This window comes from Arthrobacter sp. UM1 (assembly GCF_020483305.1).
GTDB lineage: Bacteria > Actinomycetota > Actinomycetes > Actinomycetales > Micrococcaceae > Falsarthrobacter.
Genome location: NZ_JACWAB010000001.1, coordinates 624655 through 681469 on the forward strand (window position 1 = coordinate 624655; position 56815 = coordinate 681469).

Genomic DNA, 56815 nt, shown 5'->3' on the forward strand with positions numbered 1-56815 from the left:
ATAGGACGCGGAGAGCACCACCGAGCGGCCGCCGTCGAACGCCACGAGGCACGAGCGCCCCGTGAGGTCCGGGCGCTCGAGAAGCTCCACCGAGAGGAAGAACGCGTCCATGTCCACGTGGAGGATCTGTCTCACGGCCCGGCCTCCTCGCTAGAGTGGAAGGTGATCTCGACCAGAGCGCTGGTCCCGTCGAAGGATGTCCATGACCGATTCTCACACGCAGCCGGATCCCGGGCTGTCCCCCGCGTTCCGAGACCGCCTCAACCGCCGTCTGGCGGAGGTCTGCCGGGATCGCGCTGACGAGGCTCGCGCCATCTCTCCCGAGGCGGCGGAGATGGTCAGCCGGATCGGGCAGCTCGCCGAGGGCGGCAAGCGCGTGCGCGCCATGCTCGCCTTCCACGCGTTCACGGCCTGCGGGGGCAGCCCCGAGAGCGGGGAGATCCTCGAGCTCGGAGCCACGATCGAGCTCTTCCAGGCGGCCGCGCTCATCCACGACGACATCATCGACCGCTCCGACACCCGCCGGGGCCGTCCGAGCGTCCACCGCTCTCTCGAGGCCCTCCACGGAGACCGGGGCTGGGGCCTCGACGCGGCGCGGTTCGGCGAGTCGGCGGCGATCCTCACGGGAGACCTCGCGCTCGCGATGTCCGACGAGCGCTTCGCAGCCCTCGGGGCGGCTCCCGGCTCTGCACTGCGGACCCGGTTCGACCGGATGAAGTGGGAGGTCATGGCCGGGCAGTACCTCGACATCGTGGAAGAGGTGGCGGCTGCCGCGGTGGGCCGTGAGGAGGCCGCTGACCGGGCGATGTCCGTCCTGCGCTTCAAGAGCGCGAAGTACACGTTCGAGCACCCCACAGCCCTCGGAGCCCTCCTCGCAGGGGCCGACGACGCGACGGCCGGCCGTTTCGCGGACTTCGCCCTCCCCATCGGCGAGGCGTTCCAGATCTCCGACGACGACCTCGGGGTCTTCGGGGACCCCTCTCAGACGGGCAAGCCCGCCGGCGACGACCTTCTCGAGGGGAAGCGGACCGTCCTTGTGGCCTTTGCGATGGAGGCCGCCGACGCCACACAGCGCCTCGCCCTCGAGAACGTCCTCGGCAACCGCGCCGCGTCCGAGGAGCAGATCGGCGTGGCGAGGGACATCCTGGAGAGGACCGGCGCCCGGCGTCGGGCTCTGGACCTGGCCCACCGCCTGGCCGAGTCCGGCCAGGCCCGGCTGAGCGCCCTCGCCGAGAGCGCCGAGATCGCCGGGAGCCCGCAGCGCCGTCAGGCCGTCCGGGAGCTCGAGGCTCTGGCCCAGCAGGTCGTCGAGCGCACGCACTGACGCCGCGCCCACCGTCGAGGCGCTCGCAGCCCCGAAGGCTCGCCGAGGCCCCGGCGGGAGGGCCGCTGCAGGCCGAACGCCATGGAGCCGTCCGCCGCTCGTCCGGCCGTCACCGGTTCAGCCGCCACCGGGCCGCCCGTCACCAGGCCAGCGTCTGGGCGCGCCGGCGCACTTCCGTCTTGCGGCCTTCGAGGAGCGCGTCCACGGGAGACCCCGGGAGGGACTCGTCCTCGGTGAAGAGCCAGTGGAGGGCGTCTTCATCCTCATAGCCCGCGTCGCGGAGCACCGAGACCGTGCCCTTGAGACTCTCGAGCACCTTGCCGCCGCGGACGAAGGCCGCAGGGACCTGGCGCACGCCGTTCTCCCCCACGCGGGCCGCGAGGAGGGCCCCCTCGGAGACCAGGCGGTGAACCGCCGTCACGGGGACGTCGAGGCTCTCGGCCACGTCCGGAAGGGGCATCCACTCGCCGATGAGGGCGTGGAGTTCGTCTGCACTGTGTTCACTCACAGTCCCCATTCTATTGAGCCTCGTGAACCTTAACCTTCCACTTCTGCTTGAGCCCTCCAAGCTCACATTCAGGTAACGTCGTGAATCGGCATCGGGGTGTCGCCTTGCGCCCGCCCTGCGCCTGTTGTACCTGGACCTTCCCCTCAGCTTCGGCCGGGGAGCGATGGTCCCCCTCTGTCCAAGGATGCTCATGACTGTTACTTCCCCTGCACGAAACCGGAGCACTGCAGCCGCACAGAAGACCGGGGCCGCGCGCATCATCGCACCCGCCGCCGCTGTCCCCGCGCTCGTCGCCGTCACGTCGGTGACCTTCCTGCAGCCCGCTGCCGCTGACTCGTACACGGTCAAGAAGGGCGACTCGCTCTCCCAGATCGCGCACACCCACGGGATCTCGCTCGACAACCTGCGCTCGATCAACCGGATCACCAACCCCAACCTCATCGTCGAGGGCCAGACGCTCCAGCTGCCCTCCCGCAAGGGCGGCTCGCAGGCCGCGGCCGCCAAGCCGGCCGCCACCGTCACCGCCCGCACCAAGGAGTGGGTGGACTCGAAGGCCGGCTTCGGCACGTGGAAGGTCTGGGACGCCCAGAAGCGCGTCCACTACATCCAGGGCACGGGCAAGCAGGCCAACACCTACATCTCCGTCTTCCTGGCCACGGGCAGCAAGGAGCAGGCCCGCGCCGCCGCGAAGCTCGGCACCGCCCCGGCCGCCGCCAAGGCAGCGCCGGCTCGCGCCTCGGTCCCGAACAAGGCGTACGTCAACGCAAGGGCTCCCTTCCAGACCTGGAAGGTCTGGAACGCCGCTGGCCAGTCCCAAACCTTCCAGGGAACCGGCGCCCAGGCCAACGCCTACATCAACACCTTCCTCGCCACCGGCAGCAAGGACCAGGCCCGCGCCGCCGCGGCCCGCCTCGGCTCCCTCTCCGCCCCGGCGCCCGCACAGGCTCCGGCCCGTGTCTCGGTGCCGAACAAGGCGTACGTCAACGCGAACGCCCCGTTCCAGACCTGGAAGGTCTGGAACCGCGCCGGCCAGTCCCACACCTTCCAGGGAACCGGCGCCCAGGCCAACGCCTACATCAACACCTTCCTCGCCACCGGCAGCAAGGACCAGGCCCGCGCCGCCGCGGCCCGCCTCGGCTCCCTCTCCGCCCCGGCGCAGGCGCCGGCGGGCGCCGTCCGGGCGCCGTCCGCCCCTGCGGCGAACTACTCCACGGGCAGCATCCAGAGCCTCGTGGCCCAGATCGCCCGCCAGTACGGCGTGGACCCGGCCCTCGCCCTCGCCTTCGCGGAGCAGGAGTCGAGCTTCCAGCCCAACGCGGTCTCGAGCGTCGGCGCCCTCGGCGTCATGCAGGTCATGCCCGCCAACCAGGGGTGGGTCTCCGGCCTCGCCGGCCGGCCGCTCAACCTCTCCAACACGGTGGACAACATCACCGCCGGAGTGGTCATGATCAAGCACCTGCTCAACACGTCCTCCTCGCGGGACAACGCGATCGCCTCCTACTACCAGGGAGCCGGAGCCGTCCAGATGTACGGTTGGTACCAGGACACCCACCGTTACGTCGCCGGCATCAACGCCCGCTACGCGCGTTACGCGGGCTGACCCAGCGTCAGCCGGAGAAGGCCCGGGACGTCCGCGGACGTCCCGGGCCTTCTCCGCGTTCGCGCCCGCACTCGAGCGCTGCCCGTCGGCTGACCCCGCAGGAAGACCGCCTGAACCATGAACCCACGACTCGCAGACGAACGGCAGCTCGCCGGATCGCTCATCGACGGCCGCTACCGGGTCCAGGGCGTGCTCGGCGTCGGCGGCATGTCCACGGTCTACTCGGCGCATGACGAGCGCCTCGGCCGAGACGTGGCCGTCAAGGTCATCTCCCCCGCCCTCGGCGCGGACGAGTCCTTCCTGCGCCGCTTCGACTCAGAGGCCCGTGCCTCCGCCCGGCTGGCGCACCCGAACGTCGTCGCCGTCCTCGACCGGAGCTCGGAGCAGTCGCTTCCGTACATCGTCTTCGAGCGAGTCTCGGGCGAGACGCTCCGCTCCGCCATCACCGCCGAGGCCCCCATGCCGCAGGGCGCGGCACTGCGCCTGTGGCGCCAGCTCGTCGAGGCGCTGGGCCATGCCCACGAGGCGGGCCTCATCCACCGCGACGTCAAGCCGGAGAACGTGCTGGTCACCCGGGACGGGACGGCCAAGCTCACGGACTTCGGCCTCGCCCGCGCCGTGGCGGAGGCCAAGACGACGGCGACCATCATGGGCACCGCGCGCTACGTGGCCCCGGAGACCATCGCCGACTCCCGCAGCGACGAGCGGAGCGACCTGTACTCCGCAGGCATCCTCCTCTTCGAGATGCTCACGGGGTCGGCGCCGTTCGAGGGCGCGAACCCGATCAACGTGGCCTACGCGCACGTGCACCGGGACGTTCCGGCGCCGTCCACCCGCGAGCCCGGAATCCATCCCGAGGTGGACTCCCTCGTCACCTGGTGCTGCGCCAAGGATCCGGACGAGCGTCCGCAGTCCGCCGCCGACCTCCTCCGGGAGGCGGAGCACATCGCGGGCATCCTCCCGCCGGACCGCCCTGTGCCGCCGAGGCCCGCGGTCAGCCCTTCGGCCGGCTCGCACGCCGCGTCCGAGCAGGACGGCCTCCCCACCACGTCGCTGGCCACCCGCCCCCTCACCCGCCTCGGCGGGCACCGCCTCCCGGGGCAGGCCAGCCCGACGACGGTGCTCGGCGCGCATCCTCGCGGTCCAGCGACGCCTCCTGCTCCGCGCGCCGAGGCGACATCACCGGAGGAGGGGCCCCGTCAGGACTTCGGCCGGCTCAGCCTCGACGAGGACACGCAGGCCTTTCCCGTTCCCGAGGCGGACAGCGCGGAGCGGTCAGAGCCGGATCACGGGGACCGCCCGTCCTGGGACGAGGGCGACTGGGGCCCGGATGAGCCCGTTCACGCCGAGGCCGGCTGGCCCGCCCAGGCATCTCCGCAGCCCAGCCGCCGACAGGCCCGGCGGGACGCCCGGAGACAGCTCGCACAGGACCGGCGTCCGCTGCGCTCCGTTCGGCCGTCTGGGGGCAGCGGCCTCACGGCCGCCCTGGTCATCATCCTGGCCATGGCCGTTCTGGCGCTCGGAATCGCGGTCTTCGTCTCCGGCCCGGCGGTCTTCCCGCTCCAGTCCGGCGCTGTGCAGCTCGGAACCGCGTGGACGGCCGTCATCAGCCTGAGCGTGTTGCCCTGACCGAACGCCGGCTGCGGCCGGGGCAGGCAGGCTCTCGATGCCGCCCGCCGGCCGCCCCGGCGTGACGCGCCCCTAGGACTCCGCGGCCGCCGAACGTCCCCGCTCGGGGGCGATCTGCTCTGCCACGAGGAACGCGAGCTCAAGCGACTGCTTGTGGTTCAGGCGCGGATCGCACAGCGACTCGTAGCGGTCCTCGAACGCGGCCTCGTCGATGGGGTCCGCGCCGCCGAGGCACTCGGCGACGTCGTCACCCGTCATCTCCACGTGCAGGCCGCCGGGCACCGTGCCCAGCTCCTTGTGCACCTCGAAGAAGCCGTTGACCTCGTCCATCACGTCGTTGAACCGGCGGGTCTTGTAGCCGTTGGCGCTCGTGACGGTGTTGCCGTGCATCGGGTCCGTGATCCAGAGCGGCTGGGCACCGGCCTCCTGCGCGGCCCGGATGAGCGGAGGGAGGACCTCGCGCACCTTCCCCGCGCCCATGCGGGAGATGAACGTGAGGCGGCCCGGCTGGCGCTCGGGGTCCAGCTTCTCGATGAGGGCCGTGACCTGCTCGGGCGTCGTCGTCGGCCCCAGCTTCACGCCGATGGGGTTCTGCACCTTGGAGAAGAAGTCCACGTGGGCGCCGTCGATCTCCCGGGTGCGCTCGCCGATCCAGATGAAGTGGCCGCTCGTGGCGTACGGGAGGGACGTGCGGGAGTCGAGGCGGGTGAGGGCGCGCTCGTAGTCGAGCAGGAGCGCCTCGTGGCTCGCGAAGAACTCGACGCGCTTGAGCGCCTCGAAGTCCGTGCCGCACGCCTCCATGAAGGTCACGGCCCGCTCGATCTGCGCGGCCATGGACTCGTACTTGGCGTGCGCTGGGTTGGACATGAATCCGCGGTTCCACTGGTACACCGCGCGGAGGTCCGCGAAGCCGCCGGTGGTGAAGGCGCGGATGAGGTTCAGGGTGGAGGCGGACGTGTGGTACGCCTTCAGCATCCGGGAGGGGTCCGGCTCGCGGTCCCCCGGCGTGAAGGGGAAGCCGTTGACGATCTCGCCGCGGAAGGCCGGCAGGGTCACGTCCCCGCGCGTCTCCTCGGAGGAGGAGCGGGGCTTGGCGAACTGGCCCGCCATGCGCCCCACCTTGATCACCGGGACCGAGGCCGCGTACGTGAGGACCACGGCCATCTGGAGGATGGTGCGGACCTTCGCCGAGATCTGGTCCGCCGTGGACCCGGCGAACGTCTCCGCGCAGTCCCCGCCCATGAGGAGGAAGGCCTCCCCGCGGGCGGCGGAGGCGAGGCGCTCCCGGAGGATGTCCACCTCGCCAGCGAACACGAGCGGGGGCAGGGCCGAGAGCTCCTCGATGGTCTGCTCGTAGGCCGCGTGGCCCGTCCACTCGGGCTGCTGCTTGATCGGCAGGCTCCGCCAGTCGTCCAGGCCCGGATACACGGCCGCGCCCGGCTGGGACTGGCCGGCGTGGACGTACTGGTGGCTCTGGGACCTCGGGGGATTCTGCTGATCGCTCACCCTCTCAGGCTAGTCCCCCGTGCGCCCGGCCTCTGCACCGGCCGTCCCCTCCTCGGACGCCTCGTCCGCATGATGAGACAGGTTGAGCCGGCGGGCGATGGCCTCGAGCTTCTGCTGCGCGATGCGCGCCTTCACCTCCGCCGCGTAGACGTCCACGTACTCCTGTCCCGAGAGGCGCATGAGCGAGGCCATGATCTCGTCCGTCATGGCGCGGAGGGTGGCATGGTCCTCCTCCCTGCCGGCCAGGTGCGAGAAGTCCATCGGCTTGCCGACGATGATGCCCACGCGGCGGATGCTCGGGACCTTCTTGCCGATCGGCTGCACTTTGTCCGTGCCGATCATGGCGACGGGGATGACCGGCACCCCCGCCTCGAGCGCGAGCTTGGCGACGCCGATCTTGCCCTTGTACAGCTTCCCGTCCGGGCTGCGCGTGCCCTCGGGGTAGATGCCGAGCAGCTTCCCCTCTTTGAGCGTGCGGACGCCCTCGGCGAGCGAGCTGAGGGACGCCGCGCCGCCCGACCGGTCCATCGGGATCTGGTTGGCCGCCTGGAAGAACATGCGGGTCAGGGTCCCCTTGAGGCCGCGCCCGGTGAAGTACTCCTTCTTGGCGAGGAAGGCCACGGGGCGCGGCACGTTGAGCGGGAGGAAGATCGAGTCGGAGAAGCTGAGGTGGTTGCTCACGAGGAGCGCTCCGCCCGAGGCGGGGATGTTGCCCACCCCCTTGATCCAGGGCCGGAAAACGGTGTTCACCACCGGTCCGATCACCACGGACTTCATGAGCCAATAGAACACGACGCCATCCTTCCGACACGGCCACGCTGACGATCCGCCTCTCTCATCCTAGAGAACCGCACGTGGAAAGCTGTTCCCATGACGCAGCTCCACGGTCCGCTCTCCCTCGCCCTCGACGAAACATCCCCGGCCGCTCGCGCGGCCTTCTCCCACGACGCGGAGCCCGACGGCGACGGCGGCACCGGGATCGTCCTCGTCCACGGCTTCACCGGGTCGCCCGCTGCGCTCGCCCGGTGGGCCCGGGTGTGCGCGGACGCGGGCCTGAGCGTGAGGCTCCCCCTCCTGCCCGGCCACGGGACGCGCCCGGAGGAGCTCGCGCGCACGCCGCGCTCCCATTGGACCGAGGCCGTCCGCAGCGCCGTCGAGGAGCTGCGGGGCACCTGCTCGCGCGTCGTCGTCGCGGGCCTGTCCATGGGCGGGGCGCTCGCGCTCATCGAGGCGGCGCGGGGCCGCGTGGACGGCGTGATCGTGGTGAACCCCGGCCTGCGGGTGGACCATCCCGCCTCGGCGCTCGCTCCCGTGCTGCACTACGTGCGCCCGTTCCTCACCTCGATCGGCAACGACATCGCGCGCCCGGGCCGGGACGAGGGCGCGTACTCGCGGACGCCCGTGGCCGCCGTGGCCCAGGTGCGCGGCCTCTTCGCCGAGGCGAGGCGGGCGCTGCCGGAGATCGAGGTGCCCGTCCTCGGCTTCTTCTCCTCGACGGACCACGTCGTGGGGCCGGCGTCGCGGAAGGCGCTGGAGCGCGGGCTGCGGCCCGGGCTGCTCAGGACCGTTCCGCTCGAGCGCTCGTTCCACGTGGCCACGATGGACCACGACGCGGACACGGTCTTCGAGGAGAGCCTCGGCTTCATCCGGGGGCTCGCGGAGCGCTGAGACCCCGTCACGCGCGCTGTGCGGCCTCCCGGCGCGCGCTCTCGGCCGCGCCGACGAGTCCCGCGTCGGCTCCGAGGCTCGCCGCGACGACGTCCGCGACCGGGCGGTAGCCGCGGCCGGTCAGGTTCTTCGCGAGCGCATCGCGAGCGGGCCCGAGGAGCAGCTCCCCCGCCGCAGACAGCCCGCCTCCGATGACGAACCGTCCCGGGTCCAGCGCGGCGGCGAGATTGGCGAGCCCGATGCCCAGCCACTCGCCGACCTCCACGAGGAGCTCCCGGGAGAGCGGGTCTCCCGCGAGCGCCTCCTGGGTGACGAGCGCGCCGTCGACAGGGCGCCCGGCGCGGGCGGCCGCCTCGGCGAGCGGCACTGCAAAAGGCGCCTCGGCCTCGGTCATCTCCCGGCCGAGCCGGCCGAGCGCGTTCCCGGAGGCGTACTGCTCCCAGCACCCTCGGTTGCCGCACTCGCAGAGCTGTCCCCGGGGAACGAAGATCTGGTGTCCGAACTCTCCGGCCACGCCCCAGCGCCCGCGCTCCACGCGGCCGTCCGTGACGATGGCCCCGCCGATGCCGGTGCCGAGAGTGATGACGACGAGCCGCGGCTCCCCCTGCCCGGCTCCGAAGCCGGATTCCGCGACGGCGGCGGCGTCCGCGTCGTTGAGCACGATGACGGGCCTGCCGAGGCGCCGCTCGAGGTTCTCGCGCAGCGGCTCGTTGCGCCAGGCGAGGTGCGGCGAGAAGAGGACGGTGGAGTTGGAGAGGTCCATCCAGCCGGCGGCGCCGACGCCCACGCTCGAGACGCACGTGCCGTCCGCGAGCTGCTCCACGGCGGCGGCGATGGACGTCTCGACGTCCGCGCGGGACCGCCCCGGAGTGGGCAGGACCACCTTGCGCTTGATGACGCCGTCCGGCGAGACCAGGCCCGCCGCGATCTTGGTGCCGCCGATGTCGACGCCGATCGCGTCGCACGCCTCTGTTCCAGCCCGCTCAGACCTCTGATTCTCCATCGCGACAAGTCTACGGACGCCGGGGCCGTGACGCGCGAGGCGGGCCTCTGTGTTGCGGGCTGCGGCCTCCCCGCCCTGTGATGCGCGCAACGCTAGGATGGAGGCTACGCTGCGTGCGGCCGAGCCTGGCGCCGCAGTCCGGCTCAGACTGTTCAGGAGCACCGATGAAGCACGCGACGACTCCCCTCGACTCGGACGTCCCGAGCCGGTGGAACTGCACTGACCTGCTCGAGTCCCACCTGGAGAAGGACCCCCAGCCGGCGCTCTTCTCCGTGAGGGACGAGGCCGAGCAGAGCGGCTGGAGGGACATCACCGCCCGCGAGTTCCGCACTCAGGCGGCGGCCCTCGCCAAGGGGCTCATCGCCCAGGGGGTCCAGGCGGGAGACCGGATCGCCATCATGGCGAGCACGCGCTACGAGTGGACGCTCGTGGACTTCGCCGTCTGGTACGCCGGGGCCGTCTCGGTGCCGGTCTACGAGTCCTCCTCCCCCAGCCAGATCGCGTGGATCCTCTCGGACTCGGGCGCCGTCGGCATCGCCGTCGAGCACCCGGCCCACGAGAACGCGGTGCGGCATGCGGCCACCTCCGAGTCCCTCGGATCCCTCAAGCACGTGTGGCAGATGGAGGACGACGGCCTGCAGGAGCTGGTCGAGGCCGGCGCCTCCGTGACGGACGAGGAGCTGGAGGAGCGCCGCACCTCGGCGCGGCTCGAGGACCTCGCCACGATCATCTACACCTCCGGCACCACGGGGCGCCCCAAGGGCTGCCAGCTGACCCACGCCAACTTCGTGCTGCTCAGCGAGGCCGCCGCCTCCGCGATCTCGGACGTGGCGCACGAGGGCAACCGCACCATCATGTTCCTCCCCCTGGCGCACGTGTTCGCCCGCTACATCTCCGTGCTCTGCGTCGCGGTGGGCGCCACCGTGGCGCACACGCCGGACATCAAGAACCTCCTGCCGGACCTGCAGTCCTACCGGCCGGACTTCATCCTCGCGGTCCCCCGCGTCTTCGAGAAGGTCTACAACAGCGCCCGGGCGAACGCCGAGAGCAGCGGCAGGGGGCGGGTCTTCGACCTCGCGGCCTCCACGGCCATCGCCTACTCCACGGCCTCCATGGCCGGGCGCGTTCCCCTCGCCCTGCGGGCCCGGCACGCCCTCTTCGACGCCCTCGTCTACCGGAAGCTCCGCGCCGCGATGGGCGGACGCGTGAGGCACGCGGTCTCCGGCGGCGGCCCGCTCGGCGAACGGCTCGGGCACTTCTTCTCCGGGGCGGGGCTCCTCATCCTCGAGGGCTACGGGCTCACGGAGACGACGGCGCCGGCCACCGTGAACACGACCGAGCGCATCAAGATCGGCACCGTGGGACCGCCGCTGCCGGGCAACGAGGTCCGGATCGCCGAGGACGGCGAGATCCTCGTCAAGGGCGTGTGCGTGTTCGAGGGCTACTGGGGGCGCGAGGACCTCACCGCCGAGGCCTTCACGGACGGCTGGTTCCACACGGGAGACCTCGGCTCGCTGGACGAGGACGGCTTCCTCTCCATCACGGGCCGCAAGAAGGAGATCATCGTGACCGCCGGGGGCAAGAACGTGGTCCCGGGCCTCCTCGAGGACGCTGTGCGCGCGCAGAGCCTCGTCTCCCAGTGCCTCGTCATCGGGGACAACCGCCCCTTCGTCGCCGCGCTCGTCACCCTGGACGCCGAGGTCCTCCCCGGCTGGCTCGAGCGCAACGGCCTGCCGGAGATGACGCCGGCCGAGGCCGCGCAGAACGAGCGCGTGCGCGCCGAGGTGCAGTCCTACATCGACGAGGCGAACACCACCGTCTCCCGGGCCGAGTCCATCCGAGAGTTCCGGATCGTGGAGCACGACTTCACCGAGGAGTCCGGCCACCTCACCCCCTCGCTCAAGATCAAGCGGGCCAAGGTGGCCCAGGACTACTCGGACGTCGTCGAGGAGATCTACACGCCGCGCTCCCGCTGACGCGGCGCCTGGTCCGTGCGGGGACGTCCCCGCACGGAACCGCCCGGACACGAGAGAGGCGGCCTCCCCGCTGTGGGGAGGCCGCCTCTCTCTGTCACCGCTTCCGGGCGATGTCACCGCTTCAGGGCGATGCGGGGCGGGGCAGGCCCGGGCCCGCGGCCCCTGCCTGCCCCTGCGGCCCTCCTACTCGACGACGACGATGAGGTCGCCGCCCTGCACCTGCGAGACGCCCTCCAGCGCGACGCGGGAGACGGTGCCGCCCGTCGGGCTCGTGATCGAGGCCTCCATCTTCATCGCCTCGATCGTGGCCACGGCCTGGCCCGCCTCCACTGTGTCGCCCTCGGAGACCGTCACGGTGACGGCCCCGGCGAACGGCGCGGCCACGTGGCCCGGGTTCGACGAGTCCGCCTTCTCCGCGGCCTTGACCGTGGACTCGACGGAGCGGTCGCGGACCGTGACCGTGCGCTGCTGGCCGTTGAGGGTGCAGATGACGTTCCGCATGCCCTTCTCGTCCGGCTCCCCCACGGCCTCGAGGGTGGCGATGAGGTCCACGCCCTTGGACAGGCGCACGATGTGCTCCTCGCCGGTCTGGAGGCCGTAGAGGTAGTCGCGGCTCGACAGGACGGAGAGGTCCCCGTACTGCTCTCGGGCCTCGTCGAAGTCCTTGGTCGGCCCCGGGAAGAGGAGGCGGTTCAGCATGTCGCGGCGCTCCTCGGACGAGCCGTGCAGCGCCTTCTTCTCCTCGTCCGTGAGCTTCTTGTCCGTGGCGAGCTTGACGTTGCGGCCCTCCAGCGCCTTGGAGCGGAAGGGCTCCGGCCAGCCGCCGGGCGGGTCGCCGAGCTCGCCGGAGAGGAAGGAGATGACGGAGTCCGGGATGTCGAACCGCTGCGGGTCCGCCTCGAACTCGGCCGGGTCCGTCTTCTGGCCCACGAGCTGGAGGGCGAGATCGCCCACCACCTTCGAGGAGGGCGTCACCTTGACCAGGTGGCCGAGGATCCGGTCCGCCGCGGCGTACATGTCCTCGATCTCCTCGAACTGCTCCCCCAGCCCCAGCGCGAGCGCCTGCTGGCGGAGGTTCGAGAGCTGGCCGCCTGGGATCTCGTGCTGGTACACGCGGCCCGTGGGCCCGGCGAGCCCGGACTCGAACGGCGCGTACAGCTTGCGCACGGCCTCCCAGTACGGCTCGAGGGCGTCCACCTTGTCGAGGCTCATCCCCGTGTCCCGCTCCGTGTGGACGAGCGCGGCCACGAGGGCGGACATGCTCGGCTGGCTCGTCGTGCCCGCGAGCGAGGCGCTCGCGACGTCGACGGCGTCCACGCCGGCCTCGACCGCCGAGAGCAGCGTGGCCAGCTGGCCGCCCGCCGTGTCGTGGGTGTGGAGGTGGACCGGGAGATCGAACCGCTCGCGCAGCGCGCGGACGAGCTTGGCCGCGGCCGCCGGCCGGAGCAGGCCCGCCATGTCCTTGATCGCGAGGACGTGCGCGCCCGCGGCCACGATGCGGTCCGCGAGCTCGAGGTAGTAGTCGAGGGTGTAGAGGTCCTCGCTCGGATCGAGCAGGTCGCCCGTGTAGCAGAGCGCCACCTCGGCGACCGCCGTCCCGGTCTCGCGCACGGCCCGGATGGCGGGCTCCATCTGAGAGACGTCGTTGAGGGCGTCGAAGATGCGGAAGACGTCCACACCCGTGGCCGCGGCCTCCTGGACGAACGCCTCGGTGACCTCGACCGGGTAGGGCGTGTAGCCCACCGTGTTGCGGCCGCGCAGCAGCATCTGGATGCAGATGTTCGGCATCGCCTCGCGGAGCTTGGCCAGACGGTCCCACGGGTCCTCGCCGAGGAACCGCAGCGCGACGTCGTAGGTGGCGCCTCCCCAGGCCTCCACGGAGAGGAGCTCGGGGGTGAGGCGGGCGACGGCGGGGGCGGCCGCCACGAGGTCGTTCGTGCGCACGCGCGTGGCCAGGAGGGACTGGTGGGCGTCGCGGAACGTCGTGTCCGTCACGGCCACGGCCGTCTGCTCCCGCAGGTGCTTCGCGAAGCCCTCCGGGCCCAGCTCGTCGAGTCGCTGCTTGGAGCCGGCAGGGGCCTCCCCCTCGAGCTCCGGGAGCTTGTCGGCGGGGTCGATCGAGAGGCTCGGCTCTCCGTTGGGCTGGTTCACCGCGACGTCGGCGAGCCACGTGAGGATCTTGGTTCCCCGGTCCGCGGACCGGCGGGCGTTGAGCAGCTCCGGACGCTCGTCGATGAAGCTCGTCGCCACGTTGCCGGCGAGGAACTCGTCGTCGTCGAGCACCGCCTGGAGGAACTGGATGTTCGTGGAGACGCCGCGGATGCGGAACTCGGCCAGGGCGCGGCGGGCGCGCAGGACGGCCGCGCCGAACGTGCGGCCGCGGCACGTCAGCTTGACGAGCATGGAGTCGAAGTGGGGGCTGACCTCGGCGCCCGTGTAGACGGTTCCGCCGTCGAGCCGGACGCCCGCGCCGCCCGCGGAGCGGTAGCCGGTGATGCGTCCGACGTCGGGCCGGAAGCCGTTGGTGGGATCCTCCGTGGTGATGCGGCACTGGAGCGCAGCGCCCTTGAGGTGGATGGAGTCCTGGGTGAGGCCCATCTCGGAGAGGGTCTCCCCCGCCGCGATGCGCATCTGGGACTGGACGAGGTCCACGTCCGTGATCTCCTCGGTCACGGTGTGCTCGACCTGGATGCGGGGGTTCATCTCGATGAAGACGTGCTGGCCCGCGCGCTCTCCCACCGTGTCGACGAGGAACTCGACCGTGCCGGCATTCGCGTAGCCGAGCGCCTTGGCGAACGCGACGGCGTCCTTGTAGAGGGCCTGGCGGATGTCCTCGTCCAGGTTCGGGGCCGGAGCGATCTCGACGACCTTCTGGTGGCGGCGCTGCAGAGAGCAGTCGCGCTCGAAGAGGTGGACCGTCTCCCCGTGCTCGTCCGCGAGGACCTGGACCTCGATGTGCCGCGGCCGCAGGACGGCCTGCTCGAGGAAGACGGTGGCGTCGCCGAACGCCGTGTCCGCCTCGCGCATCGCAGCGGCGAGGGCGTCCGGGAGCTCCTCCCGCGTGTCGACGCGCCGCATGCCGCGGCCGCCTCCGCCCGCCACGGCCTTGACGAAGATCGGGAAGCCGATCTCGTCCGCCTCGGCGAGGAGCTTCTCCTGGTCGTCCGAGGGCTCGGTGGACTTCAGGGTCGGGATGCCGGCCTTCCGCGCCGCCTCGAGGGCGTGGACCTTGTGACCGGCGAGCTCGAGGATGTCCGCTGCGGGGCCGATGAACTTGATGCCGTTCTCCGCTGCGGCGCGGGCGAGGCGCGGATTCTCGGAGAGGAAGCCGTAGCCCGGGTAGATCGCGTCGCAGCCCGACTCCTTGGCCACGCGGATGATCTCGTCCACGTCGAGGTAGGCGCGGACGGGATGACCCTCCTCGCCGATCTGGTAGGCCTCGTCCGCCTTCTGGCGGTGGATCGAGTTGCGGTCCTCGTAGGGGAAGACGGCCACGGTCTTGGCCCCCAGCTCGACCGCGGCCCGGAAGGCCCGGATGGCGATCTCGCCGCGGTTGGCGACCAGGATCTTCTGGAACATCGTGCTCCTCTGCTCGGCAGGTTCGACACCGTGTGGAATCGTCCGGCTCCCCATGCCGAGACGGCACGGCCCAGAGGCACCACAGCGTTGTTGGATACGCCACATCCTCTCAGATTTGCCGGTGCTCTGCGGACGACCCGCCGGAACGGCGGTCCGTGGACTGACCACACGGCGCGGAGGTTCCGCTCTGGCGGCCGCGGGGACCTATGCTGGAAGGGGTCTGCCGTAGAGGAGAACGAGCAGCGCAGACGGACTGGAGGCACCCGTGCACATCGTGAGCATCAGCAGCCTGAAGGGCGGCGTCGGCAAGACCTCCGTCACCTCCGGCCTCGCCTCCGCGGCCCTCGAGGCCGGTCTGCGGACCCTCGTCGTCGACCTCGACCCCCACGCCGATCTCTCCACCGCCCTCGGCCTGCCGGCCCGGCGCGAGTCCTCGATCGGCGACCTGCTGAAGCGCCCGAAGCGCGCCGTGCCCGCCGACCACGTGCGCTCGTCCTCCTGGACGGCGCTCGCGAGCCGCGCCGGGGCCCAGGACCGCCCCTATCGGCTGGACGTGCTCGGCGGCTCGGCCGTCTCCGGCGTCTACGACCGCCCGGACCTCTCCCGGCGAGACCTCCGCCGCCTCGAGACCGTCCTGGAGCGCGCCGAGGGGTACGACCTCGCGCTCATCGACTGCCCGCCGTCCTTCTCCGGGCTCACCCGGATGGCCTGGACCACGAGCGACGACGTGGTGCTCGTCGCCGAGCCGGGCCTCTTCTCCGTGGCGGGCACCGAGCGGACGCTGCGCGCTCTGCGCCTCTTCTCCCGGGAGTACGCCCCTGGCCTGGTGGGCCGGTACGTCGTGGCCAACCGCGTGCGGGAGGACTTCTCGGAGCACGCCTACCGCATCGGGGAGATGCGGGAGATGTTCGGGGACGCCCTCCTGGAGACCGTGCTGCCGGAGTACCACGAATGGCAGCAGATCCAGGGCGCCGCGTATCCCGTCCACCAGTGGCCCACGGCGGGCGCCCGTGAAGCGGCTCAGCGCTTCGACACGCTGCTGGCGGAGATCCGCCGAAATCAGGCCTAGACCGGTCTAGGTCAAACGAGTGGGCGCTCCGTCTGATTCAGACTCGCACTCTGCTCTGCTGCGGCTCTGAACAGCCGGCCACGCGAGCGCGCGTCAGGAGATCTTGCGCGCCCGGCGGCGGCTGAGCTCGTTCTCCGGGTGCATCGCCGCCGCGAGCTCCTCGTCCCGGGCGGACTCCGAGGGCAACTCTGCCAGCGTGCCCTCGACCTCGCGCCACACGCGGCCCACGGCGATGCCGAAGACTCCCTGGCCGCCCTGGACGAGGTCCACGACCTCGTCCGCGGAGGTGCACTCGTACACCGAGGCGCCGTCGCTCATGAGGGTGATCTGGGCGAGGTCCTGGACGCCGCGCTCCCGAAGGTGCTCCACCGCCGAGCGGATCTGCTGCAGGGAGACGCCCGTGTCCAGGAGGCGCTTGACCACCTTGAGCACGAGGATGTCCCGGAAGCTGTAGAGGCGCTGCGTGCCGGAGCCGTGGGCGTTGCGCACGCCGGGCTCCACGAGGCCGGTGCGGGCCCAGTAGTCCAGCTGACGGTAGGTGATGCCGGCGGCCTTGCACGCGGCAGGGCCGCGGTAGCCGAGCTCCTCGTCCGGCTGGCCGACGGCGTCCGAGAAGAGGACGCCCTGGGAGCCGTAGGGCACAGGCTGTCCTGGCAGCGGCGCGATGCGGCTGTCCTCGATCACGGTGTCCTCCTGTGGATCCTGCGGGCGGCCCCGCGGTCTCGCGGCCGGGTGGCCCTGACTGAGAATAAGAATGCCACGGGCCCCGGGCAACGCTCCGACGGCGTCATTGCGGGCGTGTTGTCAGAGGCCGTGCTATAGGACCGCTCAGGAGCGGCGGTCGAGGACATCGAGGTGCGAGCGCACCAGCGACTGGTTCAGACGGACGCAGATCTCACCGAGCTCCCGGGCCATCTCCATCCGCCGGGACTGCGTGTCCCCGTCACGGCGGGCCGCCGTGGGGGCGATGGCGCGCTCCACGAGCTCCATCTGCCGGTCTGCCGCGCCCTTGAGCATCCGGGCGTAGCGCGCGTCGAGCCCGAAGCGCGCGAGCTGCATGCACGAGGTGACGATCTCCACGTCCGTCTCCGTGAAGCCGCGCTGCTTGCGCTCGATGAGCCCGTAGGACATGAGCTCCTGGAGGCTGCGCTCCGTGGCTCCCGTGGCCTTGGCCAGTTCGGAGAGCTTCATGCTGCGCGACGCGGACTGCTGCGCGTCCGAGACGAGGCGCGGCGAGGCAACGGGGGCCGCGCCCGCGAAGTCCTCGGGACGCTCGCCCCGGTCCACCGCGTCCAGGTAGTCCTTGATGACCTTCAGGGGCAGGTACTGGTCACGCTGGAGGGCGAGGATGAAGCGCAGGCGCTCTACATCAGGTCCGGTGTACTTGCGGTAGCCGGCGGGGGTGCGCTGCGGGGTGATGAGCCCCTTGTCCTCGAGGAAGCGGATCTTGGAGGCGCTCACCTGAGGGAATTCTCCGACGAGCTCTGCCAGGACCTCTCCGATGTTGAGCACCCCGGCGCGCGACGAGGACACCGCCTGGGGCGCAGTGCGACGTGCGGGAGAGGCCATGGGATTCCCTTCAGCTTGCTGGAAAAAGCCTCATCCGGTGGATGGGCTCTTCACAGTATGACCCAAGGTCAGGCCGAAGGGGAAGCGAGGAACGTCAGACGGAACTTCCCGACCTGCACTTCCATGCCGTTCTTGAGCGTCAGAGAGTCCACTCGGTCGTGGTTCACATAGGTGCCGTTGAGGCTCCCCTTGTCCACCGCCTCGAAGGAGTGGCCGTGCCGGCGGAACTCCAGATGGCGGCGGGAGACGGTGACGTCGTCGAGGAAGATGTCCGCGTCCGGGTGGCGGCCGACCGTGGTCACGTCCGTGTCCAGGAGGAACCGGGCCCCCGCGTTCGGCCCCGAGAAGGCGATGAGCAGGGCGGAGTCACCGGGCAGCGCCGCGACAGCGGCCTCTTCTTCTGCGGTGAGGGACCGGGAGGCGCCGTGCGAGAGGACCTGCGGGATGGAGATCGTCGTGGTCGCCAGCGAGGGCTCGCCGTTGCGGGCACCGCCCTCAGCCGACCCCGAGGACAGCGTGTTGTTCTCCGATGGAGTGCCGTTCTGCGACATCGTCTCGCTCGCTCTCTACGCGGTGGTGTCATCACGTGTGCTTTGGCCAATTGTAGCGACACCGCGGGCTTCTTCGGGGCATGGCCCGCGGCGCGTCTCGCGACCAATGCGCGGTCGCCTCCCCCATACCCATAGACAGGACCCTGGAAGAGAATGGAGGCATGACGCCCTTCGAGAACGGGACCCCGACGCCGGCCGGCGACCTTGTGGCGCTCACCGGCGGCACGGGCTTCATCGCGGGCTTTCTCATCTCCTCCCTCTTGGACGCCGGCTGGAGGGTCCGAGCGTCCGTGCAGGCTCCGGAGGACCGCCCCGAGGTGGTGGACACCGTGCTCCGCCACGGCTCTGACCCCTCCCGCCTCGAGCTCGTCGAGGCCCGGCTCGAGGCAGACCGCGGGTGGGACGCGCTCATGGACGGGGCGCGCTACGCCCACCACGTGGCCTCGCCGCTCCCCTTGCGCATGCCCCGCTCGCCCGAGGCGCTCGTGCGCCCGGCCGTGGACGGCACCCGGCGCGTGCTTGCCGCAGCGGCCCGGGCCGGAGTGGAGCGCGTGGTGCTCACGTCCTCATCGGCCGCCATCGCGTACGGGCACCGCCCCCAGCGGGGCACGCTCGAGTCCCCCTTCACCGAAGAGGACTGGACGTTCCTCGACGGAAGCGACGTCAACGCCTACGTGGCCTCGAAGGCGCTGGCCGAGCGGGAGGCATGGCGGTTCGCCTCGGAGCACCCGGGCTCCCCGGAGCTGTCCGTCGTCAACCCCGTGGCCGTCGTGGGGCCGGTGCTCGGACGGAGGCTCTCGAGCTCGACCGCGGTGGTCAACCGCATGCTCTCCGGCCACACGACGTTCTGGCCGCGCGTGTCCCTCAACATCGTCGATGTCAGGGACGTGGCCGAGCTCCACATGCTCGCCATGACGGCGCCCGCGGCAGCCCGGCAGCGCTTCATCGCGGCGGCGGGCGACCCCGTCTCCTTCGAGGAGATCGCGGCGGTGATCCGGCAGCTGCCGGAGTTCGAGGGCCGGATCGGGGTCCGGCAGCTGCCCGACAGCCTCGTGGTGGCGGCTGGCTCGGTCTTCCCCTCCGTAAGCGGGCTCGCCTCGACGCTCGGGCGGCGGAAGCACCTCTCACACGCCAAGGCCCAGGACCTCCTGGGCTTCGCGCCGCGGTCCGTCGAGGAGGCGGTCTCCGACTGCGCCCGCTCGCTCCTCGCCGCGAGGGCGGCGGGCCGCATCCCGGCCCGGAGCTCGCTGCTGCGGCGGAGCTGAGGGAAGCCCCGGACGCAGAAAAGCCCCGGCGAGAGGTGCTCTCGCCGGGGCGGACGTCGGGCTGACAGGATTTGAACCTGCGACCCCATGACCCCCAGTCATGTGCGCTACCAAGCTGCGCCACAGCCCGTCCGCTGCTCGAGCCCTGCAGGCCCGGACAACTCATCCAGACTACCCTATGAAGGCCCCGCCCGTGAATTCACAGGCCGTGCGCGTGGCGCTCAGAGCCCCTGGAGGAGGGCGTCGACGCTGCCCAGGAAGGCCTCCTCGCCCTCCCCTGAGAGCGCCCTCCGGAGAATGTAGCCCTGGCAGAGCGCGACGACGGCCGGCGCAAGCCGCCGTCCCCGCTCCCGGCTCGCCGCCTCGTCCAGACCGCGCTCCTGCCTCAGCCAGGCGGCGAGGTACTCCCCCATCCGCTCGACGAGCCCCCGGAGGATTCCCGTGGAGAGCTCGCGGAAGCGGTCTTCGGACACGGCCTCGCCCCAGATCTGCAGGAGGAGCCCCGTGTCCATGAGCTCCGCAGGGATGGACGCGACGAACCGCCGCACGCCCTCGGCTGGAGCAGGAACCGGATCAGACTCGGCGAGCTCGCGCAGCGCACCGAGTCGGTTGCGGAAGATCGACTCCGCGACGGCGTGCTCCAGGCTGTCCTTCGTGGGGAAGTACGTGTAGATGGCTCCCGCCGAGAGGCCAGATGCCTTGATGATCCGCGCCATCGAGGCGCCGCGGAAGCCGTGTTCCGCGAACGTGGCCATGGCTGCGGAGAGGATCCTGGACCGCTGCTCCTCGCGCCGCTCCTCGGTGATCTTCGGCACTCTTCCTCCCCTCAGAGAATGGACGTTCTTGTTCTCCAGGGTACAAGGGTGCACCATAGAGAACGCATATTCGTTTTCGAGGAGTGATCCCCATGAGCCACCCCGTTCCCCCGCCCCGCTCCGAGCACGGACCCCAGTCCGCTGACACGCACGGAGCCGACCACGCACCGCATTCCGCTCACCCTGCCGCGGGCTCCGCCGAGGCCGCCAACGAGGGAGGCCGCACGCACGCCGGCCACTCCCTCAAGGCCGCGCTCATCGGAGCCGTCGCGGTGACGGCGGTTCTGCTCGCCTTCATCTGGCCTTCTATCACGACGACGACGAAGCACCTCCCCGTGCTCGTCGTCGGCACGAGCGCCCAGGAGCAGAAGGTCGCCGCCGAGGCGGAGCACGCGGACGCCGGGTTCGACGTCCGCCACGTCTCGAGCCGCAGAGAGGCCGAGGACGCGCTGAAGCACCGCGATGCCTACGCCGCGTTCGTCTTCTCGAAGGACTCGGAGGACCTCGAGGTGCTCACGGCCTCCGCCGCGAGCCCGGTGGCTACGCAGCTGGCGGCGCGCTCCGTGCAGGGCCTCGCGCAGAAGACGCAGATGGGCTTCGCGGCGCAGCAGCAGAAGGGCGCGCAGGAGGCGGCGAAGCTCGGCGCCCAGGCGGCCGGGGCCCAGGGCGCGGCGAAGACGCTCGCGGGCGTCCTCGAGCAGATGTCCGGTCAGCTCCCTCCGGGATCCCCGCAGCTCGCCGCGATGCAGGAGCAGGCCGAGGAGGCCGGGGCGAAGGCCGAGGCCGCGGGCAAGAAGGCGGCTGCCGCGAAGTCCTCCCTCCAGGGCGCGTCCGCCCCGAAGATCACCGTCACGGACGTGGCCCCGCTCGACGCCGCGGATCCCCGTGGCAGCAACCTCGCCCTCGCGGGCATGCCGCTCACGATGGGCGGCATGATCGGCGGCATCATCGTGTCCTTCCTGCTCCGGGGAACCCGCTCCCGGCTCCTCGGCGTGGCCGCCTACGGCGCTCTTGCCGGCCTCGCGATCGTGCTCGTCATGCACACGTGGTTCCACGTTCTCCAGGGCGACTTCCTTCTGGAGTGGGCGGCCAGCGCCCTCTCCCTCGGGGCCACGGCCGCCCTCATCTCCGGGCTCCAGGCCCTCCTGGGCCAGCCCGGCATCGGACTCGGAGCCGTCATCACGATGTTCGTGGGCAACCCGATCTCCTCGATGCAGACGCCGAAGGAGTTCCTGCCCGCGCCGTGGGGCGAGATCGGCCAGCACTTCGTCCCCGGCGCCACAGGCACGCTCCTGCGCGACCTCAGCTACTTCCCGCAGGCCCCGATGGCCGAGTCCTGGTGGGTGCTCGTCGCGTGGCTCGCGGCGGGCACGGCGTTCAGCCTCCTCGCCGCCGGACGAGGACGGCGGTCCGGGCGGCGGCAGGAGGGCGACAGCGCGAGGCGCTAGCGCTTGCGGCGCTCCCTCACCCGCATGGAGACCTCGATCGGCGTTCCCTCGAAGCCGAACGTCTCGCGCAGGCGCCGCGTGATGAAGCGGCGGTAGCCGGGGTCGAGGAAGCCGGACGTGAAGAGGACGAACTTCGGCGGGCGCGTGCTCGCCTGCGTGCCGAAGAGGATGCGGGGCTGCTTTCCGCCCCGCACCGGGTGGGGGTGCGCGGCCACGAGCTCGCCGAGGAAGGCGTTGAGCTTCGAGGTCGGGATGCGCGTCTCCCAGCCCTCGAGCGCCCGGTCAAGCGCCGGGACGAGCTTGTCCTTGTGCCAGCCGGTCCGGGCCGAGATGTTGACGCGCGGCGCCCACTGGACGTGCGCCAGGTCCCTCTCGATCTCCCGCTCGAGGTAGTGCCGGCGCTCGTCGTCGAGCAGATCCCACTTGTTGTACGCGAGGACGAGCGCGCGTCCCGAGTCGATCGCCAGCTGGAGGATGCGCACGTCCTGCTCCGAGAGGACCTCGTCCACGGCGAGGAGCACGACGGCGACCTCGGCGCGGTCCAGCGCCGTCTGCGTGCGCAGCGAGGCGTAGAAGTCCGCACCGTGCTGCATGTGCACGCGGCGGCGGATGCCCGCGGTGTCCACGAACCGCCACTGGCGGCCGCCGAGCTCCACGAGCTCGTCGACGGGATCGCGGGTGGTGCCCGCGAGGTCGTCGACGACGACGCGCTGCTCTCCCGCGAGCTTGTTGAGGAGGGAGGACTTGCCCACGTTCGGGCGGCCGAGCAGGGCCACCCGGCGGGGGCCGCCGCGCTCAATGGGACCGCCGTGGGCGGACTCCGCGGGGAGCACCTCCATGACGGCGTCCAGCATGTCCGCGGCGCCTCGGCCGTGCAGGGCCGAGACCGGGTGGGGCTCTCCGAAGCCGAGGCCCCAGAGCACCGAGGCCTCCGCCTCGAGCAGCTCCGAGTCCACCTTGTTGGCCACGAGCACCACCGGCTTCTTCTTGCGGCGGAGCATGCGCACCACAGCCTCGTCCGTGGCGGTGGCGCCGACGGTGGCGTCCACGACCAGCAGCACCGCGTCCGCCGCGTCCACGGCGATCTCGGCCTGCTGGGCCACGGAGGCGTGGATGCCGCGCGCGTCGTGCTCCCAGCCGCCGGTGTCCACGAGCGTGAACTCGCGGCCCATCCACTCGGCGCGGTAGGAGACGCGGTCCCGCGTCACGCCCGGGACGTCCTCGACGACGGCCTCACGGCGCCCGAGGATGCGGTTGACGAGCGTGGACTTGCCCACGTTCGGCCGGCCCACGATGGCGAGGACGGGCAGCGGCGCTTCGTCCTCCATCTCGAGGTCGTCGTCGAGGTAGCGGGCCAGGAGGGCCTGGTCCTCCTCGTCGAGCTCGTAGTCCGCGAGCCCCTGGCGCAGGGACTCGGCGCGGGCCTCCGCCTCGGACTCGTCGATGGCGGCAAGCCGCTCCGCGAGGCGGTCGTCCTCGACGGGCTCGTAGTCGTCGCTCGAGTGCTCTGCCATGTCTTTCACCTTGTCCGGTTCGTGGGGTCGTCGTCGCCGGCGCCGTCGAGCGCCGCGGGCGGTGGCCTGAGGCCGCGGGGTCAGGCGCTGGGGAGGCGCAGGCCCGTGCGCGCCTCGGCCTGCCGAACATGCTCGGCGAGGGCGGTGCGGATCTCCTCCGCAGCCCGATTCATTGTGTCACGGCCCGATTCGCCCTCCGCCTTCGAGACCGTCACCGGGTCCCCGAACGCGACGGCGAGGCGGGTCCGCGGGCGCGGAAGCCAGGACCGGCTCGTGCCCGTCCGGCGGGTGCCGAGGACGGCCGCCGGAACCACGGGCACCCCGGACGCGACCGCCAGCCAGGCCACGCCCGAGGAGATCGAGGACACCGCGCCCGTGCCGCGGGTGCCCTCCGGGAGGATCCCGACGAGCTTGCCGCGCTTGAGCAGATCCGCCGCCCGGGACAGCGTCCGCCGGTCCCCTGCCCGGTTGATGCCCATCTGGCCCGAGTAGTGGAGCACGGCCCCGATGACGGGGACCTCGAACATCTCCCGCTTGACGATGATGTGGCCCTCCCGCGGAAAGGCGCCGTAGAGCAGCGGGCCGTCGAGGAGGCCCGCGTGGTTGGCGGCGATGATCGCCCCGCCCTCGGCCGGGATGCGGTCCGCGCCCGTCACCTCGGTGCGGTAGAGGACGTGGTCGAGAAAGCGCCCGATCCGCAGAGCCACGGGACCGGCGCCCTCGTGGACCTCGCGGTCCGCGAACGGCCGCTCCCCTCCCGTGAGAAGCGAGCGCCCGCGGGCGGCCAGGCTGCGCAGGCGGCTCATCGGGTGCCCTCCGATCCGGCGCGGAGGACGATCTCCAACACGGCCTGGACCGTCTGCTCGAAGTCCAGATCGCTCGAGTCGAGGGTGACCACGCCGTCCGCGGCGCTCGTGAAGTTGACGAGGGCCGAGTCCTTCCGGTCCCGCCCCGTCACCTGCTCGGCGAGCTGCTCCGCAGACTGGGAGCCGCCGAGCTGCAGGCCGCGGCGGCGCAGGCGGGCCTCCTCCGAGGCCGTGAGGAGGATCCTCGCATCGGCGTCCGGGGCCACGACCGTGGTGATGTCCCGGCCCTCGGCCACGATCCTGGGATGCGCTCCGATGATCTCGCGCTGCCGGGCCACGAGGTTCTCGCGCGCCTGGGGCGTCGTCGCCACCGCGGAGACCCGCTCCGAGATCCGCGGCTCGCGGATCTCCTGCGTGACATTGCGGCCGTTGACGAGCACCGTCTGCTCCTGCTCCGGATCGGTGGAGACCTCGATCTCCGCCCGGCGCACCGCCTCCGCGACGGCCTGGCGGCTGGCCAGGTCCACGCCCTCCTCGAGGCAGCTGAGCGTCACGGCGCGGTACATCGCCCCCGTGTCGAGGTAGGCGGCGCCGAGGCGGCGGGCCGCCTCCCGCGAGACGCTGGACTTCCCGGATCCGGAGGGGCCGTCGACGGCGACGACGAGGCGGTCGGTGGAGAGGGATGAGGTCATCGTTCCTTCGCTTTCCTGACAGGTGCGCGGCGCGGACGGCGTCACGAGACGTAATAGGACTGGAGGCCGCGCTCCGTGAGCGCGTCAGCCGTGCTCTGGCCGAGGTGCGGCAGCACGGAGAGGTCCACCGCGCCCACGTCCCGGCCGGCGGCGTGCTCCATGTGGACGTCCTCGACGTTGACCCCGAGGTCCGCGAGGATGTTGAAGAGGCGGCCGAGCTGGCCGGGGCGGTCATCGAGGAGCACCATGACGTGCGCGAAGTGCTTCGGCGCGGAGCCGTGCTTGCCGGGGATCCGCGAGCGCCCCGCATTGCCCTGGTCCAGCATCCGGGCCACGGCGAGCCGGGCGCCCGGCGCCTCGGGATTCCCGAGGGCCTCGGCCACGCTGCCCAGGTCTTCCTGGAGCGCGTCGAGGAGGGGGCGCACCGCCTCCGCATTCCCGGCGAGGATCTGCACCCAGAGCTGCGGGTCGCTCTGCGCGATCCGGGTGGTGTCCTTGAGCCCGTTGCCCGCGAGCGCGAGCGCCGTGTGCTCGCCGTCCTGCAGGCGGGCCGCCACGAGCGAGGCGGCGACCTGGGGCAGGTGCGAGATGAGGGCCACGGCTTCGTCGTGCTCACGGGGGTCCATGCGCACCACGGTGGCGCCGAGGCGCATGGCCATGTGCTCGACGGCGCTCGTGGCGGCCTGCTCCCGGGAGGGGCACACGATCCAGGGCATCGCCTCGAAGAGCTCGGCGCGGGCGGCCACCGGGCCGGAGCGCTCCCGTCCGGCCATCGGGTGGCCGGGCACGTAGCGGGACAGCTCCGAGGAGCGCCCGTCTCGCTCGAGGGCGGCCTCGACCTCCCGGACGACGGCGCCCTTGATGCTCGCGACGTCCGTCACGACGGCGTCCGGGAAGTCCTCCAGCGCCGAGAGCACCTCCGAGGCCGTCACCTCGGGCGGCGTGGCGACGACGACGATGTCCGGAGTCGACGAGTCCTCGGCCCAGAGGCGGCCCGCGCCGAGGTCCGCCGCGATGGCCGCGGCGGTGGGGCTCGCATCGCGGATGTGGACCGTGCCGCCGAGAGAGCGCCACCTCAGGCCCACGGACGCGCCGAGGAGGCCCGCCCCGACGACGAGGAGGCGCGGGAGCCTCGTGCTCTCCCCGGGCTGCGGGCTCACAGGCCCACCAGGCTGAGGAGGTGGCCCACCTCGTGGCGGCCGAGGACGCGGACGGACCCCTGCTTCTGGTCCCCGAGGACGATGGGGCCCACGCCGACGCGCAGCAGGCGCTCCACGGGATGGCCGACGGCCTCGAAGAGACGGCGGACGATCCGGTTCTTGCCGTTGTGCAGCACCACCTCGACGAGCACGTGGCCGGGCTTCGAGTCCACGAGGCGGAAGGAGTCCACGCTGGCCCAGCCGTCCTCGAGCTTCACGCCGTCCCTCAGCTGCTTGCCGACCCCGCTGGGCAGCGGGCCGCGCACCTGGACGAGGTAGGTCTTGGGGACGTTGTAGCGCGGGTGCATGAGGCGGTTCGCCAGCTCGCCGTCGTTCGTGAGGAGGAGGAGCCCCTCCGTCTCCGCGTCGAGGCGCCCCACGTGGAAGAGGCGCTCGTGCTTGTTCTTGACGAAGTCCCCCACCGCGGGGCGGCCCTCGGGGTCAGTCATGGTGGAGACGACGCCCTTGGGCTTGTTGAAGACGATGTAGGTCTTCGAGGCGTCCAGCTGGATGCGCTCTCCGTCCACGTGGATGACGTCCCGCTCCGGGTCCACGCGGACGCCCTGCTCGATGACGATCTGGCCGTTGACCTCGACCCGGCCCTCGTCGATCATCTGCTCGCACGCGCGGCGGCTCGAGACGCCGGCGTTGGCGAGCACCTTCTGGAGGCGGACGCCCTCGCCGCGGGACTCGCCCGTGCCCGGGCGGGGCTCGATGGGGGCGCGGTCCTCCGGGCGCACGGGCTTGAGCTCGCGTCCGCGGCGGTCCTTCGCGAACGGACGGCCCGCCGAGGAGGTCTCGGGATTCACGCGGGGTCCGCCGCGGCGGGCGCCGGCCCCCTTCTGCGGGCCGCGCTTCGCACCGGACGCCGAGCCGGCCTTGGCGCCGCCGGACTTCGGGTAGCCGGACTTGCCGCCGGAGGGCTTGGCCGAGCCGGGACGGCGGGGGCCGCCCTTCTGGGGGCTGCCCTTCTGAGGGCCGCGGCCGGAGCCGGAGGAGGGCTTGCGGGAGAATGACGAGCTCATGAGGCGTCCTTGGGGTCGATGCGCGAGACACGCGGAAAGCGAGTGCGAGGGCGGCGAGCGCGCCGCCGCTGAGACTCCATTGTCTCAAACCGCCTGCTCAGGCTTCCAGCTCCTCCGACGTGATCTCGGCCAGGTCCTCCACCCCCGGCAGGTGCGGAGACAGGCGCGGGAGCTCCTCGGCGGAGTCGATCCCGAGCCGCTCCAGGAAGTACTGGGTGGTGCCGTAGAGCGTCGCCCCCGAGCTCGGGTGCACGCCCTGCTCCACGACGAGATTGCGGTGCTGAAGCGTCTTGACCACCGAGTCCACGTTGACGCCGCGGATCGCCGCGACCTCGCTCCGGGCCACCGGCTGCCGGTACGCGATGACGGCGAGCGTCTCCAGGGCCGCCAGGCTCAGGCGGGCCTTCTGCCCCGAGAGCACGAACCGCTCGACGACGTCCCGGTGCTCGCCGCGGGCGGCGATCCTCCAGCCGCCCCCTGCGCGGCGGATCTCGAACCCCCGACGGCGGCCGCCCCGCTCGCCGTCGTACTCCTCCGCCAGCAGCCCGACGACGGAGGCCGCCGCCTCCGCGCTCTCGCCGAGGACGCGCGCGAGCTCCTCCGCGGAGACGGGCGAGTCGGCGACCATGAGGACCGCCTCGGCGGCGCTCAGCACCTCCTCGGGCCAGTCCTCCCGCGCAGGCACCGGCTGCGGCCGCTCCGGGTCCGCCTGCCGATTCGGATTGCTCATGCCCCTGCTCCCTCCGGTGCTGTGCCCTCGTAATCCTCGATGACGGCTCCCTCGAGCGCCTCCTCTGCGTCCGAGGGCCCTGTCCACTCGACGGCGATCTCCTCGTCCTCCTGCTCGAGGACGATGAGCGAGCGGCGGTACAGCTCGAGCAGGGCGAGGAAGCGGACCACGAGCACGAGCCGGGATTCCGCGTCCGCGGTGAGCTCCGCGAAGGAGAGGCGGCCCGCGGCGGCCAGCCGCCCCGCGATCTCCTCCGACTCCCCCGCAACGGTGACGAGCGAGCCGTGCAGGTGCGTGAGACCCACCTCTGTGGGACGGGGCGGCTTGGCCTGCGAGAGCGCGGCCTCCGCGATCCTCGCCAGCTCGTCCGGGGTCACGGAGAGCTCGAGCGGGGGCTGAAGGCCCTCGAACCCGAAGCCCCGCGGGACCTCCCTCGGGAACGCCGTGGCGTGGGCGGCCATGCGCTCGCCGATGTGCTCGGCCGCGTGCTTGAACGCCTTGTACTGGAGGAGCTTTGCGAAGAGGAGGTCCCTCGCCTCGAGCGCCTCGACGTCCTCGACGGACTCCACCTCGCCGCCGGGCAGGAGGCGTGCCGCCTTGAGGTCGAGCAGCGTGGCGGCGACGACGAGGAAGCCGGTCCGCTCCTCGAGCCGCTCGTCCTCGCTGCGCTCGTCCGCGGGGTCGTCGGCCAGGCGGAACGTGTAGGCGAGGAACTCGTCCGTGACCTCCGCGAGCGCCACGCGCGTCACGTCCATCTCCTTGGAGGCGATGAGGTGCAGGAGGAGGTCGAACGGGCCGTTGAAGTTGCTCAGGGCGACGGCGAATCCGCTCGGCGCGGACGCCTCCCCCGCCGCGCCCTCCGGGCTGTGGAGGGCGCCTTCCTCAGGCGACTCGGCCGGAGCAGTCACGGGGCGTGCTACGGCGCCCCGCCGCGCTCGATGAGCTCCTTGGCCAGGTTCCGGTACGCGGTGGCCCCGGAGTGGTTCCCGGCGAAGCTCGTGATGGGCTCCGCGGCGACGGTGGCGTCGGCGAACTTGATGGAGCGCTTGATGGGCGTCTCGAAGACCTTGTCCCCGAACGCCTCGACCAGGCGGCCCATGACCTCGCGGGCGTGGATGGTGCGCGGGTCGTACATCGTGGCGAGGACGCCGTCGATCTGAAGGTCCGGGTTGAGGCGGTCCTGGACCTTCTCGATGGTCTCGACGAGGAGGGCGACGGCGCGCAGGGCGAAGAACTCGGGGCTGAGCGGGATGATGACGCCGTGCGCGGCCGTGAGCGCGTTGACGGTGAGCAGGCCGAGGGAGGGCTGGCAGTCGATGATGACGACGTCGTAGTCGTTCGAGACCTTCCGCAGCGCGCGGTCGAGGACCTGCTCGCGGGCGACCTCGTTGACGAGCTGGACCTCGGCGGCGGAGAGGTCGATGTTCGCGGGCAGGAGGTCGAGGCCCTCGACCTCCGTCTCCAGAATGGTGTCCCGGACGTCCACCTTGCGGTCCATGAGGACGTTGTAGACCGTCTCCTCGAGGTCGTGCGGATTCGCGCCGAGGCCCGCGGAGAGCGCGCCCTGCGGGTCGAAGTCCACGAGCAGGACCTTGCGGCCGAGCTCCGCGAGCGCCGCCGCGAGGTTGATGGTGGAGGTCGTCTTGCCGACGCCGCCCTTCTGGTTGACCATCGCGATGACGCGCGCCGGGCCGTGCGACTCGAGCGGGGCGGGCTCGGGGAACTCGCGCAGCGGCTTGCCCGTCGGGCCGAGCTGCGCCTCGTCGCCGGCGTTCTGGGGCACTGACTGATTGGTCACGGAGAACTCCACGCTTCCTTCGTCGTCGTCATTGCGGGCCGCCCTGGGGCCGGATGCCCGGATCCAGGCGATTCCTCCAGGCTATGACGGTCCTGTCCCATTCTGCCGGACAGGCGGTCTCCGCCCGGCGAGCCTTGAAGCAGAGGTTGAACGCTCGTTCGCCGCCGCCCGCCCCGCCGGGACTCGCACGCACGTGATGGAAACAACGCCCCGATCCGCCCGTTCGGGGCCTCCGGCGGCCCCGCCGCCTTCTAGACTGGAAGCACGCCACCGGCACCCACTCGAAGGACGGACCATGACGCAGGGCATCTTCCTCGACGCAATGACGCCGCGAGCCGGCAAGACCCTCATCGCACTGGGTCTCGCCGACTCCCTCATCCGGCGCGCCGACTCAGTGGGCTACTTCCGGCCCGTGCACCTCACGGACTCCGAGGACACGGACCCCACCATCCGCCTCATGCGGGAGACCTTCGGCGAGGCGGACATCCAGGCGCGCGGAGGCGTCTCCCTGGCGCGCTGCCGCGAGATCCTCGCCTCCGGAGACCATGACGAGCTGGACAGCGTGGCGCTGTCCGTCTACTCGGAGATGAGCCGGACGTGCGACGTCATCATCGTGGACGGCACGGACCTCCTGGCCCACAACGCGGCCACGGCGGAGTTCGACATGAACGCGCGGCTCGCCAACAACCTCGGCTGCTCGGTGCTCGCCATCATCAGCGGCCACGTGGCGGAGACGGTGGAGGACATCGTCAACGCCGTCAAGGTGACCCGGTCGGAGCTGCACGCGGCCAAGACGGACCTGCTCGCCGTCGTCGTCAACCGGGTGGACCCGGAGCTGGCGGAGGAGGCGGAGGCGTCGGTGCCCGCGGGCCGCCGGGGCGGCCACGTCTACGTCATCCCGGAGACGCCCGCCGTCTCGCAGCCGACGGTCCAGGAGGTCGTGGAGCGCCTGGACCTCGACACAGAAGACGTCACGGTCTCCCTGGACCGCGACGTGCAGGCGGTCAAGGTGGCCGCGATGACCGTGGGCAACTTCCTCGCGCAGATGGGAGACGGGGACTTCGTCATCACCCCGGCGGACCGCTCGGACGTGGTCATGGCCACCCTGGCCTCGGCGCTCTCGCCGAGCTTCCCGGTCCCCTCCGGCCTCCTGCTCTCGGGCGGTCTCGAGACGAACGCCGCCACCCAGGCCCTCATCAAGGCCGCCCCGTTCCCCGTCCTGCGGACGGCCACGGACACCTACACCTCGGCGCAGGCCGTCGGCGCGGTCCAGGGCGCGCTGCGCGCCGGCGAGCCGCGGAAGATCGCCGCCGCGCTCGGCGTGTGGTCCAACAGCGTGGATGAGAAGGAGCTGCTCGGCCGGCTCGAGCTTCCCCGCCCGGAGCGCCGCACTCCCCTGCGGTTCCTCCACGAGCTCGTGGAGAAGGCCCGCTCGGACCGCCGCCGGATCGTCCTGCCGGAAGGCGAGGACGTACGCATCCTCCGCGCCGCCGAGATCATCCGCCGCCGGGACTTCTGCGACATCACGGTGCTCGGCAGCGAGGACAAGGTCCGCGAGCTCGCTCAGTCCGAGGGCATCGGTCTGGACTTCACGGATTCCGACGACGCCCCGGGCGTCCGCCTCATCGATCCGGCCTCCTCGCCGCTGCGCGAGGAGTACGCCGCGGAGTACGCGAAGCTCCGCGCCCACAAGGGCGTGGACCACGCCCAGGCCATGGAGCGGATGCTGGACGGCTCCTACTTCGGCACCATGATGGTGCAGCTCGGCCACGTGGACGGCATGGTCTCCGGGGCGGCGCACACGACCGCCAACACCATCCGGCCCGCGCTCGAGTTCGTCAAGACCAAGGAGGGCGTGCAGATCGTCTCCTCCGTCTTCTTCATGCTGCTCGCGGACCGCGTCCTCGTCTACGGCGACTGCGCCGTGAACCCGAACCCCGATGCGGCCCAGCTCGCGGACATCGCGGCCGCCTCGGCCGAGACCGCCGTCCAGTTCGGCGTGGACCCCAAGGTGGCCATGCTCTCCTACTCCACCGGCGGGTCCGGCTCCGGCGAGGACGTGGACCGCGTCCGCGAGGCCACGGAGCTGCTGCGCGGCCGGCACCCGGAGATCGTGGCGGAGGGCCCCATCCAGTACGACGCGGCGGTGGACCAGTCCATCGCGGCCTCCAAGCTGCCCGGATCCCCCGTGGCGGGACAGGCCACGGTGTTCGTGTTCCCGGACCTCAACACGGGCAACAACACCTACAAGGCCGTGCAGCAGTCCGCGGGGGCCGTGGCCGTGGGCCCGGTGCTCCAGGGCCTGCGCAAGCCGGTCAACGACCTCTCCCGCGGCTGCACGGTGGAAGACATCGTCAACACCGTCGCCATCACCGCGATCCAGGCCCAGGGCTAGGCGCCCTCACGAACCGGCCCGCCGCACCGGCGCGCCCGCACACAGGGAAGGAACCCCATGCTGGTTCTCGTCATCAACTCCGGCTCGTCCTCCATCAAGTACCAGGTCCGGGACACCGAGACCCACGAGGTGCTGACCAAGGGCCTCATCGAGGAGATCGGCTCGGGCGAGGTCAAGGACCACGCCGAAGGCCTGGAGATCATCGCCGGCCGCCTGGACGAGGCACTCGGCGGCCGGACCGTGGACGCCGCCGGCCACCGCGTGGTCCACGGCGGCGAGCGCTTCTCCGAGCCGGTGCTCATCGACAACGAGATCATCCGGGCCATCGAGCGCCTCGCACCCCTGGCGCCGCTCCACAACCCGGCGCATGCGCTCGGCATCCGCGCTCTCGTGAAGACGTGGCCGGACCTTCCCCAGGTGGCGGTCTTCGACACGGCCTTCCACCGCACCATGCCGGAGCACGCCTGGCGCTACGCCGTGCCGGACGACTGGTACCGCAAGTACGGCATGCGGAAGTACGGGTTCCACGGCACCTCGCACGACTTCGTCACAGGGCGCGCGGCCGAGTTCCTGGGCGTGCCGCGCGAGGAGCTCAACGCCGTCATCGCCCACCTCGGCAACGGCGCCTCCGCCACGGCCATCCGCGAGGGCCGCTCGATCGACACCTCCATGGGGTACACGCCGCTCGCCGGCCTCGTCATGGGCACCCGCTCGGGAGACGTGGACCCCTCCGTGGTGACCGCCGCACGCCGGCACATCCCCGGCCTCAGCAGCGCGGACGACCTGGACCGGGTCCTCAACCACGAGTCCGGACTCAAGGCGATCGCAGGCACCAATGACATGCGGCGCATCGTGGAGAAGGCCGAGCAGGGAGACCGGGGCGCCCGGCTCGCCATCGAGATGGCGTCCTACCGCCTGGCCGGCTACATCGGCGCGTACCACGTCGCCGTCGGAGGGGCCCGCGCCCTCGTCTTCACAGCGGGCATCGGGGAGAACTCGGCGCCGTTCCGGCAGGCCGTCGTCGAGAGGCTCGGCGCGCTGGGCATCACCCTGGACGAGTCCGCCAACGCCGAGCGCTCGGACGAGACCCGGCGGATCTCGGGGCCGGACTCGGCCATCGACGTCCTCGTGGTCCCCACGGACGAGGAGGCGGCCATCGCCGAGGCCACGGAGGCCGTGCTCACCGCGCGGTAGCGCTTCCTGCCCTCCTCCGTGCGGTGGGGATTCCCTGCCCACAGCCGCCCAACTGTATACAGAACACCGACGCTCCGGGCCTCGATTCTCGAAGATCTCTGTGAATCCTGGCCTGGGGCGTCGTTTCTGTATACAGTGGCGGTGTGAATGCAAGTGATCGGGCTTACACCGAGCTGCGGCGGGACATCGTCGAGTGGCGGCTCGAGCCGGGCACGGTGCTCGGCGAGGTCGAGCAGGCCGCCCGCCTCGGCGTCTCCCGGACCCCGCTCCGGGACGCCCTGCGCCGCCTCGCCGCTGACGGCCTGGTGGAGCCCCACCCCTCGCGCGGCGTCGTCGTCTCCTCGGTGACCCGCGGGCACGTGGACGCCCTCTTCGAGGCGAGGATCGCCCTGGAGACCGTCACCGCCTCCCTCGCGGCGCAGCGCGCCGCCCCCGAGCGCTTCGAGCAGCTCGCGGACGAGTTCGAGCGAGCCGCGGCCGTCCTCGCGGAGGCCCGCGAGGACCGAGCCGAGTACTACGAGCTCATCGCCCGCCTCGACGCGGGACTCGCCGAGGCCGCGGACAACCCGTACCTCGAGCGGGCTCAAGGCCCCCTCCGCGCCAACCTGGCACGACTGCGCCAGGCCACGCGCGAAGACGCACGGCGGCTGCGGGCCTCTGCGCTCGAGCACGCGTCGATCGCCCGCGCCGTCGCGGCCCGCGACCCCCAGCTCGCGGCGGCCGCCGCCCGAGTCCACCTCTCCCACGCGCGCTCGGCGATCGTCGACGCGCTCAGCCTGGCCGATTCGGCCGACTCCCCGAGTCCCCTGAGGCTCGCCCCGATGAAAGGAACAGCATGACTGCCACGCACACGGTCCGCGTCTACCGCTCTGAGGAGAGCCTCCCCCGCGAGGAGCAGCTCGCCATGCGGATCGCCCGGGTCGCCGCCGACCCGGTCGCGGTCGAGCGGGAGGTCGCCGAGATGGTGGCCAACCGCATCATCGACAACGCCTCGGTGGCCATCGCCTCCCTCAACCGCGGCCCGATCGTCTCCGCCCGCGCCCAGGCCCTCTGCCACCGCTCCGGCGAGGCCTGCGGCCAGTCCGGTCGCGGCGCCGGCGTCTTCGGGATCGAGGAGAAGGTCTCCCCCGAGTGGGCCGCCTGGGCCAACGGCGTCGCGGTCCGCGAGCTGGACTACCACGACACGTTCCTGGCAGCCGAGTACTCCCATCCGGGCGACAACATCCCGCCGATCCTCGCCGTCGCGCAGCACACGGGGGCGTCCGGAGCGGACCTCATCCGCGCCATCGCCACCGGCTACGAGATCCAGGTGGACCTCGTCAAGGCGATCAGCCTCCACAAGCACAAGATCGACCACGTGGCGCACCTCGGGCCCTCGGCGGCCGCGGGCATCGGCACGCTCCTCGGACTCGACGAGGAGACGATCTTCCAGGCTGTGGGCCAGGCCCTCCACACGACGACGGCGACCCGCCAGTCCCGCAAGGGCGAGATCTCCACGTGGAAGGCGCACGCGCCGGCGTTCGCGGGCAAGATGGCCGTCGAGGCCGTGGACCGCGCCATGCGCGGGCAGACCTCCCCCGTCCCGATCTACGAGGGCGAGGACGGCGTCATCGCCTGGCTGCTCGACGGCCCGGACGCCTCCTACGAGGTCCCGCTGCCCGAGCCGGGCGAGCCGAAGCGCGCCATCCTCGACACGTACACCAAGGAGCACTCGGCGGAGTACCAGGCCCAGGCCTGGATCGACCTCGCCCGCAAGCTCCACGCGGAGCACCCCGAGGCCGCGGACCCCGCGAACGTCGAGTCCGTCAAGATCGCCACGAGCCACCACACCCACTACGTCATCGGCTCCGGCGCGAACGACCCGCAGAAGTACGATCCGAAGGCCTCGCGCGAGACGCTCGACCACTCGATCATGTACATCTTCACCGTCGCCCTCCAGGACGGCGCCTGGCACCACGTGGACTCCTACGCCCCCGAGCGCGCCCAGCGCCCGGACACCGTGGAGCTCTGGCGCAAGGTCACGACGACGGAGGACCCGGAGTGGACCCGCCGATACCACTCGCTCGACATCAGCGAGAAGGCGTTCGGCGGCTCGGTGGAGATCACGCTCAAGGACGGCACGGTCATCAAGGACGAGATCGCCGTGGCGGACGCCCACCCGAACGGCGCGCGTCCCTTCGCCCGCGAGCAGTACGTCGAGAAGTTCCGCAGCCTCGCCGAGGGGCTCGTGGACGAGGCGGAGATCCAGCGCTTCCTCACGGCCGTGGACAACCTCGCCGAGCTCGGAGCCGGCGAGCTCGACCAGCTCAACATCCAGGCCGCCGGCGGCGTCATCGACCTCGCCTCGGCCCCGAAGGGCCTCTTCTAGCGAAGGCCGCAGGGTCCCCGGCCTCGCTCAGCCGGGCCCTTCCGGACGAAAGGAACAGACATGCTCTACTCCAAGGTCACGCCCTCCCAGAAGAGGAAGGCGATGCGCCAGGCCCTGAAGCCGGGGGCCGCCGCCCAGTTCCCGGGCGCGTTCAACCCGCTCTCGGCCCGCCTCATCGAGTCCAAGGGCTTTGACGGCGTCTACATCTCGGGCGCGGTGCTCGCGAACGAGCTGGGCCTGCCCGACGTCGGCCTCACCACCCTGACCGAGGTGGCCCAGAGGGCCGGGCAGATCGCCCGCATGACGGACCTCCCGGCCCTCGTCGACGCGGACACGGGCTTCGGCGAGCCGATGAACGTGGCCCGCACGGTCCAGGAGCTCGAGCACGCCGGGCTCGCCGGCTGCCACATCGAGGACCAGTTCAACCCGAAGCGGTGCGGCCACCTCGACGGCAAGAACATGGTGGACCTCGAGACCGCCACGAAGCGGATCCGGGCGGCGGCGGACGCGAGGGCGGACGAGGACTTCCTCGTCATGGCCCGCACGGACCTCCGCGCCGTGGAGGGCCTCGACGCGGCCATCGACCGCGCCAAGGCCCTCGTGGACGCCGGCGCGGACGCGATCTTCCCCGAGGCGATGGCGTCCCTCGACGAGTTCGAGGCGGTCTGCCGGGCCGTGGACGTCCCCGTGCTCGCGAACATGACCGAGTTCGGCAAGTCCGAGCTCTTCACCCGCCAGCAGCTCGCGGACGCGGGCATCGCCATGGTGATCTACCCGGTCACCCTGCTGCGCGCCGCCCTCGGCGCCGCGGAGCGGGTGCTCGAGGACATCCAGGCGAACGGTTCCCAGAACGCCTCGGTCCAGGACATGATGACCAGGAAGGATCTCTACGGCCTCGTGGACTACGAGGCGTACAACCAGTGGGACACGGGCATCTTCAACTTCGCCGTCCCCGGCCTCGACATCGAATCCAACGCCAGCAGCCTGGCGGACTAGGAAGGCACACTCATGACTGAGATCAAGAAGGGGCTCGCGGGCGTCGTCGTCGACACCACCGCGATCTCCAAGGTGAACCCCGAGACCAACTCCCTCCTCTACCGCGGCTACCCCGTGCAGGACCTCGCGGCGCGGAAGTCGTTCGAGGAGGTCGCCATGCTCCTCTGGAACGGCGAGCTGCCGAGCGGGCAGGAGCTCGAGGAGTTCCGCTCCTTCGAGCGCTCGAACCGCGCGCTGGATGCGAACGTCCGCGCCGCGATCGACCTGCTGCCGAAGGACTGCCACCCGATGGACGTGGGCCGGACGGCCGTCTCCGTCCTCGGCGCGAACCATCCGAAGGCGGAGGACTCCTCCCCCGAGGCGGAGCTCGAGAAGTCCAAGCACCTCTTCGCCAAGTTCCCGGCCGTCGTGGCGTACGACCAGCGCCGCCGCCGCGGCCAGGAGCCGGTCGAGCCGCGCGATGACCTCGACTACGCGCAGAACTTCCTCTGGATGACGTTCGGCGAGGAGCAGCCGCCGGAGGTCGTGGACGCGTTCCGCGTCTCGATGGTCCTCTACGCGGAGCACTCCTTCAACGCCTCCACGTTCACGGCGCGCGTCATCACCTCGACGCTCTCGGACCTCCACTCGGCGGTCACGGGCGCGATCGGCGCGCTCAAGGGACCTCTGCACGGAGGCGCGAACGAGGCCGTCATGGCCACGTTCGACGAGATCGGCATCCGCAAGGAGGAGTCCCGCGAGGACGCGGCCGCCCGGGCGAAGGCCTGGATGGAGGACGCGCTCGCCCAGAAGAAGAAGGTCATGGGCTTCGGCCACCGCGTCTACAAGAACGGCGACTCGCGCGTGCCGACGATGAAGGCGGCCCTGGACCGGATGATCGAGCACTACGGCCGCGACGAGATGCTCGGCCTCTACGACGGGCTCGAGCAGGCCATGTCCGAGGCGAAGGACATCAAGCCGAACCTCGACTACCCGGCGGGCCCGACCTACCACCTCATGGGCTTCAACACGCAGATGTTCACGCCGCTCTTCATCGCCTCCCGCATCACCGGCTGGACGGCGCACATCATGGAGCAACGCGCGAGCAACGCGCTCATCCGCCCGCTCTCCGACTACAGCGGCCCGGACCAGCGCGAGCTGCCGGAGTCCTAGCCGGATCCCAGCCGGTCAGCGCTCCCTAGCGCTGTCCCGGCCACCGGCCCCCTGCGGGGCCTCACGCGGCGCGGCGTCCTCCTCCACTGCTGAGGGGCGCCGCGCCGTCGTCGTGTTCCGCACCCCGAGGGCGGAGACGACGGCGCCCGCGAGGAGCAGCCCCGCCGTGGTCCAGACTGCGCTGCGGAATCCCTCGAAGGAGACCCGGCCGCCCATGACGAGGCCCGCGAAGGCGACCGTCACAAGCCCCGCGATCCGGGCGGCCGCGTTGTTGATCGCCGAGCCGATGCCGGAGGACTCCGGCGGCAGGTGCGCGAGGACCGAAGACGTCAGGGGCGCCACGATGAGCGTGAGGCCCAGCCCGAAGACGACGACGCCCGGCACCACCCCCGCCCAGAGGCTGTGCTCCTGGGGCACAGCGCCCATGAGGACGTATCCGCACGCGGCGAGGGCCGCCCCGCCCGCCATGAGCCACCGCGGGCCGCGCTCCCCCGAGAGCCGTCCGACGCGCCCCGAGCCGAGGAGCAGCAGGAGCGTGGGCGGCATGGCGACGACGCCGGAGACGACGGCGCTGAGGCCCAGCACGGACTGGAGGTAGAGGGGCAGGGCGAAGAATCCGAGGCCCATCGCGCCGTAGATGAGCACTGTGGCCGCGTTGCCCGCCGCGACGTTCGTCACGCGGAAGAGGGCGAGCGGCATCATGGGGTGCTCGGCCCGGCGCTGGCGGAGGACGAAGAGCACCAGTCCGGCGAGACCGGCGCCGATGAGGGCGAGCACCCCGGGGCGCGGCCCCTGCCCTGAGAGCTCGATGAGGCCGAACACGAGTCCTCCGAGGCCGAGGGCAGTGAGGACGGAGCTCGGCAGGTCCAGCTCCGCACGGACGTCGGGCCGTGTGACCGGGATGCGGCGGAGGACGAAGAGGGCCGCGACCATGGGCGGCAGGTTGACGAAGAAGACGGCCCGCCAGGAGAGCGCGTCCACGAGCACGCCGCCGACGAGCGGCGAGACGAGGCCCGCCACCGAGGTCCACGCGGTCCAGGTGCCGATGGCCCTCCCCTGGGCCGGGCCGCTGAACGCGCTCACGATCATGGCGAGCGAGGACGGGACGAGGAACGCCCCCGCGACGCCCTGGAGCACCCGGGCGAGGACGAGCACGAGCGGCGTCGGCGCGAGGCCGCATGCCAGCGAGGTGACGCCGAAGCCGATGAGCCCGGCCGTCATGACCCGCTCCCGGCCGAAGCGGTCCGCGATGGACCCGGCCACGAGGATGAGCGCGCCGAGGCTGAGGAGGTAGCCGCTCACGATCCACTGCTGCTCCGCGAGGCCGCCGCCGAGGTCCCGGCCGATGTCCACGAGGGCCAGGTTGACCACCGAGCCGTCCAGGATGGCCATGAAGCTGGCGAGGATCGCGACGACGAGGGTGCGGGTCTGGGAGGACACCCGGCCTGGTGCGGGGGACGAGTGCGGTGCGGAAGTCGAGTGCTCGGGGATCACGGGGAGAGTCTAGGCGGCTTGGGCCGCCCAGCCGCCCATGAGGTCGCTGTTCTCAGTCCCGCTGCAGGAAGAAGCCTCGGCGGAATCCCCGCCAGAAGTCCGTCAGAGAGTCCCGGGCAGGCGCTGACACCGCCTCGTCTTCCCACGCCGCCCAACGGCGAGCTTCAGCCAGTTTCATCTGACAGGCTCTCTCTCCAGCCGCCTGGGAAATCCCCGTGAAGCCGTCCACGCCATCGCGCGGATGCCACGGTCTGTCGTCACTCATGCTCAGCGTCCTCCTTCGGGGTTCCGAGCAGCGCAGCCCCGGGCAATGCGTCGCTGCGCTGGTCCGTCACCACGGGCATGAGAGCGAGATCTCGAACTGCTCGGGCAACGAGTCGTTTGTTGCTCTGCGAGAGCATCCTCGGGGGCTGAGCGCGAAAGGCGAGGATCATCCCCAACGCGAAGTTGCGCTCGACGGCGTCATCGCTTTCATTCACTCGTCCGAGAGCCCACTGGAGCGATTCGCGGAACTCCTTGTTCACCGCTTCCCGAGACCGGGAGACGTTCGTCCAAGCCTGAACGGCCATGGCTGCGAACGCGATCATCCCGACAGCCCACGGCGCCAACTCTCTGTGCTCCTTGAGAAAGCGCACAACCCCGGCGACGGCTGCCGGCCCGGAACGTCCGTGTGCCGTGATGGAACTGATGGCCCACGCCGCCACGACCAGCCCGAGGAAGGCAACGACGGCAAGTGCAGCCCAGCCCGTCCACTCCCCGCGACGATCCGCTCCTCCGCGGCCCCGGCGCGTCCGGCGGCCCCTCGACGCCTGGTCACAGCTGTCCATAACGGGCATTATTTCATTGGCCCGGCAGGGCGGCAAGCGCAGGCAGCGAAAACGGGTGCGGGAGCCATCCGAGACTGCAGCGCCCCGAGAAGGCCGTCAGCCAGGGCGCAGGCCGCGCGCCCCGCCCTCACGCTAGGGCCGCACGAATGCCTGCGACTGGGCACGAAAAAAGGCCCGGGTGTCCGGGCCTTCTTCCAGTGGAGATGGGGGGAATCGAACCCCCGTCCGATGTTGTGTTGCCAGGGCTTCTCCGGGCGCAGTCTGCGTCGGGTTTTCTCGGCCCCAGTCATCATGCAGACAAGTGACTGTCCCGGGCCCAGCCGTCTAAAAGTCCCAGGCGTCCCGACGGCGGGGACGCCCAGCAGTGGCTATCTCAACGACGCCAGGATCGGGGGCGATAGCAACCCCCGGCTGACGGACTTGCTCGCTACTTAGGCAGCGAGAGCGAAGTCAGTGCGCTTGGATTCGGCACTTATTGGTGTGCAGAGAGCGTTGACAAGATGACTCTGCATCCTTGGCCCGCTTCCCCTGCCTCGACAAACACCGTCGAAACCGATCATCCCCATATTGACTTGCCAAACCCGCTCCCCAGAGGAAGCGGACTACTCAGAATAGCACTCCGGCGCTGACACCGGCAAGAGCGTCCACGCCCTCCTCAGGCTGCTGCTCCCCCGCGCTCCCGCCGAACGGGACGCCGAACACGGTGATCGGATCCCGCCCGCCGCTCGCGTACACCGCGACGGCGAAGGCGAGGCCCACGAAGGCGAGGCCGAGCAGCGCGAGCCCCGTGATAACGGGCCGACGCCGCGGAAAGCCCCAGACGAGGGCGGCGATGTTCCCCGCGATGAGCAGCGGCGAGATCCAGACCAGGATCTTGGCGAGCTCCACGAAGTAGACGAAGAACGGCGGGAAGAGGAGCACGATGACGGCGGGCAGCAGCGCCACCAGGATGAAGACGTCGAGCACCACCGGGATCCACACCCAGAACGGCGGACGCCCGCCGAGCGGCCCGTGGGCCGGATCGTCATCGGCATGGCTGCCGCCGAAGATCCCGCCGCCGGCCTCCTCGGAGCGCCCGCGGTCCTCCCAGGCAGCGTCGCCGTGGTCTGACTCCGTCTCGTCCCACCAGTCGCCGTCGTGCTCTTCGCGCTCGTCTCGCTGATTCCAGGGGCTCATGCCACGCCCCGGTTCCGCTCGCGCATGGCGCGCAGCGCCTCGCGGTTGTCCTGCTTCTCGCGCAGGGTCTGGCGCTTGTCCCAGTCCTTCTTGCCCTTGGCCACGGCGATCTCCACCTTGGCGCGACTGCCGCTGAAGTAGATCTGGAGGGGGACGATCGTGTGGCCGCTCTCCTGCGTCTTCCGCTCGATCTTCGCGAGCTCCTCCCGGTGCAGGAGCAGCTTGCGCCGGCGGCGGGCGCTGTGGTTGGTCCAGGAGCCGTTGAGATACTCCGGGATGTAGACGTTCTCCAGGTACAGCTCGCCGTTGTAGAACATGGCGAAGCCGTCGGCGAGGCTCGCCTTGCCCTCGCGCAGGGACTTGACCTCGGTGCCCATGAGCGAGACGCCGGCCTCGTACGTGTCCAGCACGTGGTAGTCGTGGAACGCCTTCTTGTTGCGGGCAATGACCTTCGGACCGCTCTCCTTGGCCATGGGGCTCCTCCTCAGCCGCGCCTCAGCGCGCGGCTCATGTGATTGAAAACTCCGAATCGGTCAGTCTACGCGTCGCTCGGCTGAGAGCGCCAGCGGATGCCCGCGTCGATGAACCCGTCCAGGTCCCCGTCCAGCACGGAGGCGGCGTTGCCCACCTCGTGCTCCGTCCGCAGGTCCTTGACCATCTGGTACGGGTGCAGGACGTAGGAGCGCATCTGGTCTCCCCAGCTCGCCTTGATGTCTCCCGCGAGCGCCTTCTTCTCCTTGTCCTCCTGCTCCTTCTTGAGCAGCAGCAGGCGGGACTGCATGACGCGCAGGGCCGCGGCGCGGTTCTGGATCTGCGACTTCTCGTTCTGCATGGACACCACGATCCCGGTGGGGATGTGGGTCATGCGCACCGCCGAGTCCGTGGTGTTGACGGACTGGCCGCCCGGCCCGGAGGAGCGGAAGACGTCGATCTTCAGCTCGGACTCCGGGATCTCGATGGTGTCCGTGGTCTCGATGAGCGGGATGACCTCGACGGCGGCGAAGCTCGTCTGGCGGCGTCCCTGGTTGTCGAAGGGCGAGATGCGCACGAGGCGGTGCGTGCCGGCCTCCACCGAGAGCGTGCCGAAGGCGTACGGCGCCTTGACCTCGAAGGTGGCGGACTTGAGCCCGGCCTCCTCCGCGTAGGAGGTGTCCAGGACCTTGACGTCCCAGCCGCGGTTGTCCGCCCAGCGCGTGTACATGCGCAGGAGCATCTCGGCGAAGTCCGCGGCGTCCACGCCGCCGGCGCCCGCGCGGATGGTGACGACGGCGTCCCGCTCGTCGTACTCCCCGCTGAGGAGCGTGACGATCTCGAGGGACTCGAGGGCCTTGCGGATGGCCTTCAGCTCCTTCTGCGCCTCCTGGAGGGAGTCCTCGTCCTCCTCGTCCTCGCCGAGCTCCACGAGCACCTCGAGGTCGTCGATCCGCTCGGAGAGCTTCGAGACGCGGTCGAGCTGCGCCTGCGCGTGGGAGAGGCGGGAGGTCACCTCCTGGGCGTTCTCCGTGTCATCCCACAGGTCCGGGGCGGAGGCCTGCTCGGAGAGCTCCGCGATGGTCTTCTTGAGAGCGGGGACGTCCGTCACGGCCTCGATGGACTCGAGGGTGGCTCGGAGCTCGCGGATCTCTGCAGGGAAGTCGGTGTCAGCCATGGTCATCCCAGTTTAGAGCGTCGGGCCAAATCCCCCGTTGCGAGCGGTGCGGAGCGGGGCGCAGACTGGGCGCATGAGCTCCCCGATCCCGCTGCCCGCACTGGCCAGGCCCCTCGTCTGCGCGCCGATGGCAGGCGGCCCCTCGACCCCGGAGCTCGCCGCCGCCGTGGACCGCGCCGGAGGCCTCGGCTTCCTCGCCGCCGGCTACCTCTCTCCCGAGGCCCTGCGCGAGCAGATCGAGCGAGCCCGCTCCCTCGGGGCCCGGCGGCTCGGCGTCAACCTCTTCCTCCCCCAGCCGGGGCCGAACAGCCGCGCCGAGCTCGAGGCGTACCGGAAGCGACTGGCGCCGGAGTACGCGGAGCTCGGCGCCGAGCCCCCGGAGGGCTTCCGCTTCGACGACGACGCCCTCGAGGCGAAGGCCGCCGTCCTCGAAGAGCTCCGCCCGGACGCGGTCTCGACGACGTTCGGCCTGCCCTCCCCCGAGCTCGTCTCGCGATTGCGAGCCGCGGGCATCGCCGTGCTGGCCACGGTGACGAGCCCTGATGAGATCGGGCGGGCGCTGGCGGGCGACGCGGACGGCGTCGTCGTCCAGGGAGCTGAGGCGGGCGGCCACCGCGGGGCGTTCGACCCGTACGCCGAGCCCGAGGAGCACTCGACTCCGGACCTGGTGCGGGCGGCGGCGGGGCACCCGGCCCGGCGCGGCCGGCCCGTCATCGCGGCCGGCGGGATCTCGTCCCCCGAGGACCTGCGCGCGGCCCTCGACGCCGGGGCGCTCGCCGGGCAGGCCGGCACCGCGTTCCTCCTCGCCGAGGAGGCCGGGACCAAGCCGCTGTACCGCGAGGCGCTCCTCCGGCTCGGCGAGCGGCCCACCGCCGTCACCCGCGCGTTCAGCGGCCGAGCGGCGAGGAGCGTCGAGAACGCGATGACCCGGAAGCACAGCGCCGAGGCGCCGTCCGCCTACCCGGAGGTCCACTACCTCACCGCTCCGCTCCGCGCCGCCGCGGCGGCCGCGGGCGACGCCGAGCACCTCAACCTCTGGGCGGGCGAGCGCTTCGCCGAGGTCGTCGCGGGGCTCGGCCTCGCCGGCGAGCGGGCCGCCCGTCCGGCCTCGGAGATCGCCGCCTGGCTCGCCCCGGCGGGGTGAGCGTTCGACGGCGCGAGGCGACGGCCGCCTAGAATGGTGGGCGCACTGACCGCGCCGGACGACTTCGAGGCACCACTGTGGACATCCAGAACCATTTCTACGGCCATTCCGCCGCCTACGCCGCCTTCGCGGGCCTGAAGGCCCCCCGGCACATCGGCGGGCTCGTCCAGCACGGCTGGACTCCGGTCTCCCCCGTCCGCAGCCACTTCGCGGACCTCGCCGAGTCCGCGCCGGCCGGCAACCTCTTCGTCTGGTCCCACGAGGCCCGCGGCTGGAGCGAGTCCGAGTCCCGCGCGGAGACGGGCTTCTCCTCCACCGCGATCGGCTCGCCGTTCCTGTACCTCTACGACATCGTCCGAGAGAAGGGCGGGCTCCCGGAGAAGACGCTGCCCGCCGTCGTCATCCCCTTCCACGGCACCCGCCTCGTGGAGGTCGAGGGCGACCAGCGGGCGTACGCGCGCGAGGTCTATGAGAAGGAGGGCCCCGCTGTGGTCTGCCTGCATGTGGACGACATGCAGCGCGAGGACATCGTGGACGCCTGGACCTCCGCGGGCCACCGCATCACGACGGCGGGCGAGCGCCGGGACCCCGCGTTCCTCTCGCGGATCCTGTGGCTCGTCGCGAGCGCCGAGCGCGTCGTCTCCAACCGCCTCGCCACCGCGCTCGTCTACGCCGCGGCCGTGGGCACCCGCACGGAGGTCTACGGGCCCCACTTCCAGATCAAGGGCATCTCCGAGACCTCGAGCGAGGCCTTCCTCAAGAAAGTCTGGCCCGAGTTCTACGATCCTTCGCTCGCGCAGTCGGAGCTGACGGCCCTCGCGGACGCGGAGCTCGGCCGCTCCTCCATGCGCTCCCCGGTGGAGCTGCGGCAGATCCTCGGCTGGCAGTCCCCCTCGCTCAAGCCGGCGTTCGACTACTGGGCGGGCGCCCCGATCGAGAAGGCCCTCAACGTCCTCGGCGTGCGCAAGCGCGAGGTCGGCCCCGTGGTCAACGAGGTCAAGCTCAGCCCCTTCGACTTCCTCAAGCACCCGCTCGAGCACCTCCCCGACCCGCTGCCGCGCACGGTCTCGACGACGGCCGTCCGCCCCGACATCGCCGAGCCCGCCTCCTAGACCGTGGTCTCCACGCGCAGAGACTCGCTCCTCTACCTCATCGGAGCGGCCGTCCAGGGCCTCGCGGCCGTGGTGGTCCAGCCGTTCTCCATCCGCCTCTTCGGCGGCGTCCGCTCGGAGGGGTGGGAGACGACGGCGTTCGCCGTCGCCGTCATGCAGGTGGGCATCGTGGTGCTCTCCGCAGGACTCCCCCTCGCGATCACCCGCGCCTGGCTGGAGCCCGACGGCGGGCCGCTCAAGGCCCGGGCGATCAACGGATTCAACGGCCTGTTCGCCCTCGTCCTCGCCGTGCTCGGCTGCCTCGGCGCGTGGATCGCCGGGGTGGATCCGGCGCTCGTGTGCGCCGTGTGGTCCATGGGCGGCCTCGCCGTGGTGCTCGCCGCCCAGGCTCAGCTGCGCTCCCAGGGCCGCCCCCTCACGTTCGTAGCCCTCGCCGGCGGCTCCTCGCTCGGGGCCCATCTCCTCGGACTCGTCTCGATCGTCCTCTTCCACCCCACGGCGGGGCACTTCATGGGCGGCTTCGCCCTCGCCTCCACCCTGACGGCGCTGGCCGCCCTCCTCGTCACGAGGCCCACGTGGCCGTCCAGGGCCCGGGAGGCGGTGAAGACGGCCGTCGTCGCCGGCCTTCCGCTCCTGCCGCACTCGCTCGCGATGATCCTCCTCTCCCAGGGAGACGCGATGCTGCTGCGGGCCGTGGCGCCCCCGGGAGACACGGGCGTGTACCTCGCGGCGGCCGTCTTCGCCCTGGGCCCGGTGGCCGTCCTCGCGGGCCTCAACAACGCGTGGTCTCCGGCGATCATGAAGGCGGCCCACCACTCCGCCGAGCAGTTCCGCGGCACCGTGGCGGCCACGATGAAGAACGCCGTGCTCGTGGCCACGGGCGTCTCGGTGCTGGGCTCGCTCGGAGCCTGGCTCGGCGTGCTCGTCATCGCGGGCGGGAACCACGAGACCACGCGGATCGCCGCCGTCCTGCCGATCGTGGGCATCGGCTACGCGCTCTACCTCGTGGCGATGTCGGTGCTCTTCGCCCGCCTCGCCACGAAGTCCTTCGCGTGGCTCACGCTCGGCGTCGTCCTCGTCTCCGGCCTCGCCGCCTGGTGGCCGGCCGCGCACGGCGCGCTCGTCGCGGTGGCGGCCGTCAAGGCCGGCGCCTTCGCCCTGCTCGGCCTCGGCTACGCCGCCGTGGCCCGGGCCCGCACTCCCCTGCCGCTCGGCCGGTGGGCCCTCGGGCTCGCCCTCGCCGCCGCCGTTGCGGCCCTCACACTCGCCGTGCTCTCCCTGCTCGGCGCGTAGACTCGGACCCGACTCGAACCACCTGAGGAGTATTCGTGACCCAGAGGACGTACACCGCCGGCCAGGCCCGGATCGGAACCGACGCCGAGCCGTTCATCATCGCCGAGGTCTCCGGCAACCACAACGGGGACCTCCAGCGCGCGCTGGACATCATCGACATGGTCGCCGAGCAGGGCGCCCAGGCCGTCAAGTTCCAGACCTACACGGCCGACACCATCACGATCGACTCGAAGAAGCCGGCCTTCATGATCTCCGAGGGCCACGAGCTCTGGGGCGGCCAGAACCTCTACCAGCTCTACACGGAGGCGCACACCCCCTGGGACTGGCACGAGGCGATGTTCGAGCGGGCCCGCTCCAAGGGGCTCATCCCCTTCTCGAGCCCGTTCGACGCGACCGCCGTGGACCTCCTCGAGAGCCTCGACGCGGACCTGTACAAGATCGCCTCGCTCGAGATCGGCGACCTGCCGCTCCTGCGCCGCGTCGCGCAGACCGGCAAGCCCGTCATCCTCTCCAACGGCGCCGCCTCGATCACGGACATCGACCGCGCGGTGCAGACGATCCGCGCCGAGGGCAACGACCAGATCGTGGTCCTCGCCTGCACGTCCTCGTACCCGGCCTCCCCCGCGGAGTCCAACCTGCGCACCATCCCGGTCATGCGGGACGCGTTCGACGTCCAGGTGGGCCTCTCCGACCACACGATGGGCATCGGCGCTGCGGTCGCCGCCGTCGCCCTCGGCGCCACCGTCATCGAGAAGCACGTGACGCTCTCCCGCGCCGACGGCGGCGTGGACTCGGACTTCTCGCTCGAGCCGCACGAGCTCAAGTCGCTCGTGGACGAGTCCAAGGTGGCCTGGCAGGCCCTCGGCTCGCCGCACCTCACGGTCACGGCCGGCGAGGGCGAGTCCCAGCGCCTGCGCCGCTCGCTGTGGGTGACCGAGGACGTCAAGAAGGGCGAGAAGGCGACGCCGGAGAACGTCCGCTCCATCCGCCCCGCGGGCGGCCTGACCCCCGGCTACACCGAGGTGGTCATGGGCCGCGAGTTCACCCAGGACGCCGAGGCCGGCACGCCGGTCACCTGGGAGATCATCTGACGCTCTGACGAGCGCCGGGCCCGGAGCGGGCTCAGGCCTCGTCGGCGGCGCCGCCCAGCGGCCGCTGCTTGACGAGGCGCAGCCATCGCTCCGGGTCCGCCCCCGCAGAGGGGTCCGCGGGCTTCGGCCCGCCCTCGTAGCCGAGGCTCTCGAAGAGGCGGCGCGAGGCGGGGTTGGACTCCAGCATCTCCGCCACGAGCTCGAGCGGCTCGCCGCGCCGGGCCGCAAAGCTCCGCTCGGCCTCCTGCAGCACCGCCCCGGCCATGCCCTGGCCGCGCAGAGAGGGCGCGACCGTGATGGAGACCTCCCAGGACTCGGGGACTTCGCCCCTGGACTCGGAGGCGCCCGTCTGCCCGGGCGCCTGCGCCTCGGAGGGCTCCCCGAGGCGGTCGAAGCGCACGGTGGCCACAGGCTCTCCGCAGCGCTGCACGATCCACAGGCTCCGGTCCTGGCGGGCAAGCGTGGCCGCGAGCCAGTCCACGTGCGAGTCCCAGTCCAGCTCCCCCTTGGAGCGGCTGACCGCGCGGACCGACTCGTCGTTGCGCCACTCGTAGAGCACGGAGGCGTCGTCGAGCGTGGCCGGACGGGCCGTCATGTCCTCCGCACGGGCGGCGAGGGACTCGGCCCACACGGCGACGATCCGCTCGCCGCCGCGGCCGTCCACGAGGGCCCGGCCGCGATCCGCCATCGCCTCCCGGGCCGGACGGTCCGCGGCGATGCGCCGCAGGGCCTCGACGGCCCGGCTGCGCTCGGGCTCGGGAAGGTCTGCCGGGGCCAGGGGGTCTACGCCGAGTCCGGCCACGGAGCCGAGCCCCGCGGCCATGCCGCTGCCGACGGCGAACGAGTAGTTCTCGGTCTGGTTCTCCACGAGCTGCACGAGCGCCGTCGGGACGCCCAGCGCCGCGAGCTCCCACATCGTGGTGCCCGAGCCGGAGACCACGAGGTCCATGTGCGCGAACGAGCGGGCGATGCCCGGGCCCGGCTTGACCACGACGGCGTCCCCGGCGTCCAGGTCCTCGTGGGAGGACACGACGGTGGTCGAGGCCGGGACGCCGGCCTCCTTCCACCATCGGGCCACACGGGACGTCATGTTGCGCGCGTCCGTGCCGCCCATGACGATGAGGACGCGCAGCGGCGCGCCGTCGTCGGCCTCCTCCCGGCGCTGAAGGGCGACGGGCAGGTCCGCGAGGATCTCGCGGCGCAGCGCGATGGCGCCGACTCCGCGGAGGAGGCGGTGCGAGGAGTCCCACGGTCGCAGCACGCGCTCGGCCCCCGCCGAGGGGTCGACGACGACGTCCGCGGACCGGCGCCCCCACGTGCCGTCCTCCACGTTGGAGAGGAGGATGCCGCGGGCGGAGAGCTCGTCCCGCAGGGCGCCCTGGTCCTCGTAGGAGTCCACGTGGACCACGTCGGCCCGGCGCTCGGCCGCCCACTCGGCGACCTCCACCGGGTCGATCGTCTCCGGGACGGTCAGCTCGAACGCGTGGTCCGAGAGGAGCTGGCGCCCCACCTCGGACTCGATGCGCGCGAGGAACTCGACCGTGTGTCCGGCCGCCACCGCGGCGTCTGCCACGGAGACGGCCCTGAACACGTGTCCCAGGCCCTGCTTCTTGGTCGAATCGCAACGGAAGACGACGTGCATGCGGCGGCTCTCCTCCTCGGACCTGCCGGTCAGCCCGCGGTGAGGGGCTTCTGCTCGATGTGCGCGTTGAGGGCCACGATGTCCGGGTTCTCCTCGAGGACGTGCAGGATGCCGCGCCACGAGGGGATCTCGGTGCCGATGTGCGCCACCACCGCGTCGAGGAGCTGGGCGTCCTCGTCCGTGTCGAGGGTGACGCGGAAGTGGTTGTAGGTCGGCGTGAACGTGAGCGAGCCCCGAACGAAGGGCGAGCCCTCCTCGTACACCGCGCTCGTGACGTGGGCCCGGTGGTGCGGCTCGGTGCGCTCGTCCGCCTTGAGCAGCGCCGAGGAGCGCACGAGCTCCACGTCGAGGCCGCGGGGCAGGGAGCGCTGCTGCGTCGTCGAGACGTAGTCCACGGCCTGGTCCTGCCGCCAGATGGAGACCACCTGGGAGATGACCTGCGGGTCGAGGAGCGGGCAGTCCGCCGTGAGGCGCACGATCGCGTCCGCGTTGGTCATGCGGGCGGCCAGGAGGAAGCGCGAGAGCACGTCGTCCTCCGAGCCGCGGATGACGCGGACGCCGTACTCGTCGGCGAAGTCCTCGATGAGGTCGTCGTCCGGAGAGTCCGAGGTGGCGATGACCACCTCGTTGATGCCCTGCGCGGCCCGGGCCGCACGCAGCACCCACGCGAGCACCGGCATGCCGCCGAGGTCCCGGAGGACCTTGGCGCGCAGCCGGGTCGAGCCCACGCGGGCCTGGATGACGGCCACCACGCGGGGAGCCTCGGCGATGTTGATGCGCTTGATCTGCTGCGTGTTGAGGTCGTAGCTCATTCGCCGACGATCTCCAGCACGTTCTCGATCACCATGTCCGCCTGGCTGTCCGTCAGCGTCGCGAACAGCGGGAGGCTGATCTCCTGACGGTAGAACTGCTCCGCGTTGGGGCACATGCCGCGCTTGTAGCCCATGTCCTCGAAGACCGGGTGCCAGTAGCTCGGGATGTAGTTGACCTGCACGCCGATGCCCCGGTTCCGCAGCTCCTCGAAGATCGCGCGGCGGCGCTCGGCCTCCACGCGCAGCGGGTAGAGGTGCCACATGGGCGAGGCCCCCTCCTTGACGCCCGGGAGCGTCAGGTTCGGGTTGCCCTGGAAGGCCGCGTTGTAGCGGTCGTGGATCTCCTGCCGCCGGGCCTTGTAGGCCCCGAGGCGGGCGATCTGGCTCGTCCCGAGCGCGCAGAGGACGTCCGGGAGACGGTAGTTCAGCCCGAACTCGTGGACCTCCTGGTGCCACGGCCCCTCGTCCGGCATCCGCATCTTCTCCCGGTCCCGGACGAGTCCGAGCCCCTTGAAGTTGCGGGCGCGGGCGGCCAGGTCCTCCCGCGGGGTCACGACGGCGCCGCCCTCCGCGGTGGTCAGGTTCTTCGTGGGGAAGAACGAGAAGGTCGTGAGGTCCGCGAGCTGTCCCACAGGGACCCCGTTCAGCGTCGAGCCGATGGAGTGCGCCGCGTCCTCCACGTAGAGAGCGCCCGCCTCCTTCGCGATCCGCTGGAACTCCGGGGCGTCCACGGGGTGGCCCGCGTAGTCGACGGCGGCGATCGCCGTGGTCTTCGGCGTCACGGCCGCCTCAGCGGCCTTCGGGTCGAGGTTGCCGGTCTCCGGGTCGATGTCCGCGAAGACGATCTTCGCGCCGTGCTGGCACGCCGTCGACTGGGTCGCGACGAACGTCATCGGCGTGGAGACGACCTCGTCCCCCGGGCGGATGCCCGCGGCGGCGTAGGCCGTGTGCAGCGCTGCGGTGCCGCTCGTGACAGCGGTGGCGTGCGCCCCGCCGGCGGCCTCGGAGATGGCGGACTCGAACTTCGCGACCTCGGGGCCCGTCGTCAGCCAGTCGCTCTTCAGCGCGGCGACGACGGCCTCGACGTCCTCGGGCTCGATGTCCTGGCGGCCGTAGGGAAGCATGCGGCTCAGAGCCCTTCGGCTGCGAACATCTCGCGCAGCTTCTCGACGGAGAGGAAGACCTCGTTGTCGTCGGAGGAGTAGCTCCAGCCGTCCGTGACGAGCTCGGCTCCCTCGGGGCGCTCGTAGCCCCAGCCCTCGAGATGGGGCTCGACGATGTAGCGGTCCCCCACGGAGACGGTGCGCCGCGAGTCGTCCGCCGCGATCATCTCCTCGTGGAGCTTCTCGCCCGGGCGGATGCCGATCTCGTGGACCTTGGCGTTCTCGTCGACGGCCTTCGCGAGGTCGTGGATCCGGATCGAGGGGATCTTCGGGACGTAGAGCTCGCCGCCCTGCATGATCTCGAAGGAGTCGAGGACGAACTTCACGGCCTGCTCGATCGTGATCCAGAAGCGGGTCATGCGGTGGTCCGTGATGCCGAGCGACTCGCCGCGGGCGGCCATCGCCTTCCACTTCGGGACGATCGAGCCGCGGGAGCCCATGACGTTGCCGTAGCGGACCACGCAGAAGCGGGTGTCGTAGGCGGCTGCGTAGTGGTTGCCCGAGATGAAGAGGCGGTCGGCGCAGAGCTTGGTGGCGCCGTAGAGGTTGACCGGGCTCGAGGCCTTGTCCGTGGAGAGGGCCACGACCTTCTTCACGCCCTGGTCGATCGCGGCGTCGATGACGTTCTGCGAGCCGCGGACGTTCGTCTCGACGAACTCGAACGGGTTGTACTCCGCCGTGTCGACCTGCTTCAGCGCCGCGGCGTGGATGACGTAGTCCACCTTGTGGAAAGCGCGGTTCAGGCGGTGACGGTCGCGGATGTCGCCGATGAACCAGCGCAGACGCGGGTCGTCGCCGAACATGTTCCGCACCTCGAACTGCTTGAGCTCGTCACGGCTGAAGATCGCAAGCCGCCGCGGGTTGTGGTTGGCCAGGATCTCCTTGATGAGAGCCTTGCCGAGCGAACCCGTGCCGCCCGTGATCAAAATCGATGCACCGTCCAGGAGGGACATGCGCTCACCTCTGCCTTCGTGTCTTTCAGATGGGGAAACGGCTCGTCTCGCTCGTCCGCGGAGGACTGCCACGAAGGCGTGTCGCGCAGGGCTGAGAGAGGAGCCAGAGCTCTTGCCAGACTAACAGCGTCCGGTCAGAGCGTGGTCAGGGTCGGACGACGTGGCCGGCCAGCGCCCGCAGGCCCGGCCACATCTTCTTGGAGACGACCTTCGGCAGCAGCGAGGCCGCGTTGAGCCGGGACGTCACGTGGATGCGAGCGGCGCGCGCCGCCGAGGTCCATCCGAGCGCGGTGAACTCGCGCACCTTCTCGTCGAAGAACCTGCGCTCCTCGACGAACCGGCGGCCGTCGAGCGCGCGGACCGAGCTGTCCGACTCGCGGTGGCGCCGGTACTGGAAGCACACCGTGTCCGTGACGAACATCCGGCCGCCGTCCATGATGATGTCGAGTGCCAGGGCGAGGTCCTGGACGACGTCGTAGCCCTGGCGGAAGTTGTGCTTCTTCAGGGCGGACGAGCGCCACGCAACGGACGGGAAGTACAGCCAGTTGCCGTCGATGAGGTTCGCGGCCAGCGGCTCGCCCTCGACGACGGCCTGTGAGGAACGCCCCACGAGGGCCCGGCGCATGCCGGCCTTGATGCGGTCCACGAGCGGGAGGTAGACGCGGCCGTGCTCGTCGATGACCTCGATGCCGGGCTGGACGATGTCGATCGAGGGGTCCTCGAAGCCGCGGCGCACCGTCTCGAGGTAGTTCGGCTTCATGATGTCGTCCGCGCCCATGACCACGGCGATCTCGTGCTGGATGAGGCCCACGCACTTGCGGTAGTTGCCGTTCGCGCCGAGGTTCGTCTCGTTGCGGTGGTAGACCACGCGGCTGTCCCGCGAGGTCAGCTCGTCGAAGTACGCCGGGAGCGACTCGTCCGGGTAGCCGTCGTCGACGATCGTCAGCGTGAAGTCGGTGTCCGTCTGGGCGAGGACGGACTCGACGGCGGCCTTCATCATGGCGACGTCCCCGTAGTACGGGAACATGACGTCAATGGTCACGCGCTTCTCTTTTCGTGGTCGGGAAACGGTCGGACTTCTGCCCCGGCGGTGTGCCGCGGGCTACTCCTCGAGCCAGGGCTTGCGCGCCTCCTTGAGCGCGATCCTGCGGGAGAGCTTGGTGAGGGCCACCTCCTGCGCCCGGAAGCGCTGGTAGGTGGACGCCATGAAGATGAGGAAGGTGACGATGAACCCGTAGAGGACGAGGTCCGTGCCGCGGCCGATGCCGAGCCAGCTCGCGACCGTCTGCAGGAGCTTCGGGAAGAAGATGGAGACGACGGCGGCGAGCGCGAAGAGCATCGTCATCATCCGCCGGATGGCCATGTGGCGGGCGTTGGAGGACCCGCGCATGAGGACGAAGGAGAGGAAGATGACACCCGTGACGAGGATGAGCTGGACGACGATCTGCATGGATTACCTCAAGAAGAGCTCGGCCAGGATGTTGACGGAGTTCAACAGGGACTGCCCCTTGGCCTTCGAGTAGTCGGTGTAGATGATCTCCACGGGGTGCTCCACCCAGCGCGGCTTCATCTCGGCGAGCTGGTGGACCAGCTCGGAGGCGTGCGCCATCCGGTTCTGCGTCAGGTTGAGCCGGCTCACGACGTCGCGGTTGATGGCCCGCAGCCCGTTGTGGGCGTCCGTCAGGTTCATGCCCGTGGCCATGCGGCTCTGCAGCGCCGCCGTCTTGAGGACCAGGCGCTTCATCGGGGCGAGCTTGGTGCGGGAGTCGAGGAAGCGGGATCCGAGCACCACGTCCGCCTCGCCGGAGTCGATGCGCTCCACCATGGCGAGCGCGTCCTCGAGGCGGTGCTGGCCGTCCGCGTCGAACGTCACCACCGAGGTCATGTTCGGGTCCTCCAGGGCATAGGACATGCCCGTCTGCAGCGCCGCACCCTGGCCGAGGTTGATGGGGTGCTGGACCACGACGGCGCCGGCTGCGGCGGCGATCTCCTGGGAGCCGTCCGAGCTGCCGTCGTCCACGCAGACCACGTGGGGGAACTGAGGCAGGATGTGACGGATCACGTCACCCACGACCGATGCCTCGTTGTACATCGGGATCACAATCCACGCACGACTCACAGATTCGAGTATTCCATACATGCCTCCTGGGACTCCGGTGCGGACACGGGCGCCCCCGCGAATCGTGACCCACGTGGCATAGAGTTGAAGGAAGCCTTTCCGTCTCCGAAGAAGAATGAGCGAGCGTCGATGAGCTGGATGCACACGGTTCCCTATCTCCTGGGGCTGACCGCCTTCCTCTTCCTGCCGGGCATCGTCATCCTGAGGGCGAGCGGCGTGCGCGGTCTGGGCGTGTTCGCCTTCGCGGTGCCGGCCACGACCTCCGTCGTCGCCGTCTTCGCGATCCTGGCGGGGCTCCTCGGCATCCCGTGGACGGTCCCGACCTTCCTCGTCGGAGCGCTCGTCACGGCCGTGCTGGCCCTCCTGACGCGGTTCGTCATCGCGATCGTCAACACGGACATCTCGACCCCGCACTCCTCGGACCGCATGGACACCCCGGTGGTGCGCCGCCTCCAGTCCTTCCGGTGGGGAGTGGACGTGCCCGTCGCCCTCATCTACATCGCGGCGATCGCCCTGCCGGCCTTCGCGATCTTCTACCGCTATGCCAACGGCTTCGGCAACGTCGAGCGCATCTCGCAGACGTTCGACAACATCTACCACCTCAACGCGATCCGCACGATCATGGACACCCGGGACGGATCGTCGCTGTCCCTGGGCAACCTGACCCCGGAGTCCCACGGCTTCTACCCGGCCGCGTGGCACGACATGGTCGCCCTCGTCGCGAACCTCCTGCACCTGTCGATCCCGGCCGCGATCAACCTGACGAACATCGTCATCGGCAGCCTCGTCTGGCCGCTCTCGCTCCTCTTCCTCATGACGAGGATCACAGGACCGCGCCTTCTGCCCATCGTCCTCACGGCCGCGCTGGCCCCGGCCTTCCCGGCGTTCCCCTACCTCATGGTCGAGTTCGGCGTTCTCTACCCGAACCACCTGGCCCTCGCGATCCTTCCCGCGGCGCTCGGCGCGGTCCTCCAGCTGCTCGGGATGACCCAGGCGGACACGCCGACCTTCTGGCCCGGCCTCGTCTCGCTCGTCGGCTCGCTGCCCGGAATGCTCCTCGCCCACCCGAGCACGCTGCTCGCCTTCATCGCGTTCGTCATGCCGATCATGGTGACCAAGCTCTGGTGGATGTTCCTCGCCCGGGGCCGCTCCGCGTCCGACCGCAGGGGCTTCCGCGCCTTCGCCGTGTTCTTCGGCGCCTACGCCGTCGTCGGACTCCTCTGCTGGATCTTCATCCGCCCGCCCAAGGAGTCCTCCCCCTGGCCGCCGTTCCAGAGCCCCGCGCAGGCCACCGGCGAGGTGCTCGCGGGCACGCCCATGGGACTGCCGGGCGGAACCCTCATGTTCGCCATCACGACGACGGGCGTCCTCTTCCTCCTGCTGGCCCGGCGCCAGCGCTGGGTGGTGGGCATGTTCCTCATGGGGGCGTGGCTGTACGTCGTGAGCTCGTCGCACCCCTTCAGCGACTTCAGGACCTTCTTCACCGGCAACTGGTACAACGACTCCAACCGGCTCGCGGCCCTGCTTCCGATCGTCTCGGCGCCCGTGGCAGTGCTCGGCGCGGAGTTCGTCATCCGGTGGGTCACGAAGACGGTGATGCAGTCGGCCCTCTACAGCCGCCTGGCCGAGACAAAGCTCACGTTCCTCAACAACCGCCTCGTCGTCTCAGCCGCCCTCGCCCTCGTCCTCATCAGCGGCCTGGCCCTGGGCAGCCAGTCCGGCGCGGTGACCGCCGAGCAGAGCAAGCTCAACGGACGCTACTACTTCGCCCCAGACTCCCGGCTCCTCTCCTCGGACGAGCGCGCGCTGCTCGACCGCCTCCCCCAGCACGTTCCGGCCGGCGACACCGTCGTGGGAAGCCCGTGGACCGGCGCATCCCTTGTCTACGCGATCTCCGACCGCGAAACGCTGAAACCCCATATCTACGGAAAGATCTCACCGGACGCGCAATATCTCATGGACCACTGGGAAGAGGGCCCGTACCGGAAATCTGTGTGCGACGTCATCAAGAGAAAAAAGGCATTCTACGCATTAGACTTTGGAGGGCTTGAGGTCCACGACGGAAGCCACCCCACCCCAGGGCTGGACTATCTGGACGGATCCGCAGGCGTGAAACTCATCGACCAGCAGGGGGATGCGAAGCTGTACCGCATGACCGCCTGCCATTAGTCAACGATATGGAAAACACGTTGTCGAAACCGATCCTCGAGATTGTCATCCCCGTCTACAACGAAGAACACACGATTGAGCATGCTGTTCGCCGCTTGAACGCATACCTTGACGAGTGGGTTCCGTATTCCGCGATCATCACCGTGGCGGACAACGCCTCCACTGACTCCACCCTGGACGTGGCCGAGCGGCTCTCGCGCGAACTCGAGCGCGTGGACGTGCTCCACCTCGACCAGAAGGGCCGCGGCCGCGCGCTGAAGCAGGCGTGGACCGAGTCCCGCGCCGAGGTGGCCGTCTACATGGACGTCGACCTCTCCACGGATCTCCGGGCTCTCCTGCCCCTCGTCGCCCCGCTGATCTCCGGCCACTCCGATCTGGCGATCGGCACCCGCCTCTCCCGGCACTCGAAGGTGGTCCGCGGCCCGAAGCGCGAGTTCATCTCCCGCTCCTACAACGCCATCCTCAAGTCGACCCTCGCCGTCTCGTTCTCGGACGCGCAGTGCGGCTTCAAGGCGATCCGGACCGACGTCGCCCGCACCCTGCTTCCGATGGTCGAGGACAACAACTGGTTCTTCGACACCGAGATGCTCGTCATCGGCTCGCGGGCGGGGCTGCGCATCCACGAGGTCCCGGTGGACTGGGTGGACGACCCTGACTCCCGCGTGGACATCGCAGCCACCGCCATGGAGGACCTCCGCGGCATCGCCCGCCTCGCCAAGGGCTTCTCCAAGGGAAGCATCCGCCTCGAGGACCTCTCCTACGCCGTGGCGCACCGCACCGCGCACGAGCGGGA

General features: G+C 71.0%; 50 protein-coding genes, 1 tRNA gene and 1 other RNA gene (2 of these 52 running past the window's edge). 20 read left to right on the top strand and 32 right to left on the bottom strand.

Annotated elements, in window-relative coordinates:
* Positions 1-135, bottom strand: partial view of a DNA polymerase IV gene (dinB, locus tag H9I38_RS02835; RefSeq protein WP_226337108.1) — the beginning only. 1134 nt of this gene lie to the left of the window's left edge; the window shows 135 of its 1269 coding nt (coding positions 1-135); it begins with the start codon at positions 133-135; its stop codon lies off the left edge, out of view.
* A gap of 67 nt (positions 136-202) precedes the next feature.
* Here dinB and H9I38_RS02840 point away from each other — a divergent pair, with 67 nt between their 5' ends.
* Positions 203-1324 (top strand): polyprenyl synthetase family protein, encoded by a 1122-nt coding sequence (locus tag H9I38_RS02840; RefSeq protein WP_226337110.1) that lies wholly within the window; start codon positions 203-205, stop codon positions 1322-1324.
* A 139-nt stretch (positions 1325-1463) separates the two neighbouring features.
* On the opposite strand, the gene H9I38_RS02845 is transcribed toward H9I38_RS02840, so the two are convergent.
* The gene (locus tag H9I38_RS02845; protein ID WP_413463503.1) at positions 1464-1841 is read right to left on the bottom strand and encodes an Rv2175c family DNA-binding protein; all 378 of its coding nucleotides are present in this window, start codon (positions 1839-1841) and stop codon (positions 1464-1466) included.
* A gap of 181 nt (positions 1842-2022) precedes the next feature.
* On the opposite strand from H9I38_RS02845, the gene H9I38_RS02850 reads away from it, so the two are divergent.
* Positions 2023-3432, top strand: a complete 1410-nt coding sequence (locus H9I38_RS02850) for a LysM peptidoglycan-binding domain-containing protein (protein ID WP_226337116.1) — start codon at positions 2023-2025, stop codon at positions 3430-3432.
* A 117-nt stretch (positions 3433-3549) separates the two neighbouring features.
* Complete coding sequence (locus H9I38_RS02855; protein WP_226337117.1) at positions 3550-5061, top strand: protein kinase domain-containing protein; 1512 nt, start codon at positions 3550-3552, stop codon at positions 5059-5061.
* Positions 5062-5133: 72 nt separating this feature from the next.
* Here the strand turns inward: H9I38_RS02855 and H9I38_RS02860 are convergent, their stop codons facing one another.
* Positions 5134-6567, bottom strand: a complete 1434-nt coding sequence (locus tag H9I38_RS02860; RefSeq protein WP_226337118.1) for a class II 3-deoxy-7-phosphoheptulonate synthase — start codon at positions 6565-6567, stop codon at positions 5134-5136.
* A 9-nt stretch (positions 6568-6576) separates the two neighbouring features.
* Entirely contained in the window at positions 6577-7359 is a 783-nt protein-coding gene (locus H9I38_RS02865; RefSeq protein ID WP_226337119.1) for a lysophospholipid acyltransferase family protein, read from the bottom strand.
* A 78-nt stretch (positions 7360-7437) separates the two neighbouring features.
* Here H9I38_RS02865 and H9I38_RS02870 point away from each other — a divergent pair, with 78 nt between their 5' ends.
* Entirely contained in the window at positions 7438-8235 is a 798-nt protein-coding gene (locus H9I38_RS02870; RefSeq protein WP_226337120.1) for an alpha/beta hydrolase, read from the top strand.
* 7 nt (positions 8236-8242) lie between these two features.
* On the opposite strand, the gene H9I38_RS02875 is transcribed toward H9I38_RS02870, so the two are convergent.
* On the bottom strand, positions 8243-9238 hold the full coding sequence (locus tag H9I38_RS02875) for an ROK family glucokinase (protein WP_226337121.1): 996 nt from the start codon (positions 9236-9238) through the stop codon (positions 8243-8245).
* Between the two features lie 164 nt (positions 9239-9402).
* Here H9I38_RS02875 and H9I38_RS02880 point away from each other — a divergent pair, with 164 nt between their 5' ends.
* Positions 9403-11214, top strand: coding sequence for an AMP-dependent synthetase/ligase (locus tag H9I38_RS02880; RefSeq protein ID WP_226337122.1), 1812 nt, complete (start codon positions 9403-9405; stop codon positions 11212-11214).
* Between the two features lie 183 nt (positions 11215-11397).
* Here the strand turns inward: H9I38_RS02880 and H9I38_RS02885 are convergent, their stop codons facing one another.
* Positions 11398-14793, bottom strand: a complete 3396-nt coding sequence (locus H9I38_RS02885) for a pyruvate carboxylase (protein WP_226337123.1) — start codon at positions 14791-14793, stop codon at positions 11398-11400.
* 265 nt (positions 14794-15058) lie between these two features.
* Between H9I38_RS02885 and H9I38_RS02890 the strand changes: the two genes are divergently transcribed.
* Positions 15059-15862, top strand: coding sequence for a ParA family protein (locus H9I38_RS02890; protein ID WP_226337124.1), 804 nt, complete (start codon positions 15059-15061; stop codon positions 15860-15862).
* Between the two features lie 93 nt (positions 15863-15955).
* Here H9I38_RS02890 and H9I38_RS02895 read toward each other — a convergent pair whose 3' ends face one another.
* The 3 genes from H9I38_RS02895 to H9I38_RS10915 all read right to left on the bottom strand — a co-directional run bounded on the left by H9I38_RS02895 (position 15956) and on the right by H9I38_RS10915 (position 17982).
* Positions 15956-16546, bottom strand: coding sequence for a MerR family transcriptional regulator (locus tag H9I38_RS02895; protein ID WP_319002166.1), 591 nt, complete (start codon positions 16544-16546; stop codon positions 15956-15958).
* Between the two features lie 144 nt (positions 16547-16690).
* A complete protein-coding gene (locus tag H9I38_RS02900; RefSeq protein ID WP_226337125.1) occupies positions 16691-17431 on the bottom strand; it encodes a MerR family transcriptional regulator in 741 nt (246 codons plus the stop codon).
* Positions 17432-17499: 68 nt separating this feature from the next.
* Positions 17500-17982, bottom strand: coding sequence for an FHA domain-containing protein (locus H9I38_RS10915; protein WP_319002167.1), 483 nt, complete (start codon positions 17980-17982; stop codon positions 17500-17502).
* A 161-nt stretch (positions 17983-18143) separates the two neighbouring features.
* Here H9I38_RS10915 and H9I38_RS02910 point away from each other — a divergent pair, with 161 nt between their 5' ends.
* Positions 18144-19247 (top strand): NAD-dependent epimerase/dehydratase family protein, encoded by a 1104-nt coding sequence (locus H9I38_RS02910; RefSeq protein ID WP_226337126.1) that lies wholly within the window; start codon positions 18144-18146, stop codon positions 19245-19247.
* Positions 19248-19303: 56 nt separating this feature from the next.
* Here the strand turns inward: H9I38_RS02910 and H9I38_RS02915 are convergent.
* Together H9I38_RS02915 and H9I38_RS02920 are read right to left on the bottom strand one after the other, a co-directional pair.
* Positions 19304-19377, bottom strand: a tRNA-Pro gene (locus tag H9I38_RS02915).
* Positions 19378-19468: 91 nt separating this feature from the next.
* Positions 19469-20062, bottom strand: coding sequence for a TetR/AcrR family transcriptional regulator (locus H9I38_RS02920; protein WP_226337128.1), 594 nt, complete (start codon positions 20060-20062; stop codon positions 19469-19471).
* A gap of 92 nt (positions 20063-20154) precedes the next feature.
* Between H9I38_RS02920 and H9I38_RS02925 the strand changes: the two genes are divergently transcribed.
* Complete coding sequence (locus H9I38_RS02925) at positions 20155-21510, top strand: ABC transporter permease (RefSeq protein ID WP_226337129.1); 1356 nt, start codon at positions 20155-20157, stop codon at positions 21508-21510.
* Here the strand turns inward: H9I38_RS02925 and der are convergent.
* The 8 genes from der to H9I38_RS02965 all read right to left on the bottom strand — a co-directional run bounded on the left by der (position 21507) and on the right by H9I38_RS02965 (position 29274).
* Positions 21507-23024 (bottom strand): ribosome biogenesis GTPase Der, encoded by a 1518-nt coding sequence (gene der, locus H9I38_RS02930; protein WP_226337131.1) that lies wholly within the window; start codon positions 23022-23024, stop codon positions 21507-21509. The genes H9I38_RS02925 and der overlap by 4 nt on opposite strands.
* A gap of 80 nt (positions 23025-23104) precedes the next feature.
* Positions 23105-23830, bottom strand: a complete 726-nt coding sequence (locus H9I38_RS02935; protein WP_226337133.1) for a lysophospholipid acyltransferase family protein — start codon at positions 23828-23830, stop codon at positions 23105-23107.
* Positions 23827-24522 (bottom strand): (d)CMP kinase, encoded by a 696-nt coding sequence (gene cmk, locus H9I38_RS02940; protein WP_226337137.1) that lies wholly within the window; start codon positions 24520-24522, stop codon positions 23827-23829. Before cmk ends, H9I38_RS02935 begins: the two co-directional genes overlap by 4 nt.
* 41 nt (positions 24523-24563) lie before the next feature.
* Positions 24564-25682: a prephenate dehydrogenase gene (locus H9I38_RS02945; protein ID WP_226337139.1), complete on the bottom strand. Its 1119-nt coding sequence runs from the start codon at positions 25680-25682 to the stop codon at positions 24564-24566.
* Positions 25679-26746 (bottom strand): pseudouridine synthase, encoded by a 1068-nt coding sequence (locus H9I38_RS02950; RefSeq protein WP_226337141.1) that lies wholly within the window; start codon positions 26744-26746, stop codon positions 25679-25681. Before H9I38_RS02950 ends, H9I38_RS02945 begins: the two co-directional genes overlap by 4 nt.
* 97 nt (positions 26747-26843) lie before the next feature.
* Positions 26844-27476: an SMC-Scp complex subunit ScpB gene (scpB, locus tag H9I38_RS02955; RefSeq protein WP_226337143.1), complete on the bottom strand. Its 633-nt coding sequence runs from the start codon at positions 27474-27476 to the stop codon at positions 26844-26846.
* Positions 27473-28384 carry a segregation and condensation protein A gene (locus H9I38_RS02960; protein ID WP_226337145.1) on the bottom strand — a complete coding sequence of 304 codons (912 nt, stop codon included), beginning with the start codon at positions 28382-28384 and terminating at the stop codon, positions 27473-27475. Before H9I38_RS02960 ends, scpB begins: the two co-directional genes overlap by 4 nt.
* An 8-nt stretch (positions 28385-28392) precedes the next feature.
* Positions 28393-29274, bottom strand: a complete 882-nt coding sequence (locus tag H9I38_RS02965; RefSeq protein WP_226337147.1) for a ParA family protein — start codon at positions 29272-29274, stop codon at positions 28393-28395.
* A gap of 295 nt (positions 29275-29569) precedes the next feature.
* On the opposite strand from H9I38_RS02965, the gene pta reads away from it, so the two are divergent.
* From pta to H9I38_RS02995, 6 genes are all read left to right on the top strand, one after another.
* Positions 29570-31669, top strand: coding sequence for a phosphate acetyltransferase (gene pta, locus H9I38_RS02970; protein ID WP_226337155.1), 2100 nt, complete (start codon positions 29570-29572; stop codon positions 31667-31669).
* A 57-nt stretch (positions 31670-31726) separates the two neighbouring features.
* Positions 31727-32863, top strand: coding sequence for an acetate/propionate family kinase (locus tag H9I38_RS02975; protein ID WP_226337156.1), 1137 nt, complete (start codon positions 31727-31729; stop codon positions 32861-32863).
* A gap of 143 nt (positions 32864-33006) precedes the next feature.
* Positions 33007-33702 (top strand): GntR family transcriptional regulator, encoded by a 696-nt coding sequence (locus tag H9I38_RS02980; protein ID WP_226337160.1) that lies wholly within the window; start codon positions 33007-33009, stop codon positions 33700-33702.
* The gene (locus H9I38_RS02985; protein ID WP_226337162.1) at positions 33699-35231 is read left to right on the top strand and encodes an MmgE/PrpD family protein; all 1533 of its coding nucleotides are present in this window, start codon (positions 33699-33701) and stop codon (positions 35229-35231) included. Before H9I38_RS02980 ends, H9I38_RS02985 begins: the two co-directional genes overlap by 4 nt.
* Before the next feature lie 60 nt (positions 35232-35291).
* Positions 35292-36227 (top strand): methylisocitrate lyase, encoded by a 936-nt coding sequence (gene prpB, locus H9I38_RS02990; protein WP_226337164.1) that lies wholly within the window; start codon positions 35292-35294, stop codon positions 36225-36227.
* 12 nt (positions 36228-36239) lie between these two features.
* Complete coding sequence (locus H9I38_RS02995; RefSeq protein WP_226337165.1) at positions 36240-37379, top strand: bifunctional 2-methylcitrate synthase/citrate synthase; 1140 nt, start codon at positions 36240-36242, stop codon at positions 37377-37379.
* Positions 37380-37394: 15 nt separating this feature from the next.
* Here H9I38_RS02995 and H9I38_RS03000 read toward each other — a convergent pair whose 3' ends face one another.
* The 6 genes from H9I38_RS03000 to prfB all read right to left on the bottom strand — a co-directional run bounded on the left by H9I38_RS03000 (position 37395) and on the right by prfB (position 42524).
* Positions 37395-38873 (bottom strand): MFS transporter, encoded by a 1479-nt coding sequence (locus H9I38_RS03000; protein WP_226337166.1) that lies wholly within the window; start codon positions 38871-38873, stop codon positions 37395-37397.
* Positions 38874-39130: 257 nt separating this feature from the next.
* Complete coding sequence (locus tag H9I38_RS03005) at positions 39131-39700, bottom strand: hypothetical protein (protein ID WP_226337168.1); 570 nt, start codon at positions 39698-39700, stop codon at positions 39131-39133.
* Positions 39701-39895: 195 nt separating this feature from the next.
* Positions 39896-40264: a transfer-messenger RNA gene (gene ssrA, locus H9I38_RS03010) on the bottom strand.
* Positions 40265-40306: 42 nt separating this feature from the next.
* A complete protein-coding gene (locus H9I38_RS03015; protein WP_226337169.1) occupies positions 40307-40876 on the bottom strand; it encodes a hypothetical protein in 570 nt (189 codons plus the stop codon).
* Positions 40873-41349, bottom strand: coding sequence for an SsrA-binding protein SmpB (gene smpB, locus H9I38_RS03020; RefSeq protein ID WP_226337172.1), 477 nt, complete (start codon positions 41347-41349; stop codon positions 40873-40875). Before smpB ends, H9I38_RS03015 begins: the two co-directional genes overlap by 4 nt.
* A 65-nt stretch (positions 41350-41414) precedes the next feature.
* Complete coding sequence (gene prfB / locus H9I38_RS03025; protein WP_226337173.1) at positions 41415-42524, bottom strand: peptide chain release factor 2; 1110 nt, start codon at positions 42522-42524, stop codon at positions 41415-41417.
* 73 nt (positions 42525-42597) lie between these two features.
* Here prfB and H9I38_RS03030 point away from each other — a divergent pair, with 73 nt between their 5' ends.
* From H9I38_RS03030 to pseI, 4 genes are all read left to right on the top strand, one after another.
* Positions 42598-43668 carry an NAD(P)H-dependent flavin oxidoreductase gene (locus tag H9I38_RS03030; protein ID WP_226337174.1) on the top strand — a complete coding sequence of 357 codons (1071 nt, stop codon included), beginning with the start codon at positions 42598-42600 and terminating at the stop codon, positions 43666-43668.
* Between the two features lie 77 nt (positions 43669-43745).
* A complete protein-coding gene (locus H9I38_RS03035) occupies positions 43746-44780 on the top strand; it encodes a hypothetical protein (RefSeq protein WP_226337175.1) in 1035 nt (344 codons plus the stop codon).
* Between the two features lie 3 nt (positions 44781-44783).
* Positions 44784-46073 (top strand): lipopolysaccharide biosynthesis protein, encoded by a 1290-nt coding sequence (locus H9I38_RS03040; RefSeq protein WP_226337177.1) that lies wholly within the window; start codon positions 44784-44786, stop codon positions 46071-46073.
* Positions 46074-46108: 35 nt separating this feature from the next.
* Positions 46109-47164, top strand: a complete 1056-nt coding sequence (gene pseI, locus H9I38_RS03045; protein ID WP_226337180.1) for a pseudaminic acid synthase — start codon at positions 46109-46111, stop codon at positions 47162-47164.
* A 31-nt stretch (positions 47165-47195) separates the two neighbouring features.
* Here the strand turns inward: pseI and H9I38_RS03050 are convergent, their stop codons facing one another.
* The 7 genes from H9I38_RS03050 to H9I38_RS03080 form a co-directional block, all read right to left on the bottom strand.
* Positions 47196-48806 (bottom strand): bifunctional UDP-2,4-diacetamido-2,4,6-trideoxy-beta-L-altropyranose hydrolase/GNAT family N-acetyltransferase, encoded by a 1611-nt coding sequence (locus H9I38_RS03050; RefSeq protein WP_226337182.1) that lies wholly within the window; start codon positions 48804-48806, stop codon positions 47196-47198.
* Between the two features lie 29 nt (positions 48807-48835).
* Positions 48836-49618: a cytidylyltransferase domain-containing protein gene (locus tag H9I38_RS03055; RefSeq protein WP_226337184.1), complete on the bottom strand. Its 783-nt coding sequence runs from the start codon at positions 49616-49618 to the stop codon at positions 48836-48838.
* Complete coding sequence (locus H9I38_RS03060; protein ID WP_226337186.1) at positions 49615-50742, bottom strand: DegT/DnrJ/EryC1/StrS family aminotransferase; 1128 nt, start codon at positions 50740-50742, stop codon at positions 49615-49617. The genes H9I38_RS03055 and H9I38_RS03060 overlap by 4 nt, the downstream gene beginning before the upstream one ends.
* A gap of 5 nt (positions 50743-50747) precedes the next feature.
* Positions 50748-51734: a UDP-N-acetylglucosamine 4,6-dehydratase (inverting) gene (gene pseB / locus H9I38_RS03065; RefSeq protein WP_226337188.1), complete on the bottom strand. Its 987-nt coding sequence runs from the start codon at positions 51732-51734 to the stop codon at positions 50748-50750.
* Between the two features lie 145 nt (positions 51735-51879).
* On the bottom strand, positions 51880-52776 hold the full coding sequence (locus tag H9I38_RS03070; RefSeq protein WP_226337189.1) for a glycosyltransferase family 2 protein: 897 nt from the start codon (positions 52774-52776) through the stop codon (positions 51880-51882).
* A gap of 60 nt (positions 52777-52836) precedes the next feature.
* A complete protein-coding gene (locus H9I38_RS03075) occupies positions 52837-53184 on the bottom strand; it encodes a DUF2304 domain-containing protein (RefSeq protein WP_226337190.1) in 348 nt (115 codons plus the stop codon).
* Positions 53185-53187: 3 nt separating this feature from the next.
* Complete coding sequence (locus H9I38_RS03080) at positions 53188-53874, bottom strand: glycosyltransferase family 2 protein (RefSeq protein WP_226337191.1); 687 nt, start codon at positions 53872-53874, stop codon at positions 53188-53190.
* Between the two features lie 108 nt (positions 53875-53982).
* On the opposite strand from H9I38_RS03080, the gene H9I38_RS03085 reads away from it, so the two are divergent.
* Complete coding sequence (locus H9I38_RS03085; protein WP_226337193.1) at positions 53983-56022, top strand: DUF6541 family protein; 2040 nt, start codon at positions 53983-53985, stop codon at positions 56020-56022.
* A gap of 95 nt (positions 56023-56117) precedes the next feature.
* Positions 56118-56815, top strand: the 5' portion of a protein-coding gene (locus H9I38_RS03090; RefSeq protein ID WP_413463504.1) for a glycosyltransferase. Its footprint extends 508 nt past the window's final position; the window shows 698 of its 1206 coding nt (coding positions 1-698); it begins with the start codon at positions 56118-56120; its stop codon lies off the right edge, out of view.

Excerpts from the sequence above, each read along its gene's own strand:
- H9I38_RS02840 (WP_226337110.1), top strand. The coding sequence starts at position 203 with ATGACCGATTCTCACACGCAGCCGGATCCCGGGCTGTCCCCCGCGTTC.
- H9I38_RS03085 (WP_226337193.1), top strand. The coding sequence starts at position 53,983 with ATGAGCTGGATGCACACGGTTCCCTATCTCCTGGGGCTGACCGCCTTC.
- H9I38_RS03075 (WP_226337190.1), bottom strand. The coding sequence starts at position 53,184 with ATGCAGATCGTCGTCCAGCTCATCCTCGTCACGGGTGTCATCTTCCTC.
- H9I38_RS02910 (WP_226337126.1), top strand. The coding sequence starts at position 18,144 with ATGACGCCCTTCGAGAACGGGACCCCGACGCCGGCCGGCGACCTTGTG.
- H9I38_RS03015 (WP_226337169.1), bottom strand. The coding sequence starts at position 40,876 with ATGAGCCCCTGGAATCAGCGAGACGAGCGCGAAGAGCACGACGGCGAC.
- der (WP_226337131.1), bottom strand. The coding sequence starts at position 23,024 with ATGGCAGAGCACTCGAGCGACGACTACGAGCCCGTCGAGGACGACCGC.
- H9I38_RS02975 (WP_226337156.1), top strand. The coding sequence starts at position 31,727 with ATGCTGGTTCTCGTCATCAACTCCGGCTCGTCCTCCATCAAGTACCAG.
- prfB (WP_226337173.1), bottom strand. The coding sequence starts at position 42,524 with ATGGCTGACACCGACTTCCCTGCAGAGATCCGCGAGCTCCGAGCCACC.
- H9I38_RS03060 (WP_226337186.1), bottom strand. The coding sequence starts at position 50,742 with ATGCTTCCCTACGGCCGCCAGGACATCGAGCCCGAGGACGTCGAGGCC.
- H9I38_RS02885 (WP_226337123.1), bottom strand. The coding sequence starts at position 14,793 with ATGTTCCAGAAGATCCTGGTCGCCAACCGCGGCGAGATCGCCATCCGG.
- H9I38_RS02985 (WP_226337162.1), top strand. The coding sequence starts at position 33,699 with ATGACTGCCACGCACACGGTCCGCGTCTACCGCTCTGAGGAGAGCCTC.
- scpB (WP_226337143.1), bottom strand. The coding sequence starts at position 27,476 with ATGAGCAATCCGAATCGGCAGGCGGACCCGGAGCGGCCGCAGCCGGTG.
- H9I38_RS02850 (WP_226337116.1), top strand. The coding sequence starts at position 2,023 with ATGACTGTTACTTCCCCTGCACGAAACCGGAGCACTGCAGCCGCACAG.
- H9I38_RS02880 (WP_226337122.1), top strand. The coding sequence starts at position 9,403 with ATGAAGCACGCGACGACTCCCCTCGACTCGGACGTCCCGAGCCGGTGG.
- H9I38_RS02855 (WP_226337117.1), top strand. The coding sequence starts at position 3,550 with ATGAACCCACGACTCGCAGACGAACGGCAGCTCGCCGGATCGCTCATC.
- H9I38_RS10915 (WP_319002167.1), bottom strand. The coding sequence starts at position 17,982 with ATGTCGCAGAACGGCACTCCATCGGAGAACAACACGCTGTCCTCGGGG.
- H9I38_RS02875 (WP_226337121.1), bottom strand. The coding sequence starts at position 9,238 with ATGGAGAATCAGAGGTCTGAGCGGGCTGGAACAGAGGCGTGCGACGCG.
- pseB (WP_226337188.1), bottom strand. The coding sequence starts at position 51,734 with ATGTCCCTCCTGGACGGTGCATCGATTTTGATCACGGGCGGCACGGGT.
- H9I38_RS02950 (WP_226337141.1), bottom strand. The coding sequence starts at position 26,746 with ATGAGCTCGTCATTCTCCCGCAAGCCCTCCTCCGGCTCCGGCCGCGGC.
- prpB (WP_226337164.1), top strand. The coding sequence starts at position 35,292 with ATGCTCTACTCCAAGGTCACGCCCTCCCAGAAGAGGAAGGCGATGCGC.
- H9I38_RS02935 (WP_226337133.1), bottom strand. The coding sequence starts at position 23,830 with ATGAGCCGCCTGCGCAGCCTGGCCGCCCGCGGGCGCTCGCTTCTCACG.
- H9I38_RS02900 (WP_226337125.1), bottom strand. The coding sequence starts at position 17,431 with ATGGCCTCTCCCGCACGTCGCACTGCGCCCCAGGCGGTGTCCTCGTCG.
- H9I38_RS03050 (WP_226337182.1), bottom strand. The coding sequence starts at position 48,806 with ATGCACGTCGTCTTCCGTTGCGATTCGACCAAGAAGCAGGGCCTGGGA.
- H9I38_RS03080 (WP_226337191.1), bottom strand. The coding sequence starts at position 53,874 with ATGTATGGAATACTCGAATCTGTGAGTCGTGCGTGGATTGTGATCCCG.
- H9I38_RS03005 (WP_226337168.1), bottom strand. The coding sequence starts at position 39,700 with ATGGACAGCTGTGACCAGGCGTCGAGGGGCCGCCGGACGCGCCGGGGC.
- H9I38_RS02870 (WP_226337120.1), top strand. The coding sequence starts at position 7,438 with ATGACGCAGCTCCACGGTCCGCTCTCCCTCGCCCTCGACGAAACATCC.
- H9I38_RS02995 (WP_226337165.1), top strand. The coding sequence starts at position 36,240 with ATGACTGAGATCAAGAAGGGGCTCGCGGGCGTCGTCGTCGACACCACC.
- pta (WP_226337155.1), top strand. The coding sequence starts at position 29,570 with ATGACGCAGGGCATCTTCCTCGACGCAATGACGCCGCGAGCCGGCAAG.
- H9I38_RS02845 (WP_413463503.1), bottom strand. The coding sequence starts at position 1,841 with ATGGGGACTGTGAGTGAACACAGTGCAGACGAACTCCACGCCCTCATC.
- H9I38_RS03030 (WP_226337174.1), top strand. The coding sequence starts at position 42,598 with ATGAGCTCCCCGATCCCGCTGCCCGCACTGGCCAGGCCCCTCGTCTGC.
- cmk (WP_226337137.1), bottom strand. The coding sequence starts at position 24,522 with ATGACCTCATCCCTCTCCACCGACCGCCTCGTCGTCGCCGTCGACGGC.
- H9I38_RS03055 (WP_226337184.1), bottom strand. The coding sequence starts at position 49,618 with ATGAGCTACGACCTCAACACGCAGCAGATCAAGCGCATCAACATCGCC.
- H9I38_RS02925 (WP_226337129.1), top strand. The coding sequence starts at position 20,155 with ATGAGCCACCCCGTTCCCCCGCCCCGCTCCGAGCACGGACCCCAGTCC.
- smpB (WP_226337172.1), bottom strand. The coding sequence starts at position 41,349 with ATGGCCAAGGAGAGCGGTCCGAAGGTCATTGCCCGCAACAAGAAGGCG.